The sequence below is a fragment of the Pseudomonas sp. GL-B-12 genome (assembly GCF_019955895.1).
GTDB lineage: Bacteria > Pseudomonadota > Gammaproteobacteria > Pseudomonadales > Pseudomonadaceae > Aquipseudomonas.
Genome location: NZ_JAHBCX010000002.1, coordinates 1 through 57,671, shown reverse-complemented (window position 1 = coordinate 57,671; position 57,671 = coordinate 1). Strand labels below are relative to the sequence as shown.

The window sequence follows — 57,671 nt, the reverse complement described above, 5'->3', positions numbered from 1 at the left end:
GTGCGCGACGGCGATTTCTACCGGGTCAGTGGCAGCAAGACCTTTATTACCAGCGGCGTGCGCGCGGATTTCCATACCGTCGCGGTGCGAACGGGCGAACCGGGTTTCGCCGGCATCAGCCTGTTACTGATCGAGAAGGGCACGCCCGGTTTCACCGTAGGACGGCAGCTGAAGAAAATGGGCTGGTGGGCGTCAGATACCGCTGAACTGTTCTTCGATGATTGCCGAGTGCCCGCAGGCAATCTGATCGGTGCCGAGAACATGGGCTTTGCCTGCATCATGGGCAATTTCCAGAGCGAACGCCTGGCCCTGGCGTTGATGGCCAACATGACCGCACAGCTTGCGCTGGAAGAGAGCCTGAAATGGGCGCGCCAGCGCGAAGCCTTTGGCAAACCGATCGGCAAGTTTCAGGTGATCAAGCACCGCCTCGCCGAGATGGCGACCGCGCTGGAAGTGTCCCGGGAATTCACTTACCGCCAGGCGGCGAAGATGGCGGCGGGGCAGAGCGTGATCAAGGAAATTTCCATGGCCAAGAATTTTGCGACGGATACCGCAGACCGGATCGTGACCGATGCGGTGCAGATACTCGGTGGGCTGGGTTATATGCGCGAGAGTCTGGTGGAGCGGCTGTACCGCGACAACCGGATCCTGTCGATTGGCGGCGGGACGCGGGAAGTGATGAACGAGATCATCAGCAAGCAGATGGGGCTTTGAGTTTGGCGGTGTAGCGGCTGACGCCTTCGCGAGCAAGCCCGCTCCCACAGTGAATTGCATTCTTCCTGACAGAACGCAGTCAAATGTGGGAGCGGGCTTGCTCGCGAATGGCGTCAGTACAGGCGCCAGATTACTTGTCGCTCAACGCAAACTGCGTCAGGCAAAACGTAGGAATGCCCATGTCTTCCAGGCGCTGCGATCCACCCAGCTCCGGCAGATCGATGATCGCCGCCGCTTCATGCACCCGCGCGCCCATGCGACGGATCAGGTTTGCGGCGGCAATCAGGGTGCCGCCGGTAGCGATCAGGTCATCGAACATCACCACCGAATCCCCTTCGCACAGGCTGTCGGCGTGCACTTCCAGGAAGGCTTCGCCGTATTCGGTCGCATAGCCCTCGGCCAACACTTCAGCCGGCAGTTTGCCTTGCTTGCGGAACAGCACCAGCGGCTTGTTCAGCTGATAGGCCAGTACCGAACCGATCAGGAAACCACGGGCGTCCATCGCGCCGATGTGGGTGAAGTCAGCCTCGACGTAACGGTGGGCGAAGCTGTCCATCACCAGGTGCAGGGCCGTGGGCGACTGGAACAGCGGGGTGATGTCGCGAAAGATCACACCCGGTTTCGGGAAGTCGATGACAGGGCGGATGAGGGATTTGATGTCGAAGGAGTCGAAGACCATCGTCGTGGTGTCCTGGCAGGGCTGCAATCAACGAAGTATAACGGCGGCTGAACCGTTTCGCTCAGCCGCAACGTTTTGTTTCAGCCTTCCAGCGAGCCACCGGCCAGGGCGCACAGCTGGATCGGGTCGATAATCCGGATTTCCTTGCCTTCTGCCGCAATCAGTTCGTTTTGCTGGAAGCGGGTAAAGACGCGGGACACGGTTTCCACCGCCAGGCCAAGGTAGTTGCCGATTTCGTTGCGCGACATGCTCAGGCGGAACTGATTGGCGGAAAAACCCCGGGCGCGGAAACGTGCCGAGAGGTTGACCAGGAAGGTGGCGATGCGTTCGTCGGCGGTCTTTTTCGACAACAGCAGCATCATCTGCTGGTCGTCACGGATTTCGCGACTCATCACCCGCATCAGCTGACGGCGCAACTGCGGCAATTGCAGGGCCAGTTCGTCGAGGCGTTCGAAAGGAATTTCACACACCGAGGTGGTTTCCAGGGCTTGTGCCGACACCGGGTGCTTTTCGGTGTCCATGCCCGACAGGCCGACCAGCTCGCTGGGCAGGTGGAAACCGGTGAGCTGTTCTTCACCGGTGTCGCTCAGGCTGAAGGTCTTGAGGGCGCCAGAACGGACTGCGTAGACAGAATCGAAGGTATCGCCCTGGCGAAACAGAAATTCGCCTTTTTTCAGCGGCCGGCCGCGTTTGACGATTTCGTCCAGCGCATCCATGTCTTCCAGATTCAACGAAAGTGGCAGGCAAAGAGGGGCCAGGCTGCAATCCTTGCAATGGGCTTGATTATGAGCGCGCAGTTTTACTGGCTCGGACATTTCTTCAATCCTTGTGGGAATTCACACATAAGACGTAAGGGTAACTCACCCGAGGACATTGAGGCCAGCTTGTGGCGCTTTTGTCGCAGCGCACTAGATCACCCGTGAAAACCGTTGCCGGTTGTGTTGTTCCAGGTATGCGTCGAACACCATGCACACCGAGCGCACCAGCAGCCGCCCGGCGGGCAGGATGGTGATTCTGTCGCGATCGAGTTCGATCAGCCCGTCTTTGGCCATGTCTTGCAGTTGGGGCCAGAGATCGCCGAAATAGCCTTGGAAATCGATGTTGAAGGCCTGTTCGATGTCGGAAAATTCCAGGCTGAAGCTGCAGATCAATTGCTGGATGACTGCGCGCCGCAAACGGTCGTCCGCGTTGCACAGCAGGCCGCGGCTGGTGGCCAGTTGTGACGTGGCAAGGACGTTCTGATACTCGGTCAGGTCGCTGCTGTTCTGGCAGTACAGGTCGCCGATCTGGCTGATTGCCGACACGCCGAGGCCGATCAGATCGCAATGACCGTGGGTGGTGTAGCCCTGGAAATTGCGTTGCAGGGTCGATTCTTCCTGGGCAATCGCCAGCTCATCGTCGGGCAGGGCGAAGTGGTCCATGCCGATGTAGCGGTAGCCGGCGCTCATCAGTTGCTCGATGGTGCGCTGGAGCATTTCCAGCTTCTGCGCGGGCGTCGGCAGTTCATTGCTGTTGATGCGCCGCTGCGGCATGAAGCGTTCCGGCAAGTGGGCGTAGTTGAACACCGATAACCTGTCCGGTTGCAGGTTGATGACCTCTTCGACGGTGCGGGCGAAGTTCTCCGGCGTCTGTCTCGGCAGGCCGTAGATCAGGTCGATGTTGATCGAGCGAAACTGCAAGGTGCGGGCGGCGTCGATCACCGCGCGGGTTTCTTCCAGGCTTTGCAGGCGATTGACTGCACGCTGAACCGCCGGGTCGAGGTCTTGCAGGCCGATGCTGACCCGATTGAAGCCCAGTTCGCGCAGCAGGCCCATGGTCGACCAATCGGCCTCGCGCGGGTCGATCTCGATGCTGTAGTCGCCAGAGTCGTCGTCCAGCAAATTGAAGCATTTGCGCAAATGCGCCATCAGTTGGCGCAGTTCGTCGTGGCTGAGAAAGGTCGGTGTGCCGCCACCGAAGTGCAGTTGTTCGACTTTTTGCGTGGGGTCGAGGTGGCAGGCGATCAACTGGATCTCCTGTTCCAGGCGCTGCAAATACGGCTGCGCCCGCCCGCGATCCTTGGTGATGACCTTGTTGCAGGCGCAGTAATAGCAAATGTTCGCGCAGAACGGCACGTGCACGTACAACGACAACGGGCGTTGGGCCTTGCGGCTGTCGCGCAGGGCATGAAACAGGTCGAAGGTGCCGACCTGGCTGTTGAATTGCACGGCGGTCGGGTACGAGGTGTAGCGTGGTCCCGCCAGGTCATAGCGGCGGATCAGATCGGTGTCCCAACGAATGGCGTCGAGCATCATGCGGGCATTCCCCGGATAGGCTGGCAATGTCAGCCACTTTATGCGAGGGCGGGGTGGGGCATCTTGATTTGCATCAAGGGTGGTTGTTGGCATTGATGGGTTTTTGTGGCGAGGGAGCTTGCTCCCGCTGGGCTGCGCAGCAGGCCCATCTCTTTTGGGGCGCCTCGCGCCCCAACGGGAGCAAGCTCCCTCGCCACAATGTCAGTGCCCCATGAGCCAATGCTGATGCGGCCCCGGCAAGGTCCAGATGCCGAACAGCATCACCAGCAATCCGCCCGCCATGCGCACGCTGCGTTTGCGCAACAGTGCGGTGATGCGCTCGGCGGCAAGGCCTGTCGCCAGCAGCACCGGCCAGGTGCCGAGCCCGAACGCGAGCATCAACAATGCGCTGTCCAGCGCGTTGCCCTGGCTGGCCGACCATAGCAAGGTGCTGTAGACCAGGCCGCACGGCAGCCAGCCCCAGAGTGCGCCCAACAGCAGCGCGCGCGGCACGCTCGACACCGGCAGCAATCGGTTTGCGACTGGCTGGATATGCCGCCACAGGCCGCGACCGAGGCTTTCGATACGGGTCAGGCCGCTCCACCAGCCGGCCAGGTACAGGCCCATGGCAATCAGCAGCAATCCGGCGAGGATGCGCAGGAACATCGCCGCCGGGCTGCTGGCCACGGCCCATCCGGCCAGGCCGATCAGCAGTCCGGCGCAGGCATAGCTCAGAATCCGGCCCAGGTTGTAGGCCAGCAGCAGGCGAAAGCGGCGGCTGCGTTGTTCCTTGGGAATCGCCAGGGTCAGCGCGCCCATCAAGCCGCCGCACATGCCCAGGCAATGGCCGCCGCCGAGCAAGCCGAGGATCACCGCAGACACCAGCAGTGGCGCCAATTCAAGCATGGGGCGGGGCCTTGTCTTGCGGCTTGGCCGGTTGGCCGCTGGCCTCATCGACGGCAGCGGTGTGGTTCGGGTCCTGGTCGTCGAACAGGATGCTGTGGGCCGGGCCGTCGAGGTCGTCGTACTGACCGCTGTCCACCGCCCAGAAGAAGATATAGACGGCGATGGCCACGATCAGCAGCGCAGCGGGAATCATCACGTAAAGAGCTGGCATCTGGACTCCATGCCCGCACGGCTCAGGCCGGCAGCGGGCGGGTTTCTGGCGTGGCGCAGAGGGCGGGCGCGCTCGGCATGCGAGTCAGGCGCAGCGCGTTCAACACCACGGTCAACGAACTGATCGACATGCCCACCGCCGCCCAGACCGGAGTGATCCAGCCGAGGGCGGCGAAGGGCAACATGAGGCCATTGTACAACCCGGCCCACAGAAGGTTCTCGATAATGACCCGTCGGGTGCGCCGCGCCAGGCTGAAGGCTTGCACCAGCGCGTCGAGGCGGTTGGACAGCAGCACGGCATCGGCACTGGTTTTCGCCAGATCGGTGGCCGAGCCCATGGCGACGCTGATATCCGCAGCCGCCAGTACCGGCACGTCATTGACCCCGTCCCCCAGCATCAACACCTTGCGACCTTCTTTGTGCAGCTGTTGCAGGACCAGCAGTTTATCGTCCGGACGCAAGCCGCCACGGGCTTCATCGATGCCCAGTTCCGCCGCCACGCTGGCGACCATCGGCGAGCTATCGCCGGACAACAACAGCGTGCGCCAGCCCCGCGCCTTGCACGCGGCCAACAGCGCGGGCGCATCGGTTCGCAAGCGATCATCGAGGACGAACCAGGCCAGCGGTCCCTGGTTGTCGCCAAGCAGCAGCCATTGGCCGGCTTCTTCGGGCATCGACGGCATCACGGCGCCGCTGAGCTCGCAGACGAAACGCGGTTGGCCGATGCGCAGGCGTCGTCCTTCAACCAGCCCCTCCAGGCCAAGGCCCGGTGTGCTGTGAACTTCTTCAGCAGCCATTGGCGCACGACCGAAAGCGCGGGCGATCGGGTGTTCGGAGCGGTTTTCCAGGGCGGCGGCGAGGCCCAGGCATTGATCGCTGTCGAGCGCGCCGAGGGGGCGGATTGAGCGCAGCGCCAGGCGACCTTCGGTGAGGGTGCCGGTCTTGTCGAAAATAACTGTGTCGATCTGGTTCAGGCCTTCCAGCACGTGACCACGGGTCAGCAACAGACCGAGTTTGTGCAGTGTGCCGGTGGCCGCAGTGAGGGCGGTCGGCGTCGCCAGCGACAAGGCGCACGGGCAGGTCGCCACCAGCATCGCCAGCACGATCCAGAATGCCCGCGATGAGTCCACTTCCCACCACAGCAGGCCAATGGCCGCAGCAGCAATCAACGACAACAGCAGGAACCATTGCGCGGCGCGGTCGGCGATTTCCGCCAGGCGCGGTTTTTCGGCCTGGGCACGATCGAGCAGGCGAACGATGGCCGAGAGGCGAGTGTCCTGGCCCAAGGCCTGGACCTCGACGGTCAGTGCGCCTTCGACGTTCATTGTGCCGGCGGTGACCGCGTCGCCAAGGGTGCGGGGTTGCGGCAGGTATTCGCCGGTCAGCAGCGACTCGTCGACACTCGACTGGCCGTCGAGGATCTTGCCGTCAGCCGGGAGAATGGCGCCCGGATGAACCAGAACCTGATCGCCGACACGCAGTTCACTGAGCAGAATGCGTTCGCTCTGGCCATCGGCAGTCAATCGCAGGCACGAGGCGGGCAACAGATTCACCAGCTGCGCGGTAGCGGCGGCAGTGCGCTCGCGGGCGCGGCGTTCCAGATAACGCCCTGCCAGCAGGAACAGGGCAAACATGCCGACGGCATCGAAATACAGTTCGCCGACCCCGGTGATCGACGTCCAGATCCCGGCGACGTAGGCACTGCCAATGGCCAGTGACACGGAAACGTCCATGGTCAGGTGGCGGGTGCGCAGATCGCGCATGGCGCCTTTGAAGAACGGCGCGCAGCTGTAGAACACAATCGGGGTGGTGAGGAACAGCGCGACCCAGCGCAGGATGGTGTGCAGTTCAGGGCTGAGGTCGATGTTGAATTCAGGCCAGGTGGCCATGGTTGCCATCATCGCCTGGAACCACAGCAACCCGGCCACGCCGAGCTGGCGCAGGGCCAGGCGGTTTTCGCTGGCCAGTTGTTCGCTGGCGCGGTCGGCCTGGTACGGGTGTGCGGCGTAACCGATGTGGCGCAGCTCGCTGAGGACCTGGCTCAGCGGCAATTGCCCATCGGCCCAGCGTACGTGCAGGCGATGGTTGGACAGGTTCAGGCGCGCTTCGACTACGGCAGGCAAAGTGCGCAGGTGTTTTTCGATCAGCCAGCCGCAAGCCGCGCAGCTGATGCCTTCCATCAACAGTGTGGTTTCGGCGAGTTCGCCTTCGTGGCGAACGAAGGGTTGCTGCACATCGGCGCGGTCGTACAGCGCCAGTTCATCCACCAATTGCACCGGCAGCGCTTCGGGGTTGGCCGAGGCTTCGCTGCGGTGCTGGTAATAGCTTTCCAGACCGCCGGCGACAATGGCCTCAGCCACGGCCTGGCAACCCGGGCAGCAGAATTCGCGGGGTTGCCCGAGGACCGCAGCGGTGAAGCGGCTGCCGGCCGGGACGGGCAGGGCGCAGTGGTAGCAGGGGAGTGGGGTGGTCATTTCTGTAGCCATGAAAGCCTTTGTGGCGAGGGAGCTTGTCGGATCGCCGCATCGTCCCGCTCGGCTGCGAAGCAGTCGTAGTGCTGCGGACTCGCTGTACCTGAAAGAACTGAGTTGCAGATTTCAGGGGTGCTGCGCACCCCAGCGGGAGCAAGCTCCCTCGCCACATTCGATGGCATTTTTACTTCTTCAGGTCTTCGGCACCTTGCAGTGGTTCGTCACCCAGCAGCAGGTCCTTGTCATGGCTGACCATTTCTTCTTCGAACATGCGCCAGATGTGCTCGTCCTGAGTGCCAAGCAACTCGACAAAGCGCCGGCCTTCGATCTTGTCGCTCAACTGGCCGATGTAGCGGCCCTGTTCGGTTTCGCTGCGGGTCAGGGTGATCTTGCGATCCTTTTCCGGCTGGGTCGGCGAGATCAGGTTCAGCTCCAGGGTCCCGGGCTGGCTGTCGCCGCTCAGGCGCAGGTCAACCTCGCCAGTCATGCCATCGAGATGAACGCTGGCGCGCATTTTCAGGGTCTGGGCCAGAAGCTCACGGTCGAGGGAGCGGTTGATGCCTTTGCCGGCCTCGTAATAGTTGTCGTTGACCAGGTTGTCCGGGTTCTTCACCGCGATGGTCACCATGGACAAGGTCAGGGTCACCGAGCAGGCCAGGATCCCGATGATGATCCACGGCCAGAGGTGCTTGTACCAGGGACTTGCGGCAGTTGCTGCGGGCATGTTCAGTTCTCTCAACGATTCTGTGGGCCGATGAACCGGCTCTTGGCTTCAATATGGACGCTGTCGTCATCGGCGTCCTTGAGGATGAATTTCACCTCGTTGGTGCTCGACGGCAGTTTTTCCGGCGCGACGGACAGCTCGGCAGGCTGGCTGACGATCTCGCCGGCCGCGACCTTGATCTCGCGTCGGCCCTGCAATTTGAGATCCGGCAGGCCGGAGGCGTCGAGCAAGTAGGTATGGTCGCGCTGGTCCTTGTTCATGATTTTCAGGCTGTAGACGTTTTCGATCCGGCCTTCGGCGTTCTCGCGGTACAGCACGCGGTCCTTGCTGACATCGAAGCCCACCAGCGCACGCATGAAGAATGCAGTCACCAGCAAGCTGATCATCGCCAGCAGCACAATGGCATAGCCAATCAGGCGCGGGCGCAGTTTATGGGTTTTCTGCCCGGACAGGTTGTGCTCGGTGGTGTAGCTGATCAGCCCGCGCGGGTATTCCATCTTGTCCATGATGGCGTCGCAGGCATCGATGCAGGCGGCGCAACCGATGCATTCGATTTGCAGGCCGTCGCGGATGTCGATACCGGTCGGACAGACCTGGACGCACATGGTGCAGTCGATGCAGTCGCCCAGGCCCTGAGCCTTGTAGTCGATGCCTTTTTTACGCGGGCCACGGCCTTCGCCACGGCGCGGGTCGTAGGAAACGATCAGGGTGTCCTTGTCGAACATCACGCTCTGGAAGCGCGCGTACGGGCACATGTAGATGCACACCTGTTCACGCAGCCAGCCGGCATTGCCGTAAGTGGCGAGGGTGAAGAAGCCGACCCAGAAGTACGACCAGCCATCCGCCTGGCCGGTGAAGAAGTCGAACACCAGTTCGCGGATCGGCGAGAAGTAGCCGACGAAAGTCATGCCGGTGACGAAGCCGATCAACAGCCACATGGTGTGCTTGCTGAGTTTGCGCAGGAACTTGTTGGCGCTCATTGGCGCCTTGTCGAGCTTGATGCGTTGGTTGCGGTCACCTTCGGTGACTTTTTCGCACCACATGAAGATCCAGGTCCAGACGCTTTGCGGGCAGGTATAGCCGCACCAGACCCGTCCGGCGTACACCGTGATGAAGAACAGGCCGAACGCGGCGATGATCAACATGCCGGACAGCAGAATGAAATCCTGGGGCCAGAAGGTGGCGCCGAAAATGAAGAACTTGCGCTCCGGCACGTTCCACCACACGGCCTGATGACCGCCCCAGTTCAGCCACACCGTGCCGAAATACAGCAGGAACAACAGGGCTCCGCCGGTCATCCGCAGATTGCGAAACAGGCCGGTGAAGGCGCGGGTGTAGATTTTTTCCCTGGAGGCGTAGAGGTCGACGCTGTTGTTTGCGTTCTTGGCGGGTGGAGTGACGTCGTGTACCGGAATCTGGTTGCTCATCATTGCATCCCACGGCAGTGGAAAAGTGCCTCGGTCAGTACGTGCCGACCGCGGTCAAAAAGGGGTGTTGCAGTGGCGCAATGATACGCCTGTCGCTCTAGTCCAAGGGTGCGACCTTTGGTCACGTTTGGCAAAATCATTTGATGGTGTAATGACTTGAATCAATTGACTTGGAAATTATGGACGACTTTTCGGTGTGAGGCGTTCAATCCTGTTTTCTTTCATGATCGCTCTTTGCGATGGAGCGCCTGAAGATCGACGCCTGGCCTTAAACAAAACGGCCCCGCCAATTCACATTGGCGGGGCCGTTTTTTGTTGCTTCAAGCGTTTGCCTTACTCGGCGCCCGCTGCCTTCTCACCGTGAGACAGGCTGTAGACGTAAGCGGCCAGCAGGTGAACCTTGTCGTTGCCTTGCAGCTGTTCTTGCGCAGGCATCTGGCCCTGACGGCCATAACGGATGGTCTGCTGCAGTTGAGCGAAGCTCGAACCGTAGATGAACGCTGCCGGGTGAGTCAGGTCAGGCGCGCCCATCGCTGGGGTGCCTTTGCCTTCCGGACCGTGGCACGCCACGCAGTTGGTGGCGAACAGTTTCTGCCCGGCAACCGGGTCGGCCTTGGTGCCTTCCGGCAGCTTGCGGCCATCGAGGTTGGTCAGGACAAACGCGGCCACGTCGGCCACGCCTTGCTCGCCAATCACTTCAGCCCACGCAGGCATCACTGCATGACGGCCGCCCATGATGGTGGTCTTGATGGTTGCCGGCTCGCCGCCCCAGCGCCAGTCGGCGTCGGTCAGGTTAGGGAAGCCGTAGGCGCCCTTGGCGTCGGAACCATGGCAAACCGAGCAGTTGGAGGCGAACAGGCGGCCACCCATCTTCAGGGCTTGCGGGTCCTTGGCCACTTCTTCAATTGGCATGGCCGCGAATTTGGCGAAGATCGGACCGAACTTGGCGTCCGACTTGGCCATTTCCTTTTCCCACTCGTGAACGCCGGTCCAGCCGGTCTGGCCGTTGGCGAACGGGGTCTGCTTCTCGTTGTCGAGGTAGCCGTAACCCGGCAGCAGGCCTTTCCAGTTACCCAGGCCCGGATACAGCGCCAGGTAGCCCAGTGCGAAGATGATGGTGCCCACGAACAGCATGAACCACCATTTCGGCAGCGGGTTGTCGTACTCTTCGATGCCATCGAAGGAGTGTCCGACGGTCTCGTCTGTCTGTTCGCTGCGCTGGCCCTTGCGGGTCGACAGCAGCAGCCAGGTCAGGGCGAAGATCGTACCGAGACTGAGGACTGTGACGTACAGACTCCAGAATGTAGTCATTCTTTGTTACTCCTAGAAGCTTGCTCGACGTGCTTGATGGCTTCGGGATCATCCGCGAAAGGCAGCAAGGTCGCGTCTTCAAACTCCGACTTGCGCTTGGGACTGAACACCCACAGTGCCAGTCCGATGAAGGCCACCATCACGACAACGGTGCCCAGGCCACGAATCATCCCGATATCCATCTAATTCACCGTTTGCTTTTGATGATGGTGCCCAGGCCTTGCAGATAGGCCACCAGCGCGTCCATTTCGGTTTTGCCCTTCACAGCATCCTTGGCGCCGGCGATGTCTTCGTCGGTGTAAGGGACGCCGAGCGTGCGCAAGACTTCCATTTTCTTGGCGGTGTCTTTGCCGTCGAGCTTGTTTTCCACGAGGAACGGGTAGGCCGGCATTTTCGACTCGGGCACTACGTTGCGCGGGTTGTACAAGTGCGCACGCTGCCAGTCATCGGAGTAACGACCGCCGACACGGGCCAGGTCCGGACCGGTACGCTTGGAACCCCACAGGAACGGGTGGTCCCAGACGCTTTCACCGGCAACCGAGTAGTGGCCGTAGCGTTCGGTTTCGGCACGGAACGGACGGATCATCTGTGAGTGGCAGCCGACACAACCGTTGGCGATATAAACGTCCCGGCCTTCCAGTTCAAGGGCGGTGCGGGGCTTCATGCCCTCGACCGGCTTGTTGGTGACATCCTGGAAAAACAGCGGAACGATCTGGGTCAGGCCGCCGATGCTGACGGCGATGACCATGAAGAAGGCCAGCAGGCCAATATTCTTCTCGACTGCTTCATGCTTCATCAGTGAGCTCCAACTACGGCAATCTTGGCGGCGGCTTCGGCTTCAGCCGGGTTCGAGGCGCGTACGGTACGGAATACGTTGTAGGCCATGAACAACATGCCGGTGGCGAAGAACGCACCGCCCAGGGCGCGAACGATGAAACCAGGGTGGCTGGCTTGCAGCGCTTCGACGAACGAGTAGGTGAGGGTGCCGTCGTCGTTGATTGCACGCCACATCAGGCCCTGGGTGATGCCGTTGACCCACATCGAGGCGATGTAGAGCACGGTACCGATGGTCGCGAGCCAGAAGTGGGTGTTGATCAGGCCGGTGCTGTGCATCTGCGCACGACCGAACAGTTTCGGGATCATGTGGTAGATGGCGCCGATCGAGATCATCGCAACCCAGCCCAGGGCGCCGGCGTGTACGTGGCCGATGGTCCAGTCGGTGTAGTGCGACAGCGAGTTGACGGTCTTGATGGCCATCATCGGGCCTTCGAAGGTCGACATGCCGTAGAACGCCAGGGAGACGACCAGGAAGCGCAGGATCGGGTCGGTGCGCAGCTTATGCCAGGCGCCCGACAGGGTCATCATGCCGTTGATCATGCCGCCCCAGCTTGGCGCCAGCAGGATGATCGACATCGCCATGCCCAGGGACTGAGCCCAGTCCGGCAGTGCGGTGTAGTGCAGGTGGTGCGGACCTGCCCAGATGTACAGGGTGATCAGCGCCCAGAAGTGCACGATCGACAGGCGATAGGAGTAGATCGGACGCTCGGCCTGTTTCGGCACGAAGTAGTACATCATCCCCAGGAAGCCGGTGGTCAGGAAGAAGCCCACGGCGTTGTGGCCGTACCACCACTGGATCATCGCGTCAGTCGCACCGGCGTAGGCCGAGTAGGACTTGAACAGGCTGACCGGCAGCGACATGTGGTTGACGATGTGCAGCATCGCGGTCACGACGATGAACGCGCCGTAGAACCAGTTACCCACATAGATGTGCTTGGTCTTGCGCTTGACGATGGTGCCGAAGAACACCAGGCCGTAGGTGACCCAGACAATGGCCAGCAGAATAGCCAGGGGCCATTCCAGTTCCGCGTATTCCTTGGTGGTGGTGAAACCCATTGGCAAGGTAATGATCGCGCCGACGATCACCGCTTGCCATCCCCAGAAGGTGAAGGCGGCGAGGCTGTCGGAAATCAGTCGCGTTTGGCAGGTTCGCTGCACGACGTAATAAGAAGTGGCAAACAGTGCACATCCACCGAAGGCGAAAATCACCAGGTTGGTGTGCAACGGGCGCAGGCGTCCAAAGCTCGTCCATGGCAGACCGAAGTTCAACTCCGGCCAGACCAGTTGCGAGGCAATGAAGACACCGAGCCCCATGCCAAGGATCCCCCAGACCACCGTCATGATGGCGAACTGGCGGACTACCTTATAGTTATAAGCAGTCGGACTGATTGCTGTGCTCATTCTAAGGTTCCACGGTTTGGGTGTTTTATTAGGATTAAAAATCGGCCGCAAGTATGGAGAAAGCAAGGGGTCATTGCAACGCGCCATGACCTGGGTCAATGCTTTCAAAAGCTGATTCTGCGGCCTTTCCATGCGCCGCGTAAGGACAAATTTGCCCGCGGGCAAAACATCCCGGCGGACTGATCAGGCGAGGGGGTCAGGTCGGATGTAACGGGGTGTGTTCAAACGCAACGTTTGGCTGACCGAAGGCAATTGGTGCGACAGCCGGTATCTACCAGCCTTTGCGGCCTGTCATCGGGCAGATTCGTCGAACACATCGTTCAGGGTCGACCTGGAACCGGCACCGGCCAGTCCGCATCGGGGGAAGCTTAGACCCGAATCCGGTGATCCGAAAGGAAGAGTCAAAGAGGGTGCGACAATGCGTCGCAAAGAGGCAGCGGCAAGCTTCAAGCTGCAAGCTTCAAGAGAAATCCCGTTGCTTGCAGCTCTGGCTTTTGACTTTACTTGCCGCTTGTAGCTTGAAGCTTGCCGCTCAACTGCTCATCACCTCTGGAAAGGCTGTACACGTATGCCGCGAGCAGCTGCACCTTATCGTTGCCGAGCAGTTCGTTCTGCGCCGGCATATGGCCCTGACGGCCATGCCGAATCGTCTGTTCAAGTTGTGTCAGGCTCGTCCCGTAGATGAAGCCGGCCGGGTGCGTCAGGTTCGGCGCGCCCATGGCTTCAGTGCCCTGGCCGTTTGCCCCATGACAGGCGACGCAGGTGGTGCTGAACGCTTGCTGTCCGGCCTGCAGGTCGGCTTTGCTGTCGGCAGGCAATGGCAGCTTGGCCAGACCATGGCGCACATACGCGGCGACGTTCTTCACACCGTCTTCCCCCAGGACTTCACCCCAGGCCGGCATCGCTGCCATCCGGCCACCCATGATGGTGGTCTTGATGGTTTCTGCGTTGCCGCCCCAGCGCCAGTCGCTGTCGGTCAGATTGGGGAAGCCATATGCACCCTTGGCATCCGAGCCGTGGCACACCGAGCAGTTGGAGGCAAACAGGCGGCCGCCCATTTTCAGTGCCTGCGGGTCCTTGGCCACTTCTTCCACGGGCATCGCCGCGAACTTGGCGAAGATCGGCCCGAACTTCGTGTCAGCCTTGGCCATCTCCTTTTCCCATTCGTGCACGCCGGTCCAGCCGTTTTCGTAGCCGGGGAGGATGCCTTTCCAGTTACCGAGGCCCGGATAGAGGATCAGGTAGCCGACGGCGAATACCAGGGTGCCGGCGAACAGCATGAACCACCATTGCGGCAACGGGTTGTCGTACTCCTCGATGCCGTCGAAGCTGTGGCCCATGGTCTGGTCGACGCTGCCCTTGGTTTCACCCTTGCGGGTGCCGATCAGCAGCCAGGTCAGGCCAATCAGGCTGCCGATGGTCAGTACGCAGATCCACGTACTCCAGAAGGTGGTCATGGCCGGGTACTCCTTGTTGCTGATTCTTCTGTGATGTCGGGTTGTGGCTCGTCAGCGAACGGCAGCAGGCGCGCTTCGGCGAATTCCGGGCCGCGCTTGCTGTTGAAAACCCACAGGGTCAGGCCGACAAAGGCGACGAATACGACGACGGTGCCAAGGCCGCGGATCATTCCAGTGCTCATTTCGCTCTCTATAAAAGACATGGGCATGGCTCACCTCTTGCTCTTGATGGCAGTGCCGAGCACTTGCAGGTAGGCGACCAGTGCATCCATCTCGCTCTTGCCCTTGAGGGAAGCGACGGCGCCGGTGATGTCCTCGTCGGTGTACGGCACGCCCAGGGTGCGCATGGCCTTGATCTTGGTTTCGGTATGACTGCTGTCGAGCTGGTTGGCCACCAGCCACGGGTAGGCGGGCATTTTCGACTCCGGCACGACGTTGCGCGGGTTGTACAAGTGCGCGCGGTGCCAGTCATCCGAGTAACGCGCGCCAACCCGCGCCAGGTCCGGCCCGGTGCGTTTCGAACCCCACAGGAACGGGTGGTCCCAGACGCTTTCGCCTGCCACCGAGTAGTGCCCGTAGCGTTCGGTCTCGGCGCGGAACGGGCGGATCATCTGCGAATGACAGCCGACGCAGCCTTCGCGGATATAGATGTCGCGACCTTCCAGTTGCAGCGCGGTGTAGGGCTTCATGCCTTCCACCGGTTTGTTGGTCACGTCCTGGAAGAACAGCGGGACGATCTGGGTCAGGCCGCCGATGCTCACGGCCAGGATCATCAGCAGCAGCAACAGGCCGACGTTTTTCTCGATAGTTTCGTGTTTCATGGCGGACTCCTCAGGCCATCTGCGCGGCAGCGGCGACTTCGGCAGGCTGCGAGGCCCGCACGGTGCGCCAGGTGTTGTAGGCCATCAGGAACATGCCACTGAGGAAGATCGCACCACCCACCAGCCGCACGACGAAGCCAGGGTGGCTGGCCACCAGGGTTTCGACGAAGGAGTAAGTCAGCGTGCCGTCCTCGTTCACTGCACGCCACATCAGGCCCTGGGCGATGCCGTTGACCCACATCGAGGCGATGTACAGAACGGTGCCGATGGTGGCGAGCCAGAAGTGCGCGTTGATCAGGCCGATGCTGTGCATCTGCTCGCGGCCGAAGACTTTCGGGATCATGTGGTACAGCGCGCCGATGGAAATCATCGCCACCCAGCCCAACGCACCTGCGTGTACGTGGCCGATGGTCCAGTCGGTGTAGTGGGACAGGGCGTTGACCGTCTTGATCGCCATCATCGGCCCTTCGAAGGTCGACATGCCGTAGAACGCCAGCGACACCACGAGAAAGCGCAGGACCGGGTCGCTGCGCAACTTATGCCAGGCCCCCGACAGGGTCATCATGCCGTTGATCATCCCGCCCCAGCTCGGCGCCAGCAGGATCAGCGACATCACCATGCCCAACGACTGCGCCCAGTCCGGCAGCGCGGTGTAGTGCAAGTGGTGCGGACCGGCCCAGATGTACAGGGTGATCAGCGCCCAGAAGTGCACGATCGACAGGCGATAGGAGTAAACCGGGCGCTCGGCCTGTTTCGGCACGAAGTAATACATCATGCCGAGGAAACCGGCGGTGAGGAAAAAGCCGACGGCGTTGTGTCCGTACCACCATTGCACCATCGCATCGGTGGCGCCGGAGTACAGAGAGTAGGACTTGGTGAAGCTGACCGGCAATTCCATGTTGTTGACGATGTGCAGGATCGCCACGGTGATGATGAACGCACCGAAGAACCAGTTGCCGACATAAATGTGCTTGGTCTTGCGCTGCATGATCGTGCCGAAGAACACGATGGCGTAGGCGACCCAGACGATGGTGATCAGGATGTCGATCGGCCATTCCAGCTCGGCGTATTCCTTGGAACTGGTGTAGCCCAGCGGCAGGCTGATGGCTGCCAGCAGGATCACAAGCTGCCAGCCCCAGAAACAGAACGCGGCGATTTTCGGCGCGAACAATTGGGTCTGGCAGGTGCGTTGCACCGAATAGAACGAACTGGCGAACAAGGCGCAGCCGCCAAAGGCGAAGATCACCGCGTTGGTGTGCAGCGGGCGCAAGCGGCCGAAGCTGGTCCACGGCAAATTGAAGTTGAGTTCGGGCCAGACCAACTGGGCAGCGAGAAAAACCCCGAGCCCCATGCCGACGATGCCCCACACCACCGTCATAATGGCGAATTGGCGGACCACCTTGTAGTTGTAGGCGGTACTGATAGAAGTGTTCATGGTTCCCCATCCACGGTTCAGCCGAAGTGAGCGCACTCGCGCAAGGCAGCGCACCCTTCGGCCGGAGTTATAGGCAGACTAAAAGCGAGGCAAGCATGGACAAAGGGCACAAGGCCGGTATTGACGGGGATCAATGGGCGCAGTGCGTGCGGGATCATGGTTGGTTGTGGAATGCCGCGACTGGCAAGGCTGCGGCGACGCTGATCCTCGCCCATGGCGCCGGCGCACCGATGGACAGTGACTGGATGAACGACATGGCTGCACGCCTCGCCGCGCAAGGCGTCAACGTGTTGCGCTTCGAGTTTCCCTATATGGCACAGCGGCGCCTCGATGGCGGCAAACGCCCGCCGAACCCGGCACCGAAACTGCTGGAATGCTGGCGTGAGGTGTATGCCCAGGTGCGACGCCATGTCACTGGGCCGCTGGCCATTGGTGGCAAGTCCATGGGCGGGCGGATGGCCAGTTTGCTCGCGGATGAATTGGGTGCGCATGCGCTGGTGTGCCTGGGGTATCCGTTTTATGCGGTAGGCAAACCGGAGAAGCCAAGGGTTGAGCATTTGGCCGGGCTGAAGACGCGAACCTTGATCGTGCAAGGTGAGCGCGATGCGTTGGGCAATCGCGAGGCGGTCGAGGGTTATGCGCTATCGCCGGGTATCGAGGTGTTCTGGCTGGTGGCGGGGGATCATGACTTGAAGCCGTTGAAGGCTTCAGGGTTTAGTCATGAGCAGCATGTGGCGGCAGCGGCGCAGAAGGTGGCTTCATTTCTTCAGTGAATTCTTCATTGCCTTTCATGGCCTCATCGCGAGCAGGCTCGCTCCTACATTGGATCTACGGTGGGCACAGATTTTTGTGTCGACAACGATCAACTGTAGGAGTGAGCCTGCTTGCGATGAGGCACTCCTGGGCAACATCACTTTCACAGGCTCAATAAAAAACCCGGAAGCTCTCACTGTCCGGGTTTTTGTCATTCCCGCCTCTATCAGCGGTTAAACCGCTCCACCAACGAATACTGGGTATTGGCAGTCTTGGTCAGCTCTTCACTCAGCAACGCCGAGTTCTGCGCCTGTTCCGCGGTCTGGTCCGCCAACTCAGAAATGTTGCTGATGTTGCGGCTGATTTCTTCGGCCACGGCGCTTTGCTCTTCGGTTGCGGCGGCGATCTGGGTGGTCATGTCGGTGATGTTGGCCACCGCTTCGCTGATCCCCACCAGTGCCTGGTCCGCTTCCAGTACCCGCGCCACGCCTTCTTCCGCCTGGCGATGCCCGGCTTCCATGGTTTGCACCGCGGTGCCGGCGGTTTGTTGCAGTTTGGCGATCAGCGCGTGAATCTGCCCGGTGGACTCGCTGGTGCGTTGCGCCAGTTGACGGACTTCGTCGGCCACCACCGCAAAACCACGACCCATCTCGCCAGCACGGGCCGCTTCGATGGCAGCGTTCAGGGCCAGCAGGTTGGTCTGGTCGGCGATGCCTTTGATCACGTCGACCACGCCACCGATTTCGTTGCTGTCCTTGGCCAGTTGGGTCACGGTCACGCCGGTTTCACCGACGACTACCGACAGGCGCTGGATGGCTTCGCGGGTTTCCCCGGCGATGTCACGACCACGACCGGTCAGGCGATTGGCTTCCTGGGTGGCGTCGGCGGTGCGTTGCACGTGGCTGGCGACTTCCTGGGTGGTAGCGGCCATCTGGTTGACCGCGGTGGCCACTTGTTCGGTCTCGACCCGTTGACGTTCCAGGCCGCTGGAGCTGTTGTGCGCCAGGGCATCGGATTGCCTGGCCTGATCGGTCAGGTGTTCGGCCGTGTCCTGCAGGCGCGTCAGGCAGGTTTTCAGGCGTGCTTCCTGACTGAGGATGGACATTTCCAGACGCGCCTGGGCGCCGCGACTGTCGGTGTACATCTGGGCGATCAACGGATCGGAGGTGGTCTGCTCGGCCAGGCGCAGCAAACGCTTGAGGCCACGCTGTTGCCACTGGAGGCCCATCAGGCCCAGCGGCACCGAAAGACCCGCAGCCAGGGCAAACCCCCAATGGGAGTTCAGGGAGGCACCGATCATGAAGCTCAATTGGCTGACCAGGATGAACGGCAGCCAGTCCTGCAGGATCGGCAACCATTTATCCGAGGAGGGAATGGCCGACTTGCCTTGGTTGATGCGTTGGTAGAGCGCTTCGGCGCGGCGGATCTGTTCGGCGCTGGGCTTGACCCGCACCGACTCGTAACCGATCACCTGATTGCCTTCGAAGATCGGTGTCACATAGGCGTTCACCCAGTAATGATCACCGGTCTTGCAGCGATTCTTGACAATGCCCATCCATGGCAAGCCTTGTTTCAGCGTGTCCCACATGTGGGCGAACACCGCGACCGGGACGTCGGGGTGACGGACCAGGTTGTGCGGTGCACGGATCAGCTCCTCTCGGGAAAACCCGCTGATCTCGACGAAAGCGTCGTTACAGTAGGTGATCATGCCCTTGGCATCGGTGGTGGAAATCAACCGTTGCTGAGCCGGGAAGGTCCGCTCGCGTTGTGTAATAGGCTGGTTGTTACGCATGGCTTTTTTAATCCGCAAGGCTTTCAAGTGCTGTATCGGCAAGGCCGGCGGATTGTTGAGATTATTTTTCGATAGTCAGCGATGCGTCGCAAAATGACCCTTGCGTCAGCCGGCGAGCATCGGATAGGTGAACAGGCCGAAGTGCAGCAGGTTCAAGCCAAAGTGGCTTGCAATGGCGGCGCCCAGCCCGCCGAATCGGTAGGCCAGGCCATAACCGACCCCGGCCAGCGTTGCCAGCAATACCCACTGCCATCCCGCGCCAACATGGGCCAGGCCGAAGATCAATGATGCCAGCAGCAGGGCGAGGTGTTCACCGTAAGGCCGGTCTTTCAGGTACCGGCTCAGGCCGCCCTGGATGTAGCCACGGAACAGCGCTTCTTCGACCAGCGTCACCAGCAGCAGATTGTTCAGTAACCACAGCCAGGCTTGATCCGGCCATTTCGGCGCCCAGGCGATTACGCCCAGCAACAACGCGCCACCCAACGCCAGCACGGCGCTCAAGGTCAATGCCAGTGCGGTGGCATACAGCGATAGCCGAAGCGAACGGCGGCCGACAATCCACGGACAAACCAGTAACAGCCAGAAGCCGATCAGCGGTTTGTCCAGATTCAGGTGCATGGCGAATGACACGGCATTATCGGTAAAACGTTGGGGATCGATACCGCGACCGTTGTAGAAACCGGGTAGCCAATGCGTCGCCAGGGCCAGAGCCAGGACGATGAACAGTCCGTGGCCGAGGTAGCGGACAAAAGGGATCTCGCGCTGGCGAACCGCTGCGCCAGCGACCAGCAACAAGAACACCGAGATTGCCGAGAGCCAGCCGAGATGGCCGTAGGTCAGCGCCAGACCGTAGCCGAAGGAAAGCAGGGCCAGAAGCATCCATGGCAGGGCAATCATTTGAAGTCCTTAGAGATGTAGAGCTTTTGTGGCGAGGGCTGCGATTATAAGCAGAGCTCAAACAAAAACACCGCCCGAAGGCGGTGTTTGTGTCAGTCGTCCGTTACGAAGCGATCAACTGCCGCAACACGTAATGCAGAATCCCCCCCGACTTGAAGTACTCAACCTCATTGAGCGTATCGATGCGGCACAACACCTCGACTTTTTCGCTGCTGCCGTCTTCGCGAGTGATGACCAGCGTCAGGTTCATCCGTGGCGTCAACTCGACGCCGGTCAAGCCGAGGATGTCCAGGGTTTCACTGCCGTTGAGCTTCAGGCTCTTGCGGTTCTGATCCAGCTTGAACTGCAGCGGCAGCACGCCCATGCCCACCAGGTTGGAGCGGTGAATCCGTTCGAAGCTTTCGGCGATGACCGCTTTCACCCCCAGCAGATTGGTGCCTTTGGCCGCCCAGTCGCGACTCGAACCGGTGCCGTATTCCTGGCCGGCGAACACCACCAGCGGCGTGCCTGAAGCCTGATAACGCATGGCGGCGTCGTAGATCGGCATTTTCTCGCCGGTGGGAATGTAGCGGGTGTTGCCGCCTTCTTCGCCGCCGAGCATTTCGTTGCGTATGCGGATGTTGGCGAAGGTGCCGCGCATCATCACTTCATGGTTGCCACGCCGCGAGCCGTAGGAGTTGAAGTCCCGGGGCTCCACGCCTTTGTCGCGCAGGTATTGCCCTGCCGGGCTGTCGGCCTTGATGTTGCCGGCCGGGGAGATGTGGTCGGTGGTCACCGAGTCGCCGAGCAGAGCGAGGATCCTGGCGCCGTTGACATCCTTGACCACGGGCGGCGGGCCGCCGATGTCGTCGAAGAACGGCGGGTGCTGGATGTAAGTCGAGTCGTCCTGCCAGACGTAGGTCGCCGCCTGCGGAACCTTGATCGCCTGCCATTGCGCGTCACCGGCAAACACTTCGGCGTATTCCTTGTGGAACATGGCGGTGCTGACCTGATTCACGGCGTCGGCAATTTCTTTGCTGCTTGGCCAAATGTCCCGCAGGTAAACCGGTTTGCCGTCCTTGTCATCGCCCAACGGCTCGCGGCTGAGGTCGGTGCGCACGGTACCCGCCAGCGCGTAGGCCACCACCAGCGGCGGGGAGGCCAGCCAGTTGGTTTTTACCAGCGGATGCACCCGGCCTTCGAAGTTGCGATTGCCCGAGAGCACGGAGGCCACGGTGAGGTCGGCTTGCTGGATGGCTTTCTCGATGGGTTCCGACAGCGGTCCCGAGTTGCCGATGCAGGTGGTGCAGCCATAGCCGACCAGGGCAAAGCCCAATTCGTCGAGGTAATGGGTCAGCCCGGCCGCCTTGTAGTAATCGGTGACCACTTTCGAGCCGGGGGCCAGCGAACTCTTCACCCAGGGTTTGCGTTTCAGGCCTTTTTCCACAGCCTTCTTCGCCACCAGCCCGGCCGCCATCATCACGCTGGGGTTGGAGGTGTTGGTGCAGGAGGTAATCGCGGCGATGACCACGGCGCCGTTTTTCAGGCGATAGGTCTGGCCTTCGTAATCGTAATCCACTTCGCCGGCCATATCGGCATTGCCGACGGCAACACCGCCACCGCCTTCGCTTTCCAGGCGGCCTTCTTCCTTGCTGGTGGGCTTGAATTGCAGGTCGGCGAAGTCGCTGAACGCTTGCGCGACGTTGGGCAGCGACACCCGGTCCTGTGGGCGTTTTGGTCCGGCGAGGCTGGCTTCGACGCTGCCCATGTCCAGCGCCAGGCTGTCGGTGAACACCGGTTCCTGGCCGGGCAGGCGCCACAGGCCCTGGGCCTTGCTGTAGGCCTCGACCAGTTGCACCGTTTCCAGGGGCCGGCCGGACAGGCGCAGGTATTCCAGCGTGATGTCGTCCACCGGGAAGAAACCGCAGGTGGCGCCGTATTCCGGGGCCATGTTGGCGATGGTCGCGCGGTCGGCCAGCGGCAGGTCGGCCAGACCGTCGCCGTAGAATTCGACGAATTTGCCCACCACGCCTTTCTTGCGCAGCATCTGGGTCACGGTCAGCACCAGGTCGGTGGCAGTGATGCCTTCCTTGAGCTTGCCGGTGAGTTTGAAACCGATGACTTCCGGAATCAGCATCGACACCGGTTGCCCGAGCATTGCCGCTTCCGCCTCGATACCGCCGACGCCCCAGCCGAGCACGCCGAGGCCGTTGATCATGGTGGTGTGGGAATCGGTGCCCACCAAAGTGTCGGGGAAGGCGTAGGTCCGGCCGTCCTCGTCCTTGGTCCAGACCGTGCGGCCGAGGTATTCCAGATTCACCTGGTGGCAGATCCCGGTGCCCGGCGGCACCACGCTGAAGTTGTCGAAGGCACTCTGGCCCCAGCGCAGGAACGCATAGCGCTCGCCATTGCGCTGCATTTCAATGTCGACGTTCTGCTCGAAGGCGCTGCTGGTGGCGAACTTGTCGACCATCACCGAGTGGTCGATCACCAGGTCCACCGGCGACAGCGGGTTGATCCGCTGCGGATTGCCGCCGGCCTTGGCCATCGCCGCGCGCATGGCGGCCAGGTCGACGACCGCCGGTACGCCGGTGAAGTCCTGCATCAGCACCCGCGCCGGGCGGTACTGGATTTCGCGGTCGGAGCGACGCTCCTTGAGCCACGCGGCCAGTGCCTTGAGGTCGGCACCGGTGACGGTTTTTTCGTCCTCCCAGCGCAGCAGGTTTTCCAGCAGGACTTTCAACGACATCGGCAGCTTGTCCAGATCGCCCAGGCTTTTGGCGGCATCGGGCAGGCTGAAGTAGTGGTAGGTCTTGTTGCCGACTTGCAGGGTCTTGAGCGTTTTCAGGCTATCGAGGGACGGCATTGCGATCACTCCTTTGAGTCCGCACGGCTACGGACAGAGGGAACGGATAGAGGACTAAACCTAGCCCTCTTTGGTGCTTAAGGCTAATAACTGGACTCTATGGGCAAGTCCAGGGTCTGTTAACGCTTGCTGTCGAACCGCGTTGCGATGCCAAAGTGTGCGAGGCAAGGCGCGGGATGCCGCCAATGGTTGTTCCCTTGGCAAATCCCGCAACGCGGCCTCGCACACTTTGGCGCGCAACCCGAAGGGACGCGCCCCATTTTCCGCTGGGCGGCGTTGCTCGGAACTTATTTGGAACAACCAAACTGCGTTCCTCGCGCCTTGCCCAGCGGAAAATGGGGCTGCGTCGCGGTCGACAGCAAGCGTTAACAGACCCTGGGTTCCGAAGTCGGCTATCATGCGCGGGTTTTCGTGACAGGCTTTGCTTCAACGCAAGCCTGGGCATCGTGCAGTGGCCGAAATTCCTCGCCATTGCCCAGGAGTAAGAATGAACACCCTCTTTATGCATTGCCGGCCGGGCTTCGAAGGCGAAGTCTGTTCCGAGATCTCCGACCTCGCCGCGCGCTTGAACGTTGCCGGTTATGCCAAGGCCAAGGCGGCAACCGCCTGCGCCGAGTTTGTCTGCACCGAAGAAGACGGCGCCGAGCGCCTGATGCGCGGGCAGCGTTTCGCCGAGCTGATCTTCCCGCGCCAGTGGGCCCGGGGAATTTTCATCGATCTGCCGGAAACCGACCGCATCAGCGTGATCCTCGCGCATATGGCGGACTTTCCGCTGTGCGGCAGCCTGTGGCTGGAAATGGTCGACACCAATGACGGCAAGGAACTGTCGAACTTCTGCAAGAAATTCGAAGTGCATCTGCGCAAGGCGCTGATGGCGGCCGGCAAATTGGTGGAAGATGCCCACAAGCCGCGCCTGTTGCTGACCTTCAAGAGCGGCCGCGAAGTGTTCATGGGCCTGGCGGAGTCGAACAACTCGGCGATGTGGCCGATGGGCATTCCCCGTTTGAAATTCCCCCGCGAGGCGCCGAGCCGCTCGACCCTCAAGCTGGAAGAGGCCTGGTACCACTTCATCCCGCGTGACCAGTGGGACGAGCGCCTGCACAGTGACATGACCGGCGTTGACCTGGGGGCCGCCCCCGGCGGTTGGACCTGGCAATTGGTCAACCGTGGCATGCTGGTGACCGCCATCGACAACGGCCCGATGGCCGAAAGCCTGATGGATACTGGCCTGGTGCAGCACTTGATGGCCGACGGTTTCACCTTCAAACCCAAGCAACCGGTGGACTGGATGGTCTGCGACATCGTCGAGAAACCGGCGCGCAACGCCGCGATGCTGGAAGAGTGGATTGGCGAGGGGCATTGCCGCGAAGCGGTGGTCAACCTCAAGCTGCCGATGAAACAACGCTATGCCGAAGTGAAGCGTTTGCTCGAGCGCGTTGCCGATGGCTTCAAGGCACGGGGCATCAAGGTCGAGATTGGCTGCAAGCAGCTGTACCACGACCGCGAGGAAGTGACTTGCCATTTGCGTCGGATGGATGTGAAGAAGCCGAAATCCCGCTGATACCGACGGACCAATGTGGGAGCGGCGGTGCGGCGATCCGACTTGCTCGCGAAGGCGTCGTGTCAGTCGACGTCAACGCTGCTGACACACCGCTTTCGCGAGCAAGCCCGCTCCCACAGGTCAGTGGTAATCCCACAAGGGCGGCGTAATGCCACAGGTGACTGAACACCCGGCAATGCGCGACAATGCCGGCCAGTTTCAGGAGTGAATCATGAGTGAAATGCTTGATACGCCGGTAGACGGCACCCTCGACGCCACCGGCCTCAACTGCCCCGAGCCGGTGATGATGCTGCACCAGCACATCCGTGACCTGGTGCCCGGCGGCCTGCTCAAGGTGATCGCCACTGACCCGTCGACCCGTCGCGACATTCCCAAGTTCTGCGTGTTTCTCGACCATGAACTGGTGGCGCAGCACGAAGATGAGGGCACCTACCTCTACTGGATTCGCAAGAAGTCCGTTTAACGGTAGCCAAAAAAAGACCTGCAGAAGCAGGTCTTTTTGTTTGTGCAGTCAACCCGCCGAGCGGCTGTTACGAATTCGCCTGCGCGCACTGAGCGTCAGGCGGATCGACAGCATCAGCGCCGCGCAGCTCAAGCCGGCAATCAACCCTTCCCATAGCCCGCTCGGGCCGCTGGCCGGACCGAACCAATCGGTCAGTCCCAGCACGTAGCCGACCGGCAGGCCGATGCCCCAATAGGCGAACAAAGTCAGGATCATCGTTACCCGGGTGTCCTGGTATCCACGCAGCGCGCCCGCGCAGATCACCTGGATGGCATCGGAAAACTGGTACAGCGCGGCATAGACAATCAACATCGACGCAATCTGGATCACGGCCTTGTCAGGCGTGTAGATCGAGGCGATAGGTTCGCGCAGGAGCAGGATCAGGCTCGCCGAGAACGCCGCGAACACCAGTGCCGCACCGAGCCCGACCTTCGCCGCGAAGCGCGCCTGCCAAGGATTGCCGCCCCCCAGTGCCTGACCGACGCGCACGGTCACCGCCATGCCCAGGGAATACGGGATCATGAACAACAGCGAGCTGATATTCAGGGCGATTTGATGCCCGGCCACCACGGTGGAGCCGAGACTGCCGATCAACAGGGCGATGACCGCGAAGATGCTGGACTCGGCGAACACGGCGATACCGATCGGCAGGCCGATGCTGACCAGGCGCTTGATCACGGCCCATTTCGGGCGATCGAAGCGCACCAGCACACGGGTGCGGGCATAGAACGGCGCCCAGAAGGTCCAGCCGGCCATGCTCAACGCCATGAACCACATCACAATGCCGCTGGCCCAGCCGCACCCGACGCCGCCCAGAGCCGGCGCGCCGAAATGGCCATAGATCAACGTGTAGTTCAGGGGGATGTTCAGCAGTAGCCCGCACAAGCCAATGACCATGCTCGGACGGGTACGACCCATGCCATCGCTGTAGCAGCGCAACACGTAATAAAACGCCATGCCCGGCAAGCCGAAGGCGATCCCGTGCAGGTAACCCATGCTCGGCTCGATCAATTGCGGATCGACTTTCATCCAGTGCAGGATCGGCTCGGCGCCGAGCAGCAGGCCGCTGCCGATCAACCCGACACACAGTGCCAGCCACAGCGCCTGGCGCACCAGTGGGCCGATTTCGTCAAACTGCCCGGCGCCAAAGCGTTGCGCGACCTTGGGTGTGGTGGCCAAAAGGACGCCGGACATCAACAGGTAGACCGGAATCCAGATCGAATTGCCCAGGGCCACCGAGGCCAGGTCTCGCGGGCTTACACGGCCGGCCATCACCGCATCGACGAAGCCCATGGCCGTGGTGGCCAGTTGCGCGATCATGATCGGCAGGGCCAGGCCGAGCAGGCCTTTGAGTTCCAGGCGAACGGGCGTCGTCCGCGCCGGAGCAATGGCGGCGGTATTCTCAATTACAGGATTCAATGGCGAAACGTCCAAAAAGGTATTGATGCACAGGCGCGCATTCTACGCGTTGACGCGCCAGTCAGGAAAAGACCCATGTTACCGATTTGTAATCAAAAACCTGTGGGAGCGGGCTTGCTCGCGATAGCGGCCTGTCAGCCGCCATTGATGTTGCCTGACACCCCCTCTTCGCGAGCGGGCTCGCTCCCACACGGTAACTGGTGTACTTCAGGTCCGGGTGAACAATGCCCGCTGGCCCACCACCCGCATCTACGCCTACACTGCCGATCCGCCAAAGGAGCCTGCCATGCTGATTGTTGCCGACGAAAATATCCCCCTGCTCGATGCCTTCTTCGAAGGTTTCGGTGAAATCCGCCGGGTACCGGGTCGCGCCATCGACCGTGCCACGGTCGAGCAGGCCGATGTGCTGTTGGTGCGTTCGGTGACCAACGTCAATCGTGCGCTGCTCGAGGGCAGCAAGGTGCGTTTTGTCGGTACGTGCACCATCGGCACCGATCATCTGGACCTGGATTACTTGCAGCAGGCCGGTATCACCTGGTCCAGTGCACCGGGCTGCAATGCCCGCGGCGTGGTCGACTATGTGCTCGGCAGTCTGCTGACCCTGGCCGAAATCGAAGGTGTCGACCTGACCCGGCGTACCTACGGCGTGGTCGGTGCCGGCGAAGTGGGTGGACGGCTGGTCAAGGTCCTGCAAGGCCTGGGCTGGAAGGTGCTGGTGTGCGATCCGCCACGGCAAGCTGCGGAAGGTGGAGACTACGTCAGCCTCGAGCAGATCATCGACGAGTGCGACGTCATCAGCCTGCACACGCCATTGACCAAGCAGGGGCAGCAATCGACCTGGCATTTGTTCGATCAAAAACGTCTGAACCAGCTCCGATCCGGTACCTGGCTGATCAACGCCAGTCGCGGGCCAGTGGTCAATAACGCGGCCCTGCGCGATGTGCTGCTGGAGCGCGAAGACCTGCAAGCGGTGCTCGATGTCTGGGAAGGCGAGCCTGAAGTCGACGTGGCACTGGCCGAACTCTGCGTGCTGGCAACGCCACACATTGCCGGTTACAGCCTCGATGGCAAGCAGAGGGGCACCGCGCAGATTTATCAGGCGTATTGCGATTTCCTCGGGCAACCGGCCCGCGTCAGCCTGAGCGATTTGCTGCCGGCACCGTGGCTGTCGCACGTGACCCTCAATGCGCAAAGCGACCCGGCCTGGGCGTTAGCGATGCTGTGCCGTGGCGTGTATGACCCGCGTCGTGACGATGCGGATTTCCGTCGCAGCCTTGTCGGCAGCGTCAGCGAGCAACGTGCGGCATTCGATGTGCTGCGCAAGCAATACCCGTTGCGCCGTGAGATCGACGGGTTGCAGGTGCGGATCGAGGGTGACTCGGCTGAGTTGCAGAGGATTGTCGCGGCGTTGGGGGCGACGGCAATCTGATAGACCGTGGCGGCCCCTTCGACTTGCCCGCGAAGGGCGCGACACAGTCCCGGATTGGATTAGCAGGCATAAAAAACCCGGCCAACAAAGGGCCGGGTCAAGAAGACGGTGGCTATATCACTTTTGTTCGGCAGGTTTGACCAATCGCTTTTCCAGTTCGCTGCAAGCTTTCTGGATCATCTTTTCAGTGATCGGTACTTCGCGGCCCTGCTCGTCAATAATCGAGCAACCCAGAGACTGGTCTGGTTGCGTGCGGATCACTTGAATCTTGTCATCGCTGCTGTGTTGCAAGGACATGGCCTGTCTCCTCATCAGGTTGTGTGCTTACTGTAGAACCGCCAGGTGACCGGGCTATGACAACTCCCTGCGATCTTTCCGGGGGACAGTACCAGTCCACCAGAAATGCCTTCACGTGGCTACCCGAACTTTAGACCAATAGCGTCTAGCCTCTAGTGTTGGTGGACATAATTAACCTGACTCATTGTGATTTGCAGCGAGCCACCCCATTGAGCGGTGTAGGCTGACCCTAATGACTGCTTTGTCCTGGATGATTGCGATGCTCTCTGCCCGTCACCGCCGTGCTGTTCGCCTGGCCAGTCGTTTCATCGCGCCGTATCGCTGGCAGGCCTTTGGCGCCTTGCTGGCGTTGATCGCCACCGCGGGCATCACCTTGTCCATGGGGCAGGGCATCCGCCTGCTGGTGGACAAGGGGTTCATGACCCAGTCACCGCATCTGCTCAATCAGTCCATCACACTGTTCATGTTGCTGGTGATGGGGCTGGCGATCGGTACGTTTGCACGGTTTTACCTGGTGTCGTGGATTGGCGAACGCTGCGTCGCCGATATCCGGCGCAACGTGTTCAATCATCTGATTTACCTGCACCCGGGGTTTTACGAAGACAATCGCAGCTCGGAAATCCAGTCCCGCCTGACCGCCGATACCACGCTGCTGCAATCGGTCATCGGCTCTTCGTTGTCGTTGTTCTTGCGCAATCTGTTGATGGTGATCGGCGGGATCGTCCTGTTGTTTGTCACTAACCCCAAGCTCACCAGCATCGTGGTGGTTGCCTTGCCCCTGGTGATCGCGCCGATCCTGATCTTCGGTCGCCGGGTGCGTAACCTCTCACGCCTGAGTCAGGACCGGATTGCCGATATCGGCAGTTATGTGTCGGAAACCCTGGGGCAGATCAAGACCGTGCAGGCCTACAACCATCAGGCCCAGGACGAGCGCCGGTTTGCCGTGACTGTGGAAGAGGCGTTCAACACCGCACGCAAGCGTATCTTCCAGCGGGCCTGGCTGATTACCCTGGTGATCGTGCTGGTATTGGGCGCGGTCGGGGTGATGCTCTGGGTCGGCGGCATGGACGTCATCGCCGGAAGAATTTCCGCCGGCGAGTTGGCAGCGTTCGTGTTCTACAGCCTGATCGTCGGCAGCGCGTTTGGCACGTTGAGCGAAGTGATTGGCGAATTGCAGAGGGCAGCCGGCGCGGCCGAGCGGATTGCCGAGTTGCTGCGTTCGGAAAACATCATCCTGCCGCCGGTGGCAGGCGCGGTGACACTGCCGGAGCGGGTCGATGGCCAACTGCAACTGCACAATGTGCGTTTTTCCTACCCGTCGCGGCCGGAAAGTTATGCCGTCGACGGGTTGAGCCTGACCGTCAATGCCGGTGAGACGCTGGCGCTGGTCGGGCCATCAGGGGCCGGCAAATCCACGGTGTATGACTTGCTGTTGCGTTTTTACGACCCGGCCGAGGGACGCATCCTGCTCGATGGCGTGCCATTGACTCAACTCGATCCGCTGGACCTGCGCCGTTGCTTCGCCCTGGTCTCGCAAACCCCGGCGCTGTTTTTCGGCAGCATTGAAGAAAACATTCGCTATGGCAATCCGCAGGCGACGTTGGCCGAGGTGCAGGAGGCGGCAAAAATCGCTTACGCCCATGACTTTATCGAAGCCATGCCCAATGGTTACCAGACCCATCTGGGGGACGGTGGTCTCGGCTTGTCCGGCGGCCAGCGCCAACGCCTGGCCATCGCCCGCGCGTTGCTGGTGGACGCCCCGATCCTGCTCCTTGACGAAGCCACCAGTGCCCTCGATGCCCAAAGCGAGTACCTGATCCAGCAGGCGCTGCCGAGCCTGATGAAAAACCGTACCACCCTGGTGATCGCCCATCGCCTGGCCACGGTAAAAAACGCCGACCGAATCGCGGTGATGGATCAGGGGAAGCTGGTAGCTGTGGGCACGCATCAGGAGCTGATTGCCAGCAATGCCTTGTATGCGCGGTTGGCGGCGTTGCAGTTTGGTGTCGACGATGATCACGAAGCTCACCTTTCCAAAAAAATCGGGAAGGGTCATGAGGTTGAATAAATGCCGAAAGGTTCGGGCAATATGGCGGTCTCAGTGACGAGCCAGGATGAGGAAATGAACCGATATCAACCGCCGTTGACGTTGACCACAAAAATACTCGCGTTGATCGCAGAGATCAGTGAGCAGATTGGTCAGCTTTCGGCTGTGGATGATTCTCGTCAGACACCTCAGTTACGGCGCGGCAATCGAATTCGAACGATTCAGGCTTCATTGGCAATCGAAAACAATACGCTCAGCATTGAACAAGTGACCGCCGTTCTGTCGGGGCAGCGCGTCCTGGGTTTACCTCGGGAAATCCAGGAAGTGCGTAATGCCTTTGCTGCCTACGAATCGATGCCGGGCTGGCAGCCGGGCAGTCGAGTCGACCTGCTTCGGGCGCATGAGCTGTTAATGCATGGGCTGATCGACGATTTCGGACGGTTCCGGCGCGACGGCGTGGGAATTTGTCGTGGCGAACGATTGGTTCATATGGCTCCGCCTCCAAGTCGCGTTGCGCATTTGATTGATGATTTGCTGGCATGGGTGGACGCCTCGGATTGGCATCCGTTGATTATCAGTTGTGTATTCCATTACGAGTTCGAGTTCATTCACCCGTTCGCAGATGGCAACGGCCGCATGGGACGTCTTTGGCAGACGCTGATGCTTAGCCGGTGGCGTCCGATATTGGCTTATCTGCCCGTCGAAGCTGTTATCCGGGATCAACAGGATGCCTACTATGCAGCGTTGTCCGAGGCGGACCAGAAGGCCGAGTCGACGCCTTTTGTCGAGTTTATGCTTCAGGCCTTGAGCGTGGCGCTCAAGGAAGCGTCACGGAGCGAGTCAGTAACCGACCAAGTAACCGACCAAGTAACCGATCAAGTAACCGACCAAGTAGCGAGGCTGCTTTTGGTGCTTGAAGGGACTGAGCCGCGCAAAGTAAGCGAGTTGATGGCAGAAGTGGGATTGGCTCACAAGGCGACTTTCCGGGCTAACTATCTGAAACCGGCATTGGGTAAAGGATTGATTGAAATGACTCATCCCGACTCGCCCAATAGCCCGGCCCAACGATATCGATTGACCGAATATGGCAAGCAATCTGCAAAAAAACGGAGCAGTGTCGGCGCTCCCGAAACCTATAGGCTGCCCCTGATTTGACCCGTCAATAAAAATGCCCGCATCAATCGATGCGGGCATTTTTGTCGGCGAGTTAAATCACTACATTATTGATCATCAAAATACCGCTCATGCCAATCCACGATCGGCTGCGGTGAGTTGAGCTTCGCGCCATAGATCACCGAATACGACAGCACGTTTTGCACGTACTGGCGGGTTTCGTCGAACGGAATGCTTTCTACCCACACGTCAAAACTCAAGTGATCCGCACCGCGCAGCCATTGGCGCACGCGGCCCGGGCCGGCGTTGTAGGCGGCGGAGGCTAGGACGCGGTTGCCGTTGAACTGGCTGTGCACCTGGCTCAGGTACGCAGCGCCGAGCTGGATGTTCTTGTCCGGGTCGAACAGTTGCTGTGGCGAGCTATAGGGAATGCTGAACTTGCGTGCGGTTTCCTTGGCGGTGGCGGGCATCAGTTGCATCAGGCCCGAGGCGCCGACCCCGGAGCGGGCGTCGTCCATGAACGCACTTTCCTGGCGGGTGATGGCGAACGCCCAGCTCGGATGCAGGCCGCGATTCTTCGCTTCACGCACCAGGGTGTTGCGGTGAGCCATCGGGAAGCGGATATCCAGGTCATCCCAATACTGCGCCTGACTGATGGTGCGGATCGCCGGGAAGTACCATTTCAGGTCGTAGGCCAGTTTGGCCTGGGCGACCATTTCGTCGCGGCTGAAGTGACGGCTGACGTAGTACCACTCGCGCCGACCATCGACGATCTGCCCGCGGGCGTGCAGCTCCAGGGCACGGCGCACGCCGGGCGTGTTGCGCACCTTGTTGATGGTGGCCTGGCTGAGTACCAGCGGTTTGTTGAGCAGCGAGTAGGGCGACTGTGAGCGATCGGCGGCGAGGAAACCATAGAAGTCGCGTTCGCGGGCCAGGCTTTTATAGAGCGTCTGCGCTTCCGGATTCTGCGGTTGCGCCAGTTCCAGGCTACGAGCCTGCCAGTAACGCCAGCGGTTGGTGGTGGCCAGGTCCTGGGGCAGGCGGCGGGTCAACTGGTAGGCATCCTCCCAGCGCGCCAGGCGCAGGAGTAGGCGCAAGCGCCATTCGGAAACTGTGTTGTCACGCAGTTCCGGGTCGTATTTGGTCATGACGTCCAGTGCGCGGCCGTCGAAACGTTTGGCGAGGGTCAGCCCGATTTCCCGGGCGATCGCCACTTTTTCATCCCGGGAGAAATGCATGCTGCTGGCGTAGCCGTCGAGCAGGTCCATGGCCTTGTCCGGGTCCTGGCGAGCCAGGCGGCGCAGGCCGAGGCTGACCACGTCGGACATGGCTTCATCGGCCGGGGTGAAGCGTGATGGCTGGTTGAGCAGTTCCGGTTTCTGTGCCACGTCCACCAGCAAGCGACCGCGAGGGGCGAGGGTGGTCATGCCGTTGACCAGGCTGTTGGCCAGCGGATAGTTGCGCGCCTGGGCGGCGAGTTTGGCGCGTTCCCAGCGTTTTTGCTCGGTCAACTGGCCATCGGCGGCCCACATGCCGAACAAGGCATCGCAGGCGTCGGGCTGGGATTTCCCGGTCAACCAGAGCTTTTCAGCGTTGGCATAACCTTCGGCTTTGAGGTTGTGGCTGATCTGGTACTGCGCGTTCAGGCAGTCCAGTTCGGTAAAGTTCATTTTCGGGTCGTAGTACTTGACGAAGGTCGCCCAGTCGCCCCGGTCCGCCAGCCAGCGTAACCAGCGTAGTTTCATCCAGTTGGCTTGGGGCAGGTCGCCGTGTTCGGCGAGGAACTTCTCGATTTCGGCGTTGCTCGCGGATTTAAGCCGCGCGGTCAACTCGTCGTAAGCCAGGTAGGGTTCCAGCGGATAATCGGCGAGGGCCTGGCTGTAACGGAAATACGGGCCGCTATCGCCCTTGGCCAAGGCGCGTTTGGCTTCATCGTAATACTGGCGTTGGGTGGACAGGTCCACCGCCTGGGCGGATTGGACGGCAGCGGCAGACAGTAAAAAAGCAGATAAAAGATTGAAAAGGCGACTGCGCATGAGACGTCCGGGCAGAGAAAAATCATGACAAGCGCGGGCCAGGCCCGCGCTGAATTGTCTGTAGCTTAGCCTTTTGCCAGCAGCCGGTGAAAGCTTTGCGGGTCTTCCCGCGTCAGTTCGCAACATTTGTCATGCAGAGTGCTACGAGAGTGAAATTGCCGGCCTTCTGAAGGCTCAAGTCAGGTAGAATGCGCGCCCGGTTTTTGGAGAAGCTCATGACCCTGCTCAAATTCAGCGATGTGTCCCTTGCTTTCGGCGCTATGCCGTTGTTGGACAAGGTGTCCTGGCAGATCGCCCGTGGTGAGCGGGTGTGCATCATCGGCCGCAATGGCACTGGCAAGTCCAGCATGATGAAGCTCGTCAAGGGCGACCAGAAGCCCGATGACGGCTCCGTTTGGCGCGCACCAGGGCTCAAGATTGGCGAATTGCCGCAAGAATTGCCGGTGGCCGACGAGCGGACAGTATTCGACGTGGTGGCCGAAGGCCTGGACGGCGTTGGCGCCTTGCTCGCCGAATATCACCACCTGAGCCAGAACATCGTCACCGACGCCGATCTGGACAAGCTGATGCACGTCCAGCACGACCTCGAAGCCCGCGATGGCTGGCGCTTGCAGACCCTCGTCGACAGCACCTTGAGCCGCCTGCAACTGCCGGCCGACAAGACCCTCGCCGAGTTGTCCGGCGGCTGGCGTCGTCGCGTCTTGCTGGCCCAGGCCCTGGTGTCCGAGCCGGACCTGCTGCTGCTCGACGAACCGACCAACCACCTGGACATCGGTGCCATCGCCTGGCTTGAAGAAGCGCTGAAGGATTTCCAGGGTGCCGTGCTGTTCATCACGCACGACCGTTCTTTCCTGCAGAACCTGGCAACCCGCATCCTCGAACTGGATCGCGGCGGCCTGATCGACTGGAATGGCGACTACGCCAGTTTCCTGGTGCACAAGGAAGCTGAACTCGCTGCCGAAGCCACTGCTAACGCGCTGTTCGACAAACGCCTGGCCCAGGAAGAAGTATGGATTCGCCAGGGCATCAAGGCCCGTCGTACCCGTAACGAAGGTCGTGTCCGTGCACTGAAAGCCTTGCGCGTCGAGCGCAGCGAGCGTCGTGAGCGTACCGGCAAGGCCAACATTCAGCTGGATACCGCTGACAAGTCCGGCAAGCAGGTCATGGTGCTCGAGAATGTGAGCTTCGCTCACCCGGGCGGCCCGTTCCTGATCAAGGATTTCTCCATGGTGCTGCAGCGCGGCGACCGTATCGGTCTGCTCGGCGCCAACGGTACCGGCAAGACCACGTTGCTGAAGCTGATGCTCAGCGGCCTGCAACCGACCAGCGGCAAAGTGGAAGAGGGCACCAGGATCGATGTCGCCTACTTCGACCAGTTGCGCCATCAGCTGGACCTGGAAAAAACCGTGATCGACAACGTGGCCGAAGGTCGCGACTTCATCGATATCGACGGCCAGAGCCGCCACGTGCTGAGCTACCTCGGCGACTTCCTGTTCAGCCCGCAGCGTGCCCGCACGCCGGTCAAGGCGCTATCCGGTGGTGAGCGTGCCCGTCTGTTGCTGGCCAAGCTGTTCAGCAAGCCGGCGAACCTGCTGGTACTCGACGAACCGACCAACGACCTCGACGTCGAAACCCTCGAATTGCTCGAAGAGGTTTTGCTGACCTTCAACGGCACCGTATTGATGGTCAGCCACGACCGGGCATTCCTCGACAACGTGGTCACCAGCACCCTGGTCTTCGAAGGTGAAGGCAAGGTTCGCGAGTACGTCGGTGGCTATCAGGATTGGCTGCGTCAGGGCGGCTCGCCGCGCCTGCTGGGCGTGACCGAGAGCAAGTCCGGCAAGGCCGACCTGAACTCCGCGGTTGTCAAGGCTGAACCTGCGCCGGTTGCGGCAGTCGTCGAAGCGCCAGTGGCGAAGAAAAAGCTCAGCTACAAGTTGCAGCGCGAGCTGGAAGCGTTGCCGGGGCAGATCGAAGCCATGGAACAGCAGATTGCCGCCGTTGAGGCACAGATGGCCGATGCCGGCTTCTATCAGCGTCCAGCTGCGGAAACCGCTGCGGTGATTGCTCAGCTGGAGCAGTTGCAGGCTGAACTCGACATCATGGTCGAGCGTTGGGCCGAGCTGGATGCCTGATTGATCCGGTAACAAAAAAAGCCCGGCGTTCAGTGATGAGCGCCGGGCTTTTCATATGCAACACAATCTGCGGATTGCTGTAGATCCAATGTGGGAGCGGGCTTGCTCGCGAAGGCGGTTTAACGTTCAACGAATGGGTCGACTGTCACACCGCTTTCGCGAGCAAGCCCGCTCCCACAATGATTTGTGTTGTCAGCTTTTGGTTTGCAGGCGCACCGCAAGCACATCGCAAGGCGCGCCATGCAGCACGTCATTGGCGGTGGAGCCCAGCAGCAGTGCCAGGCCGTGCCGGCCATGGCTGCCCACCACGATCAGATCGCATTGCTGTTCCTTGGCGAAGTGATGGATTTCCTGGCGTGGCTGGCCGTAGGTGAGGTGGCAATTGGAGCTCTCAAGCTCTGAGTATTTGTGCTTCAGGCGTTCAAGGCGCTCCTTGGCCTGATCGAACTGCTGTTGTTGCAGTTGTGACAGGTCCATTGGCACGTCGCCGCCGAAGGCCATGGCCATCGGCTCGACAATGTGCACCAGCGACAATTTCGCGCCGTTGCTCACCGACAGTTCGCGAGCGCGGTGAATCACAGGGTCGCACTCTTCGGTCAGATCTACAGCGACCAGAATATGGTTGTAGGGCATGAGGTGCTCCTCCTGAGGGATGCAATATTGGTAAGTATGGCTGGTTTCAAGCGCATTGGTTCCAAAGTGACACAATGGGCTCATTCAAATTCGGGAGTACAGATATGACGGTCTGGATAGTGGTGTCAATCCTGCTGGTGGTGCTGAGTCCGCTGGCATGGTTGCGACCGTCGCGAGTTCAGAGCGGGCGCATAGCCTTGCGGATGGAGGCCCGGCGCATTGGCCTGGCCATGCAATTGGCACCTCAGGAATGGCCGCACTGGCTCAGCCAGGAGCCGCCGAGCCCCTGCGCCCAGTACCATCGCCCGCGGCGTGGCAGTCAGCCGGCGTGCTGGAGTTACTGGCAAAAATCACCGGGTGTCTGGGTCAATCAATGGCAGGAAATCTGTGAAGATCGGGCGCTGCTCGATCATTTCGAAAAATTGCCGGGCAATGTCTTCAAGGTCGAGGCTGACAAGCAAATAATCGCCTTGTATTGGGGCGAGAAGGGCGAGGCCGAGGTGTTGCAACAGATCGATGCCACCCTCAAGGCACTCGCCTGACACCCCACCCTCTGTAGGAGCAGCCGGTCGACGCTCGATTGCTCGCGATAAACCTGAGGGCTCCGCGGGGTGTCAGGCTAACAGCGTCATCGTTGACGTTCATCGCGAGCAAGCTCGCTCCTACAGGAATCATCAGGCAATAAAAAGCCCGACAAAATCATCGGGCGGGGTTGGCCAGGCAGGCCGGTAAAATGGTGTGGGCTGATCTTACGCTGGGCATTCGCCAAAGCGTTCAACTTTTTCCCTCGGTTCCGCCAGCGTAGCTTGTTAAACACGGGCTGCAGCGAATTAGGGCGACTTTTCTAACAATTGATTCTATGAATGACCTTGCATGCTTCGGCGTGTTTAAGGTCTTCGCAGTACGGAAATGACCGGAAAGTCGCGTTTCAACCCGTTTTTCAGGCGATTGACAATTGTCGGAAATTCCGTGAAGGTGACGTACCCAAATCAAACGGGCGTATGAATTGAGCGTTTGTATTTCAGACCGCTCCTACAGAATCCCGACTATCGCGTTGGCGGGTGTGCCGGGGGAATGGGCGTAGCATTGACGATCAACGTCCCTGCCAAGCCATTCGCCTGCGTCCGACGTGTACTGTTCAGCTTCCATATCGTGGAGATCAGTTGATGATTTACGAAGGTAAAGCCATCACGGTTAAGGCTCTTGAAAGTGGCATCGTCGAACTCAAGTTCGACCTCAAGGGTGAGTCCGTCAACAAGTTCAACCGTCTAACCCTGAACGAACTGCGTCAGGCTGTAGACACCATCAAGGCAGATGCTTCGATCAAGGGCGTGATCGTCAGCAGTGGCAAGGACGTATTCATCGTCGGCGCCGACATCACCGAATTTGTCGACAACTTCAAGCTGCCGGATGCAGAACTTGTTGCTGGCAACCTCGAAGCCAACAAGATTTTCAGCGATTTCGAAGACCTCAACGTCCCGACCGTAGCCGCGATCAACGGCATCGCGTTGGGTGGCGGTCTGGAAATGTGCCTGGCGGCGGACTACCGCGTCATGTCCACCAATGCCAAGATCGGTCTGCCGGAAGTCAAGCTGGGCATCTACCCGGGCTTCGGCGGTACTGTGCGCCTGCCGCGCCTGATCGGTGCCGACAACGCCATCGAGTGGATTGCCGCCGGCAAGGAAAACCGTCCTGAAGATGCGCTGAAAGTCGGCGCCGTCGACGCAGTGGTTGCTCCTGAGCAGCTGCAGGATGCCGCGCTGGAACTGATCAAGCGCGCCATCTCTGGCGAGTTCGACTTCAAGGCCAAGCGCCAGCCGAAGCTGGAAAAGCTCAAGCTGAACGCCATCGAACAAATGATGGCTTTCGAAACCGCCAAGGGTTTCGTGGCCGGCCAGGCTGGCCCGAACTACCCGGCGCCGGTTGAAGCGATCAAGACCATCCAGAAAGCTGCGAACTTCGGTCGCGACAAGGCGCTGGAAATTGAAGCTGCCGGTTTCGTCAAGCTGGCCAAGACCTCTGCTGCGCAGAGCTTGATCGGCTTGTTCCTGAACGATCAGGAACTGAAGAAAAAGGCCAAGGCCTACGACGAAATCGCCAAGGACGTGAAGCAGGCCGCCGTACTGGGCGCCGGCATCATGGGTGGCGGTATCGCCTATCAGTCGGCTTCCAAAGGCACGCCGATCCTGATGAAGGACATCAACGAGCACGGTATCGAGCAGGGTCTGGCCGAAGCCGCCAAACTGCTGGTTGGCCGCGTTGATAAAGGTCGCATGACCGCCGCGAAAATGGCTGAAGTGCTCAACGGCATTCGTCCAACCCTGTCCTACGGTGATTTCGGTCACGTGGACCTGGTGGTGGAAGCGGTCGTCGAGAACCCGAAGGTCAAGCAAGCGGTACTGGCTGAAGTTGAAGACCAGGTCAAGGAGGACACCATCCTGGCGTCCAACACCTCGACCATTTCCATCACCTTGCTGGCCAAAGCCCTCAAGCGTCCGGAAAACTTCGTCGGCATGCACTTCTTCAACCCGGTGCACATGATGCCGCTGGTTGAAGTGATCCGTGGCGAGAAGTCCAGCGAACTGGCCGTAGCGACTACCGTTGCCTACGCCAAGAAAATGGGCAAGAACCCGATCGTCGTCAACGACTGCCCGGGCTTCCTGGTCAACCGCGTCCTGTTCCCGTACTTCGGCGGTTTCGCCAAGCTGGTCAGCGCCGGTGTGGACTTCGTCCGTATCGACAAGATCATGGAAAAATTCGGCTGGCCGATGGGCCCGGCCTACCTGATGGACGTGGTCGGCATCGACACCGGTCACCACGGTCGTGACGTGATGGCTGAAGGCTTCCCGGACCGCATGAAGGACGACCGTCGCTCGGCCGTCGACGTGCTCTATGAAGCCAAGCGCCTGGGCCAGAAGAACGGCAAGGGCTTCTACGCCTACGAGACCGACAAGCGCGGCAAGCAGAAAAAAGTGGTCGATCCTTCGGTACTGGAAGTGCTCAAGCCGATCGTTTACGAGCAGCGCGAAGTCACCGACGAAGACATCATCAACTGGATGATGATCCCGCTGTGCCTGGAAACCGTGCGTTGCCTGGAAGACAGCATCGTCGAAACCGCTGCCGAAGCCGACATGGGTCTGGTCTACGGTATTGGTTTCCCTCCATTCCGTGGCGGTGCACTGCGTTACATCGACTCGCTCGGTGTGGCAGAGTTCGTTGCCCTGGCTGACCAGTACGCTGATTTGGGCGCGCTGTACCACCCGACCGCGAAGCTGCGCGAAATGGCCAAGAACGGCCAGAGCTTCTTCGGTTAAGCGCCCCCAACTAGAGTGAGAGTGAACTTATGAGCTTGAATCCTAGAGACGTCGTGATTGTCGACTTCGGTCGTACTCCGATGGGCCGCTCCAAGGGCGGCATGCACCGCAACACCCGCGCCGAAGACATGTCGGCGCACCTGATCAGCAAACTGCTGGAACGTAACGTCAAGGTCGACCCGAACGAAGTCGAAGACGTGATCTGGGGTTGTGTGAACCAGACCCTGGAGCAGGGCTGGAACATCGCGCGCATGGCGTCGCTGATGACCCAGATCCCGCACACTTCGGCCGGCCAGACCGTCAGCCGCCTGTGTGGCTCGTCCATGAGCGCTCTGCACACTGCTGCGCAAGCGATCATGACCGGCAACGGTGACGTTTTCGTGGTTGGTGGCGTCGAGCATATGGGCCATGTGAGCATGATGCACGGTGTCGATCCGAACCCGCACATGTCGCTGTACGCGGCGAAAGCCTCGGGCATGATGGGCCTGACCGCGGAAATGCTGGGCAAGATGCACGGCATCACTCGCGAGCAACAGGACGCTTTCGGCGTGCGCTCCCACCAACTCGCCCACAAGGCGACCGTGGAAGGCAAGTTCAAAGACGAAATCATCCCGATGCAGGGCTACGACGAGAACGGTTTCCTGAAAACCTTCGACTACGACGAAACCATTCGTCCGGAAACCACCCTGGAAAGCCTGGCGGCTCTCAAGCCAGCGTTCAATCCAAAGGGCGGCACCGTGACAGCCGGTACCTCGTCGCAGATCACCGATGGTGCCTCGTGCATGATCGTGATGTCGGCGCAGCGTGCACAGGACCTGGGCATTCAGCCTCTGGCGGTGATTCGCTCGATGGCGGTGGCAGGTGTGGATCCGGCAATCATGGGCTATGGTCCAGTACCGGCCACACAAAAAGCACTGAAGCGCGCGGGTCTGGGCATCTCCGACATCGACTTCTTCGAGCTCAACGAAGCTTTCGCCGCACAGGCCCTGCCAGTGCTGAAAGATCTGAAAGTGCTCGACAAGATGAACGAGAAGGTTAACCTGCACGGCGGCGCGATCGCCCTGGGCCACCCGTTCGGTTGCTCTGGTGCGCGTATCTCCGGCACTTTGCTCAATGTGATGAAGCAGAATGGCGGTACCTTCGGGGTAGCCACCATGTGCATTGGTCTCGGCCAAGGCATCTCCACCGTCTTCGAACGCGTTTAAGCGTCTCGTTGATGGAAGCCGGGGCCAAGTGCCCCGGTTTTTGTTTTTCCGGATTTATTTTTGTTTTTATTTTGAAAACATTTCAGTGAGGGCCAAAGCATGCCGATACAACCTGGGCTCTACCAGCATTACAAAGGTCCGCAGTACCGCGTATTCAGTGTTGCGCGGCATTCGGAAACCGAAGAAGAAGTGGTCTTCTATCAAGCCCTGTATGGCGATTACGGCTTTTGGGTGCGTCCCTTGAGCATGTTCCTGGAGTCCGTCGAAGTTGACGGCGAACAGGTGCCACGCTTTGCTTTGGTGCAGGCCGAAGAAAGCCTTTTCAACAAGGCATAAGCTGAGTGCGCGCAAAACCCTGCGCTTGACCTCACCTTGTTGCCACTATATATAGCGGTGCCGCGTCAGGCGCCAACCGCCTTTCACTTCTCGAATTCAGGAATTTTCTGATCCATGGGCAAATCGCTGGTCATTGTGGAATCCCCGGCTAAGGCCAAGACCATCAACAAGTATTTGGGCAACGAATACGTGGTGAAGTCGAGTATCGGCCATATCCGAGACCTGCCCACCAGCGGTTCGGCTAGCGCCAGCAAAGAGCCAGCCGCCAAGCGCGGCAAGGCTGCTGCGGGTGAAGTGCCGGCACTGTCGCCGAAAGAAAAAGCGCGCAAGCAGCTGGTCGCACGCATGGGTGTCGATCCGGACCATGGCTGGAAAGCCAAGTACGAGATCCTCCCGGGCAAGGAAAAAGTCATCGAAGAGCTGCGCCGGCTCGCCAAGGATGCTGACACCATCTATCTCGCAACCGACTTGGACCGCGAGGGGGAAGCCATTGCCTGGCACCTGCGCGAAGCCATCGGTGGTGACGACACCCGCTACAAGCGCGTGGTGTTCAACGAAATCACCAAGAAGGCGATTCAGGAAGCCTTCTCGAAACCGGGCGAGCTGGATATCGACCGCGTCAACGCCCAGCAGGCGCGTCGCTTCCTCGACCGCGTCGTGGGCTATATGGTTTCGCCGCTGCTGTGGGCCAAGATCGCTCGCGGTCTGTCCGCCGGTCGCGTGCAATCGGTTGCGGTGAAGCTGGTGGTCGAGCGCGAACGTGAAATCCGCGCGTTCATCCCTGAAGAATACTGGGAAGTTCATGCCGACCTCGGTACCGCCAAAGGCGCGACCGTGCGTTTCGACGTGGCTCGCGAAAAGGGCGAAGCCTTCAAGCCGCTCAACGAAACCCAGGCGATGGCTGCGCTGGAGAAGCTCAAGTCTTCCAGCTACAGCATCGTCAAGCGCGAAGACAAACCGACCAGCAGCAAGCCGTCGGCGCCGTTCATCACCTCCACCCTGCAACAGGCCGCGAGTAACCGCCTGGGCTTCGGTGTGAAGAAAACCATGATGATGGCCCAGCGTTTGTACGAAGCCGGCTACATCACCTACATGCGTACCGACTCCACCAACCTCTCGGTTGATGCCGTGGCGATGGCGCGTACCTATATTGAAGGCGAGTTCGGCAAGAAGTACCTGCCGGAAACCCCGAACGTCTACAGCAGCAAGGAAGGCGCACAAGAGGCTCACGAAGCGATTCGTCCGTCCGACGCCAATACCGAGCCAAGCAAGCTGTCGGGCATGGAGCGTGACGCTGAGCGCCTCTACGAGCTCATCTGGCGCCAGTTCCTCGCTTGCCAGATGCTGCCGGCGCAATACCTGTCGACTACCGTCACTGTGGGTGCCGGCGACTTCGAGCTGCGCGCCAAGGGCCGCATCCTGAAGTTCGACGGTTACACCCGTGTCATGCCGCAAATCGCCAAGCCAGGCGATGACGACGTACTGCCGGACATGGCCCAGGGCGACGCGATGAAGCTGATCAAGCTTGATCCGACCCAGCACTTCACCAAGCCGCCGGCGCGTTACTCGGAAGCCAGCCTGGTAAAAGAAATGGAAAAACGCGGCATCGGTCGTCCTTCGACCTACGCGGCGATCATTTCGACCATCCAGGACCGCGGCTACGTGGCGCTGCACAACCGTCGTTTCTACTCGGAAAAGATGGGTGACATCGTCACCGAGCGACTGGCCGAGAGCTTCTCCAACCTCATGGACTACGGCTTCACCGCCGGTATGGAAGAGCATCTCGATGACGTGGCCCAGGGCGAACGTGACTGGAAAAACGTGCTCGACGAGTTCTACGGCGACTTCAAGAAGAAACTCGAAGTAGCCGAAAGCCCGGAACACGGCATGCGGGCCAATCAGCCCGTCATGACTGACATTCCGTGCACCACCTGCGGCCGGCCGATGCAGATCCGTACCGCGTCGACCGGTGTGTTCCTCGGCTGCTCGGGCTACAGCCTGCCGCCGAAAGAACGCTGCAAGGCCACCGTCAACCTGGTGCCGGGCGACGAAATCGCTGCGGACGACGAGGGTGAGTCGGAGTCGCTGGTGTTGCGTGGCAAGCATCGCTGCCCGATCTGCAGCACGGCGATGGATGCCTACCTGCTCGATGAAAAGCGCAAGCTGCACATCTGCGGTAACAACCCGGATTGCGATGGCTACGAAATCGAAGAGGGCACTTATCGCATCAAGGGCTATGAAGGTCCGAGCCTGGAATGCGACAAGTGTGGCAGTGAGATGCAGCTTAAGACCGGCCGTTTCGGCAAGTTCTTCGGTTGCACCAATGCCACCTGCAAGAACACCCGCAAACTGCTCAAGAGCGGTGATGCGGCACCGCCGAAGATGGATCCGGTGAAGATGCCTGAGCTGAAGTGCGAAAAGGTCAACGACACCTACATTCTGCGCGACGGTGCATCCGGTCTGTTCCTGGCGGCCAGCCAGTTCCCGAAAAACCGCGAGACCCGTGCTCCGCTGGTGATGGAAATCGTCCCGCACAAGGATGAGATCGATCCGAAGTATCACTTCCTCTGCGAAGCACCGAAGAAAGATCCGGATGGCCTCCCGACTGTGATTCGTTACAGCCGCAAGACCAAGGAGCAGTACGTGCAGACCGAGGTCGAGGGTAAGCCGACTGGCTGGAAAGCGTTCTACGACGGCGGTAAGTGGAAAGTCGAAGACAAGCGTCCGGCTGCGAAAGCGTAAAGCTTCGCGGTACTGAAAAGGCCGCATGAGAACCTTCGGGTTTTCATGCGGCCTTTATTGTGCTCCTGCAAAAAAGGGGGGGCTTGCGGTTGGATCGGCTGATCCACGACACTGTCCAACCTGCATGAAGCAATTATTTCGTTGTGGAGGCTGCCGTCATGGCCCACGAACTGTATACCCGTACCAATCAGAAGATTTATTTCGCCGGCTTGTCGCTCGAAGCACTGGCCCGCACTGAAGAGGGGCGGGCGATGAACTCGCTGGCGCTGATCCAGGCCGGACGCGAATCCGCGCTGTTTCACCTGTACGGCGCGCTGTTGGGTCTGTGTCACGAAATCGCCGGCTTCTATCGCTTGCCTCAGGCCAATGCGCCCCGTGCAGAGTTGTTGCTGACTCGCGAGGTGCTGGAAACCATCGCCATTCCGGAAATGGCTGAGCTGGTCGAGTTGGCCAGTAACCCGGAGACCTGGCTGGCCAAGCTGTTGGCAGCCCATGCTGCGCTGTTTCAGCCGCCGCGCGCGCCCCACAAGCCGAAAGGGGACGTGACCCAGCCGCTGATTCAGGCTGTCAATCTGGATGAAGAGGAGGCGCCGCAGGAGCTGAGTCGTGAGGAGCTGGAGAGCTGGCGCCAGAATCTGAAGGGGTTGGCGATCCGCTTTCGCGAAGGCCTGAACGAGTGCTGACAGAAACAGTTTTGGGATGACATCTGGTCAAGATCCCAAGCGAAGCCCGCGCGATGCCTATATAATCCCCGCCTTTCGTGGAGAACAGTCCTTTATGCCAACGTCCTTTCTAGAAATTGTCGAGTTGCCAGACGGCCGTATCGAGCTGCGCAGGGCTGAGGACGAGGGTTCTCTGGTTACTTTGGATTTCTCCGAGGACGCCAAGGCATTTCTGCAAGGGCAGCACGTGGAAGTCGCCAAGGCGATGTTGAGCGTCGGTGTACAGATGGCCGGTCGCTTGGCTGAAGGCGAGTTCGACAAGGAAGAGGGGGCGCGGGTGCTTCATTGATCCCCGTCTGTCGTTTTTCTTGATATCGCTACTCATCGGCTTCTCTGTCCCTGGAGAAGCCTCACGCGGTGAATCACGCGTTTTGTCCGCCGGTTAACCCAGTCGAATATTCAGGCTCTGAGCGTCCCCGGTGCGGGCGGCGCTGATCAGTTGTTGCCGCGATTGGGGGCTCAACGGGTTGATCCAGCTGACCACAGTGTGGCTACGACCCAGGCGTAGGGCTTCGCAGGTCAGTTGCTGGGCGCTCTGGGTACCCCGCGGTTGCAGCAACAGAATGCGCTCGCGGTTAAGGCCAGCATCGCGCAACCAGGCTTGAGTCAGGCTGGCGGGCGGCGCGATCAGTGTCAGCCAGCGTGCGTCCTGGTCCTGGCTCAATTCCCTGAGGATCGGTGCCAGAAGGCTCAGGCAGTTCCCGGCTGCACCACGCAGTGACAGCTCGCTGAAAACGTCAGGTTCGGCGCTCCAGGGGGACTCGACTACGTCTTTCAGGATCGGCGCCAATGGCTGTGCCATGAACGCTTCGAACAAAGGCAGTTGGGTTTGCTGTGGTGATGGCTGTGGGAACTGCATGGAGCCTCCTTTAGCGGCGAATGACGCCGACACTCAAGCCTTCGATCACCAGTTCCTGGTCTTGAAGGTTCACTTCAATGGGGGCGAACTCGGGGTTCTCGGCGATCAGCCAGACTTTGCTGCCGTCACGCTTGAAGCGCTTGACGGTCACTTCGTCGCCGATTCGCGCCACCACGATCTGGCCGTTACGGGCTTCGCGGGTGGTGTGGACCGCCAGCAGGTCGCCGTCGAAAATGCCGATATCCTTCATGCTCATCCCATGGACGCGCAGCAGGTAGTCGGCGCGCGGATGGAAGAAGGCAGGATTGATGTTGCAGGACTCTTCGATGTGTTGCTGCGCAAGAATCGGGGCGCCGGCTGCGACCCGGCCAATGATCGGCAGGGTGGCGTCGTCGGCCTTGGCTTCGAAGCCGGGGATGCGGATGCCACGGGAGGCGCCAGGCGTCATCTCGATTGCACCCTTGCGGGCCAGTGCCTTGAGGTGTTCTTCCGCCGCATTGGGTGACTTGAAACCCAGTTCCTGAGCGATTTCCGCACGGGTGGGTGGATATCCGTTGTCTTCCAGGCAGCGTTTGATGAAAGCCAGAATCTCTGCTTGTCGTGGCGTCAGCTTTAGCATATTGATCGCTCTGTTTTTTTATACAGTGACTGGGATTATATACAGTGAGACGGTCTTGGCAATGCTCCATTTTTCAGTCGCCGCCGGACGGTCAATCAGTCAGTGGATTGAAGCTTCGCCGTTGTGTGGTTAAATGTCTGACCGACCATTCCCGAAACGAACTGCCAGACTTGACAATGCACAGGCTGAAACGTATGTTTCAAACAAGTGTTTGTCAGGCGGAGTAGCCATGGCCCAGTCGGAAACCGTTGAACGCATTCTTGATGCAGCCGAGCAGTTGTTCGCGGAAAAAGGTTTCGCCGAAACCTCGTTGCGCCTGATCACCAGCAAGGCGGGTGTCAACCTGGCGGCGGTGAACTATCACTTCGGTTCCAAGAAGGCGTTGATTCAGGCGGTTTTCTCGCGGTTCCTCGGGCCGTTCTGCATCAGTCTCGATAAAGAGCTGGAGCGGCGTCAGGCCAAGCCCGACATCAAGCCTACTCTCGAAGAGTTGCTGGAGATCCTCGTCGAACAGGCACTGGTGGTGCAGCCGCGCAGTGGCAACGACCTGTCTATCTTCATGCGTTTGCTGGGACTGGCGTTCAGTCAGAGCCAGGGGCACTTGCGTCGTTATCTGGAAGACATGTACGGCAAGGTGTTTCGCCGCTACATGATGCTGGTCAACGAAGCGGCGCCACGTATTCCACCCATCGAACTGTTCTGGCGCGTGCACTTCATGCTGGGTGCGGCGGCGTTCAGCATGTCCGGTATCAAGGCCTTGCGGGCGATTGCCGAAACCGATTTCGGCGTGAACACCTCTATCGAGCAGGTCATGCGCCTGATGGTGCCATTCCTGGCTGCCGGCATGCGTGCCGAATCCGGTGTGACGGATGCGGCCATGGCTACTGCCCAGTTGCGTCCACGCAGCAAATCGACACCGGTTGCCGCCAAGGTTTAACTGCACACGGGTGGGCGCGGCAGCTGACATCCGCTAAGCTAGCCGCCCATGCCGACTCTCGTTCTGAACCCGTTTCCCACTGATATCGCCGATCTGCCGGGCACAGCGCCTGGCGGCGAATCCGTGTGGGCCGGGTTATCTGTTATCAAGGAATTTTTATGACTGCTGTCTTGCAAGGCTCGTTGATGGTGGACGTCGCCGGTACCTGGCTGACGGCTGAAGATCGCCAATTGTTGCGCCAGCCCGAAGTGGGTGGCCTGATCATCTTTGCCCGTAACATCGAGCATCCACGTCAGGTGCGTGAATTGAGTGCGGCAATCAGAGCCGTTCGTCCCGATCTGCTGTTGGCGGTGGATCAAGAGGGCGGCCGCGTGCAGCGCCTGCGCCAGGGTTTCGTGCGCTTGCCCGCCATGCGCGCCATTGCCGACAACCCGAACGCCGAATACCTGGCCGAGCAGTGCGGCTGGATCATGGCGACCGAAGTGTTGGCCGTTGGCCTGGACCTGAGTTTCGCCCCGGTGCTCGACCTGGATTACCAGCGCAGCGCCGTAGTTGGCACCCGTTCGTTCGAAGGTGATCCCGAGCGCGCTGCCTTGCTCGCGGGTGCATTCATCCGCGGCATGAACAGCGCCGGGATGGCCGCCACCGGCAAGCATTTCCCTGGCCATGGCTGGGCCGAGGCTGACTCCCACGTCGCGATTCCCAACGACGAACGCAGCCTCGACGAGATCCGCGCCAATGACCTGGTGCCGTTTGCCAAACTGAGCAAGCAACTGGCCGCCGTCATGCCGGCCCACGTTATTTATCCACAAGTCGATTCCCAGCCCGCCGGTTTCTCCCGCCGCTGGTTGCAGGACATCCTGCGCGGCGAGTTGCAGTTCGACGGGGTGATTTTCAGTGATGACCTGTCCATGGCGGGCGCTCACGTGGTCGGCGATGCCGCCAGTCGTATCGAAGCGGCGCTGACTGCCGGTTGCGACATGGGCCTGGTGTGCAACGACCGCGCTGCCGCCGAACTGGCCCTGAGCGCTGCGCAACGCCTGAAGGTCAAGCCGTCCGAGCGTATTGCGCGGATGCGCGGCCAGTCGTTTGCCAACGTCGAATACCGTCAAGACCCGCGCTGGCTGGCCGCTGTCGGCGCGCTCAAAGAAGCTCAATTGATTGATTAAGGACTGTTCGTTATGACGGTTTACGCGATTATCGGTGGCACTGGCCTGACTCAACTCGAAGGCCTGAGCATTCGTCAATCCTTGGCGGTGGACACGCCTTATGGCGCACCTTCGGCCGACGTGCAGATCGGCGAGTATGCCGGCAAGGAAGTGCTGTTCCTCGCACGTCACGGTCATCCGCATCGTTTTCCGCCGCATCAGGTCAACTACCGCGCCAACCTCTGGGCGCTGAAGCAGGCCGGTGCCGAAGCCATTCTGGCGGTCAACGCCGTGGGCGGCATCCATGCTGCCATGGGCACCGGGCATTTCTGCGTGCCGCATCAGTTGATCGACTACACCAGCGGTCGTGAGCACACCTACTTTGCCGATGACCTGGAGCAGGTCACCCATATCGACTTCAGCTACCCCTACAGCGAACCGTTGCGCCAGCAATTGATTGCGGCATTGGCAGCGGAAGGTGTGGGCTACAGCAGTCATGGCGTGTATGCCTGCACTCAAGGGCCGCGCCTGGAGACAGTGGCTGAAATCGCCCGGCTGGAGCGCGATGGCTGCGACATCGTCGGCATGACCGGTATGCCGGAAGCGGCCCTGGCCCGTGAACTGGAACTGGATTACGCCTGTCTGGCGCTGGTGGTGAACCCGGCGGCGGGCAAGTCGACGGCGGTGATCACCATGGCCGAGATCGAGCAGGCGTTGCATGACGGCATGGGCAAGGTGAAATCGACATTGGCGCGGGTGCTCAAGGGCTGAGTCAGGCCCTATACCGAGTCGCTCCCTTCGCGAGCAAGCCCGCTCCCACATTTGATTTGTGTTTAACCTCAACAGTGGAGGCAACACAAAAACACTGTGGGAGCGGGCTTGCTCGCGAAGACGCCGGTTCTGGCGCCGAAAGTCTCAGCGTTTTTCGAGGTTTTCCGGCAGCGGCGCAAACAGCGCTTCAATATCATCGCTCTGCAGTTTCCAGTCCCCGGCCTTGCGGCCATCCAGCACGCCGGCCGCGAGGTCGGATTTTTCCTTTTGCAGGTGCTGAATCTTTTCTTCCACCGTGCCGCGCGCAATCAATTTATAAACGAACACCGGCTTCTCCTGGCCGATGCGATACGCCCGGTCGGTCGCCTGGTTTTCCGTCGCCGGGTTCCACCACGGGTCGTAATGAATCACCGTGTCTGCTTCGGTCAGGTTCAGGCCAACGCCACCGGCCTTCAGGCTGATCAGAAAAATCTGACGTTTGCCGCTCTGGAATTCCTTCACCGGTGTGCGGCGGTCGCGGGTCTGGCCGGTCAGCAGGGCGTAGGCCACGCCGCGTTTGTTCAGTTCGTCTTCGATCAGCGACAGCATCGAGGTGAACTGCGAGAACAGCAGGATCCGCCGACCTTCCTCGAACAACTCTTCGAGCATTTCCATCAGGCTGTCGAGCTTGCCCGACGTGCTGCCACGGCTTGGCAGGGTTGCCTCGTTGACCAGGCGCAAGTCGCAGCACACCTGGCGCAGCTTGAGCAGTGCTTCGAGAATGATGATCTGGCTACGGGCCACGCCTTTACGGGTGATCTCGTCGCGGACTTTCTTGTCCATGGCCAGGCGCATGGTTTCGTACACGTCGCGCTGGGCTTCGTTGAGTTCGACCCAGTGGATGATCTCGGTTTTCGGCGGCAACTCGGTGGCCACCTGTTCCTTGGTGCGGCGCAGCAGGAAAGGTTTGATCCGGCCGTTGAGGTGCTGAAGCCTGACCTCGCTGGTGCGTTTTTCAATCGGCACGCGGTAATCGCGGTTGAAGCTTTTGACGTCGCCCAGCCAGCCAGGCAAGAGGAAGTGAAACAGCGACCACAGCTCGCCCAGATGGTTTTCCAGCGGCGTGCCGCTCAGGCACAGGCGCTGCCGGGCATTCAGTTCGCGGGCAGCCTGGGCGGCCTTGCTGGTGGGGTTCTTGATGTATTGCGCTTCGTCCAGCACCAGTATGTGCAAGGGCTGCGCCGCCAGGCGTTCGACATCCTTGGGCAGCAGCGCATAGGTGGTCAGGATCAGGTCGTAATCGGCCAGCTTGTCGAAGTGCTTTTTGCGGCTGGCACCGTATAGCGCCAGAACCTTGAGTTGCGGCGTAAAGTGCGCCGCTTCGTCGAGCCAGTTGGGGATCAGGCTGGTCGGCATTACGACCATGCACGGCCGATCGAGGCGGCCGGCGTTTTTCTCGCTCAGCACGTGCGCCAGTGTCTGCAGGGTTTTGCCCAGGCCCATGTCGTCCGCGAGAATTCCACCCACTTCCAGTTGCCGCAGCGATTGCATCCAGCTCAAGCCTTCGAGCTGATACGGCCGCAGCGTCGCATTCAGGCCGTCCGGGGCGGTGGCCGTGTGGTCCTTGATGTCACGCAGGCGCTGGGCAAAGGTGCGGATCTGTTCGCCACCCTCCCAGAGCAGTGGCATGTCTTCCAGCGGGTTCAGGCGCGTGGCATCGGCCTTGCTCAGGCGCAGCGTGGTGTCGCCGGGTTCCTGCAGGTAGAACTCGCCGAGGGTGGCCAGCACCGGCTTCAGGCGGCCGAAGGGCAGGGCGACTTGCAACGGGCCGTACTCGGAGTTCGGGCGGTTGGGGATGTTGACCAGGATCAGCTCGTCGTCGCGTCGTCGGGCCAGGCGTTCCGGGTTGAGGATTTCGGTGTGCGAGCGCATCAGATTGAGCAGGATCGGCAACAGGCTCAGGCGTTCGCCATTGACGATGATCCCCAGTTCCAGATCGAACCAGTCCCGCTCCGGAGCCTGTTCGACCGTGGCGTACCAGTCGTCTACCGCGGTCAGGTCGAAACCGAAGTCCTCGTCGATCTGTAGTTCCCAGCCCTGGGTGCGCAGCTTCGGCAGTTCATTGAGGGTAAAGGTCAGCCAGGCGCTGTCATTGACCATCTCGAACAGCTCGCCGGCACTTTCCGGCAAGGCCTTGCTTTGCCGGGTGGCGACTTTGAAGCCGAGGATTCGCAATTGTTCCCGGTAGGACTGTTCCACTTCCGGGTGGCGTTTTATTCGCAGCGTTTGGGTTTCCTGGCGAATCAGAATATCGGTGTTTTTCTGCCCGGAAACGTACTCGTCCAGATAACTGAAAGACAGCGCCGCGCGATGCTGGATGTAACGCTGCATTCGACCGTTGCGCGGTTCGAACGCGCTGAACTCGATGCTGGCCAGCCACAGGCGCGGTACCGGTTGCACATTGTCCACCAGCACTTGCGGCGGGGCTTTCGGGCTGCGGTTTTCCAGGACTGCCTGGAGTTTTTCCAGGAGTTCAGCGTCTTTGGCGGCAGCGGGGTAGTCGAGGGTTTCCTGCACTTGCAGGAGCACCGCCGCGCAATGTTTGCAGTTGCTGTGGACCGGGCAGGAGCAGGTGGCGTCGACCATCAGCAGCGTGCCTTTGGCTGACTCGCGCAGGCGAATGGTCTGACGGTAGACATTGCCGCCCGAGCCCTCGCAGGCGGCGATGATGGTTGCGTCGCCGGCCTCGACGATCCTGACGCGGTTCTCTAGCGCGTAACGGCGGCCACGCTCCAGGCTCTGTTCCTTGAATCGGCTGACCCACGAAGGTGCCAGGGGTTTGCTCAGGGTCGCGGACATAGAGACTTCAATCAGTCCGGAATTTCTTCGGGAGCTGCTCGGGGTGCGGGAGCGGTCAGCGAAGTGATCTTGATCAGTAGGCCGAGGTGGCCGTTGTCGAGGAAGTTCAACTGGCCGTTCTTGGTGTGGCTTTCCTGTTTCAGGCGCTCGCTGGCGGTCACCATGCCATTGGCATCGATCTGATTGACCCAGAAATCGGCGTCGACGTCGGTAAAGCGTCCCAGCGTCATGTTCAATGTGCCCTCGATCGGGAACTGACCATACTGTTCCTTGCCGTCGCTAATCGCCACTTTGCTGGCAGTTTCGCCGAGGGGCTGTTGCCAGGCCTTGTGCAGCAACACCGTGTAGTCGGCGCTGCTGGTGAGTTTTTCCACCTCGCCATTCAGGCTTGGCGTGCGCAGGCTGTCGGGGCTGACGGGTTGGGCACCCGCCGCCCAGTCTTCCGGCGCAGCGCGGCTGACAATCGCCGGCACGGCGTTTTGACGGACCAGAATCATTTCGACCTGATACAGGTCATCGGCAAATGCCGTGGGTGCGACCAGTGCTGGCATCAGCAGGGTCAGCAAGGTCAGTGAGCGAAACAGGCGCATGCGGCGTCCTTCAAGCAGTTTTCGGAACGAGGCGCTCGAACAGCGCCTCTACAGTATTAAAGCGCTCTTCCGGGCGCTCCATCGGAACCATGAACTTGAACATCGTGGCGCCTTCGAATTTGTAGCGTTTTGGCTGGCTCTGGATCAGTTTGATCAGGGTCAGCGGGTCGACCGGCGTCTGTGCGGCGAACTCGACGCGACCGCCTTGGGGGCCGCCATCGACTTTCTTGATGCCCAGTTGCTCGGCCTGCAATTTCAATGCAGTGATGCGGATCAGGTTCTTGGTCGGTTCCGGCAACAGGCCGAAACGGTCGATCATCTCCACCTGCAAATCCTTGAGGCCGTCCTCGTCGGTGGCCGAGGCAATGCGTTTGTAGAGAATCAGGCGGGCGTGGACATCCGGCAGGTAGTCCTCGGGAATCAACGCCGGCACGCGCAAGTTGACTTCCGGACCGCCGCCGAGCGGTTGGTCGAGGTTCGGCTGCTCGCCCTTGCGGATCGACTTCACCGCGCGCTCGAGCATTTCCATGTACAGCGTGAAGCCGACGGCCTGGATCTGCCCGCTCTGACCGTCACCGAGCAGTTCGCCGGCGCCACGGATTTCCAGGTCGTTGGTGGCAAGCACGAAGCCCGCGCCGAGGTCCTGGGTATTGGCAATCGCTTCCAGGCGCTTTTCCGCGTCCGGGGTGATTTGCTGGCGCGGCGGCGTCAGCAGGTAGGCGTATGCCTGGTGGTGGCTGCGTCCGACCCGACCGCGCAACTGGTGCAACTGCGCCAGGCCGAACTTGTCGGCACGCTCGATGATGATGGTGTTGGCGCTTGGTACGTCGATGCCGGTCTCGATGATGGTCGAGGCGATCAGTACGTTGAAGCGCTTGTGATAGAAATCGCTCATCACCTGTTCGAGATCGCGTTCGCGCATCTGCCCGTGACCGATGCCGATCCGTGCTTCCGGTACCAGCTCGGCGAGGTCGGCGGCACATTTCTCGATGGTCTTCACGTCGTTGTGCAGGTAATAGACCTGACCGCCACGCAGCAACTCACGCAGCAGGGCCTCTTTGACCGTGCTCTTGTTCTGTTCCATGACGAAGGTGCGGACCGACAGGCGACGGGCCGGTGGCGTGGCGATGATCGACAGGTCGCGCATGCCCGACACCGCCATGTTCAGCGTGCGCGGAATCGGCGTGGCGGTCAGGGTCAGGATGTCGACTTCGCTGCGCAGGGCCTTGAGCTGTTCTTTCTGGCGCACGCCGAAACGGTGTTCCTCGTCGATGATCACAAGGCCAAGGTTTTTGATCTTCACGTCGTCCTGCAGCAACTTGTGAGTGCCGATGACGATGTCGATCTTGCCTTCGGCCAGGTTCGCGACCGCCGCATTCACTTCCTTGGCCGACTTGAAGCGGCTCATCACTTCCACGGTCACCGGCCAGTCGGCAAAGCGGTCGCGGAAGCTGTTGTAGTGCTGCTGGGCGAGCAGGGTGGTCGGCACCAGGATCGCCACCTGGCGACCGCCGTGCACGGCAATGAACGCGGCGCGCATCGCCACTTCGGTCTTGCCGAAGCCGACGTCGCCGCACACCAGGCGGTCCATCGGTTTGGGCGCGAGCATGTCTTCGCGCACCGCTTCGATGGTGGTTTGCTGGTCCGGGGTTTCTTCGAACGGGAAACCGGCGCTGAAGGTGGCGTAGTCGGCCTTCGGATCGGCGAAAGCGTAGCCTTCGCGGGCGGCACGACGGGCATAGATGTCGAGCAACTCGGCGGCCACGTCACGCACCTGTTCGGCGGCTTTGCGCTTGGCTTTCTGCCAGGTCTCGGAGCCGAGGCGGTGCAGCGGGGCCAGGGCATCGTCGCTGCCGGTGTAGCGGGCGATCAGGTGCAGGTTGGCCACCGGCACATAAAGCTTGGCGCCTTCGGCGTATTCCAGGGCGAGGAATTCAGCGGCCTGGCTGTCGATTTCCAGGGTCGCCAGGCCCAGGTAGCGGCCGACGCCGTGGTCGATGTGCACCACCGGCGCACCCTCGCGCAGCTCGGTGAGGTTCTTGATCACGGCATCGTTGTTGGCATCGGCGCGCTTTTCACGGCGACGGCGCTGCATCACGCGCTGGCCGAACAACGGGCTTTCCGCGACGAGGGCCAGGGCCGGGTCGTCAAGCAGCAAGCCTTCGTCGAGCGGAGCGATGGTGATCGCCAGGCGTTCCTTGCCGGCGACAAAGTCCGGCCAGCTGTCGACGGTTTTCGGTCGCAGCTTCAGGCGTTCCAGCAGTTCCAGCAACACTTCGCGGCGGCCTGCCGATTCGGCGGTAAACAACACGCGACCGGGGAACTGGTCGAGGAATTCGGCCAGTGCCGCCATCGGCTGAGTGGCCTTGGCTTCGATGGCCAGGTTCGGCAGCTCCCGAGCGGGGAAGCGCTCGCGACCGCTACCGCTTTCTACGTCCTGTTGACTGGCCACCACACGGGGCCAGTTCTTCAGGCGCGCGAAGCAGTCTTCCACTGGCAGGAACAGTTCGGCGGGCGGTAATAAAGGACGGGACGGGTCGACGCGGCGTTCTTCATAGCGATTGCGCACGTCGTTCCAGAAGTTTTCCGCGGCCTGTTCGATGCCGGGCAGCGAGAACACTTGCGTGTCCTGGGGCAGGTAATCGAACAGCGTCGAGGTTTCTTCGAAGAACAGCGGCAGGTAATACTCGATACCGGCCGGGGTAATCCCGCTGCTCAAATCCTGGAAAATCGGGCAGCGGCGGAAATCGACATCGAAGCGCTCGCGGAACCGCGCCTTGAAACGGGTGACCGCTTCTTTCTGCAGCGGGAATTCCTTGGCCGGCAACAGTTTGACCGAGTCGACTTTGTCGATCGAACGCTGGTTCTCCGGGTCGAAGGTGCGCAGGGTTTCGATTTCGTCGTCGAACAGATCGATGCGATACGGCAACTTGCTGCCCATCGGGAACAGATCGATCAGCGAACCGCGAACGGTGAACTCGCCGTGTTCATACACCGTATCGACGTAGCGATAACCCGTGGCTTCAAGCCGGGTGCGCATTTGCTCGACGTCGAGCTTCTGGCCGATATCCAGCACCAGGCTGCTGCCGAGCAGGAATTTGGTCGGCGCGAGGCGATGCAGGGCGGTCGTGATCGGCACCACCAGCACGCCATGGCTCAGCTCCGGCAGCCGGTACAGGCTGGCGATGCGCTGGGAAATGATGTCCTGGTGCGGCGAGAACAGGTCGTAGGGCAGGGTTTCCCAGTCGGGAAAGTGCAATACGGGCAAATCCGGGGCGAAGAAACCCAGCTCCTGTTCCAGCCGTTCGGCACTTTGGCTATCGGCGGTCAGCAGCAGGGTAAAGCGCTTGGCAGCGCTGGCGGCCTCGGCGATGGCCAGGCTCAGGGCGGCACCGGGCAGGTTGCCCCAGTGCTGTTTACCTGCCGCGGCAGGGAGAAGCGGTAGACGCAGAACGGGCACGGAAGGTTGAGCTCCAAGCGTTGCGACAAAGTCGGTAATTGTAGCGGTCTACGATGCCGCCTGTCAGTTGCTGACTGCGTCTAAAAGCGCGGGTGGGGCAAAATGTAGTGGTAAAGACAAAATTCGGCGGTTTTTTACCGAAAATTACTGAATATGTAGTGGCAAAAACAACGAGTGTTACGGAGGGTTACGGACAAGGAGGCGTGACCACCAAAAAATTGACTGCGCTGAAAGCCCCGGTTTTATTGGGCTGGCGCGATGCGTGATTTTTTTGAACGAGGATTTGTTACGTAAAGTACGACGGGCGCGCATTGCTACGGCGGCCACTCGGCGGCATAATGTAGCCCCTTTTTTCTGCCCCTACATGTGGAAGGTTCCCGTGACTCAGAAGCCCGACCAGTGTCTTGGTGAATGGATCGACCGTGAAGCACTCGCAGAAGCGATGATTCCGCTTATCGGTCAGCTCTACCGCAATAACAACGTGGTGAGCTCGATCTATGGCCGCAGCCTGATCAATCGTTCAGTCATTGCGATTCTCAAAGCTCACCGCTTTGCTCGTCACCGTCAGTCCGACGAAAGCGAGCTGTCCGTCCACGAAACATTCCCGCTGATCAAGGCGATGAGCGAGCTCAAGCTCGGCGCCGCTTCGGTGGACCTGGGCAAGCTGGCGGCCAAATTCAAGGCCGAAGGCAATGGCCGTACTGCCGAGCAGTTCGTCCGTGAAGAACTGGCTGACGTCGTTGGCCAGCAAAACGCATCCGCCCGCAAAGGCACCGACGTTGTCCTCTACGGCTTCGGTCGTATCGGCCGTCTGCTGGCGCGCATCCTGATCGAGAAAACCGGTGGTGGCGACGGCCTGCGTCTGCGCGCCATCGTTGTCCGCAAGGGCGCCGAGAACGACCTGGTCAAGCGTGCCAGCCTGCTGCGCCGCGACTCGGTCCATGGCCCGTTCGATGGCACCATCACCATCGATGAAGCCAACAACACCATCACCGCCAACGGCAACCTGATCCAGGTTATCTACGCCAAGAGCCCGGCCGAAGTCGACTACACCCAGTACGGCATCGAAAACGCTCTGATCGTCGACAACACCGGTGTATGGCGTGACGCTGACGGCCTGGGCCAGCACCTGGCCTGCCCGGGCGCTGCCCGTGTGATCCTCACCGCACCTGGCAAGGGCGCGCTGAAGAACATCGTGCACGGCATCAACCATGGCGATATCACCCCTGACGACAAGATCATTTCGGCGGCTTCCTGCACCACCAACGCCATCGTGCCGGTGCTCAAGGCAGTCAACGACAAGTACGGCATCATCAACGGCCACGTCGAAACCGTTCACTCGTTCACCAACGACCAGAACCTGATCGACAACTTCCACAAGGGCAGCCGTCGTGGCCGCGCCGCGCCGCTGAACATGGTAATCACCGAGACCGGTGCCGCCACCGCAGCCGCCAAGGCGCTGCCAGTGCTCAAGGGCAAGCTGACCGGCAACGCGATTCGCGTTCCTACGCCGAACGTGTCGATGGCTATCCTGAACCTGAACCTGGAAAAGGCCACCACTCGCGAAGAGATCAACGAGTACCTGCGCCAGATGGCCATGCACTCGGATCTGCACAAGCAGATCGACTACGTGAGCTCCCAGGAAGTGGTTTCCACCGACTTCGTTGGCTCGCGCCACGCAGGCGTAGTGGACGCTGAAGCGACCATCACCCAGGATAACCGCGTTGTTCTGTACGTTTGGTACGACAACGAATTCGGTTACAGCTGCCAGGTGGTTCGCGTGATGGAAGACATGGCCGGTGTAAACCCGCCAGCATTCCCGCGCTAAGCCTTTAGCTGCACATGAAACGCCCCGACCTTGGTCGGGGCGTTTTTGTTTGGTGCGCCCAGCATGGGCGCAATCTTGTGGGTGAAAGTCCCGCCGTAAGCTGACCACAGCGAACGAAGCGAAGCGCAACTGCATGAGGGCGACCGAGTGTGGGGAGGAAGCGTGGAGCGAAACCGC

47 protein-coding genes (1 of these 47 running past the window's edge) are annotated in these 57,671 nt (G+C 60.5%); 19 read left to right on the top strand and 28 right to left on the bottom strand.

Features of this window, described 5'->3' with window-relative positions; all coding sequences use genetic code 11:
* On the top strand, positions 1–714 hold the 3' portion of the coding sequence (locus KGA85_RS00975; RefSeq protein ID WP_223454892.1) for an acyl-CoA dehydrogenase family protein. 435 nt of this gene lie to the left of the window's left edge; the window shows 714 of its 1,149 coding nt (coding positions 436–1,149); the start codon falls outside the window, past its left edge; its stop codon occupies positions 712–714.
* Positions 715–844: 130 nt separating this feature from the next.
* Here KGA85_RS00975 and KGA85_RS00970 read toward each other — a convergent pair whose 3' ends face one another.
* The 16 genes from KGA85_RS00970 to ccoN (KGA85_RS00895) form a co-directional block, all read right to left on the bottom strand.
* A complete protein-coding gene (locus KGA85_RS00970; protein ID WP_223454890.1) occupies positions 845–1,393 on the bottom strand; it encodes an adenine phosphoribosyltransferase in 549 nt (182 codons plus the stop codon).
* An 80-nt stretch (positions 1,394–1,473) separates the two neighbouring features.
* Positions 1,474–2,208: a fumarate/nitrate reduction transcriptional regulator Fnr gene (gene fnr / locus KGA85_RS00965; RefSeq protein WP_046041331.1), complete on the bottom strand. Its 735-nt coding sequence runs from the start codon at positions 2,206–2,208 to the stop codon at positions 1,474–1,476.
* Between the two features lie 93 nt (positions 2,209–2,301).
* Entirely contained in the window at positions 2,302–3,684 is a 1,383-nt protein-coding gene (gene hemN / locus KGA85_RS00960; RefSeq protein ID WP_223542853.1) for an oxygen-independent coproporphyrinogen III oxidase, read from the bottom strand.
* Between the two features lie 204 nt (positions 3,685–3,888).
* Complete coding sequence (locus KGA85_RS00955) at positions 3,889–4,572, bottom strand: sulfite exporter TauE/SafE family protein (RefSeq protein WP_103394973.1); 684 nt, start codon at positions 4,570–4,572, stop codon at positions 3,889–3,891.
* Positions 4,565–4,783 carry a cbb3-type cytochrome oxidase assembly protein CcoS gene (ccoS, locus tag KGA85_RS00950; RefSeq protein WP_007971444.1) on the bottom strand — a complete coding sequence of 73 codons (219 nt, stop codon included), beginning with the start codon at positions 4,781–4,783 and terminating at the stop codon, positions 4,565–4,567. The genes KGA85_RS00955 and ccoS overlap by 8 nt, the downstream gene beginning before the upstream one ends.
* A gap of 22 nt (positions 4,784–4,805) precedes the next feature.
* Positions 4,806–7,256, bottom strand: a complete 2,451-nt coding sequence (locus KGA85_RS00945) for a heavy metal translocating P-type ATPase (protein WP_223535003.1) — start codon at positions 7,254–7,256, stop codon at positions 4,806–4,808.
* A gap of 181 nt (positions 7,257–7,437) precedes the next feature.
* On the bottom strand, positions 7,438–7,977 hold the full coding sequence (locus tag KGA85_RS00940) for a FixH family protein (RefSeq protein ID WP_223532564.1): 540 nt from the start codon (positions 7,975–7,977) through the stop codon (positions 7,438–7,440).
* An 11-nt stretch (positions 7,978–7,988) separates the two neighbouring features.
* Complete coding sequence (ccoG, locus tag KGA85_RS00935) at positions 7,989–9,404, bottom strand: cytochrome c oxidase accessory protein CcoG (protein WP_223535001.1); 1,416 nt, start codon at positions 9,402–9,404, stop codon at positions 7,989–7,991.
* 333 nt (positions 9,405–9,737) lie between these two features.
* The gene (gene ccoP / locus KGA85_RS00930) at positions 9,738–10,715 is read right to left on the bottom strand and encodes a cytochrome-c oxidase, cbb3-type subunit III (protein WP_223532569.1); all 978 of its coding nucleotides are present in this window, start codon (positions 10,713–10,715) and stop codon (positions 9,738–9,740) included.
* Entirely contained in the window at positions 10,712–10,897 is a 186-nt protein-coding gene (locus tag KGA85_RS00925; protein ID WP_003175465.1) for a CcoQ/FixQ family Cbb3-type cytochrome c oxidase assembly chaperone, read from the bottom strand. The genes ccoP (KGA85_RS00930) and KGA85_RS00925 overlap by 4 nt, the downstream gene beginning before the upstream one ends.
* A 5-nt stretch (positions 10,898–10,902) precedes the next feature.
* Positions 10,903–11,511 carry a cytochrome-c oxidase, cbb3-type subunit II gene (ccoO, locus tag KGA85_RS00920; protein WP_009042961.1) on the bottom strand — a complete coding sequence of 203 codons (609 nt, stop codon included), beginning with the start codon at positions 11,509–11,511 and terminating at the stop codon, positions 10,903–10,905.
* Positions 11,511–12,953 (bottom strand): cytochrome-c oxidase, cbb3-type subunit I, encoded by a 1,443-nt coding sequence (ccoN, locus tag KGA85_RS00915; RefSeq protein WP_223534994.1) that lies wholly within the window; start codon positions 12,951–12,953, stop codon positions 11,511–11,513. Before ccoN (KGA85_RS00915) ends, ccoO (KGA85_RS00920) begins: the two co-directional genes overlap by 1 nt.
* Positions 12,954–13,453: 500 nt before the next feature.
* Positions 13,454–14,410 (bottom strand): cytochrome-c oxidase, cbb3-type subunit III, encoded by a 957-nt coding sequence (gene ccoP / locus KGA85_RS00910; RefSeq protein WP_223534985.1) that lies wholly within the window; start codon positions 14,408–14,410, stop codon positions 13,454–13,456.
* The gene (locus tag KGA85_RS00905) at positions 14,407–14,604 is read right to left on the bottom strand and encodes a cbb3-type cytochrome oxidase subunit 3 (RefSeq protein ID WP_223454536.1); all 198 of its coding nucleotides are present in this window, start codon (positions 14,602–14,604) and stop codon (positions 14,407–14,409) included. The genes ccoP (KGA85_RS00910) and KGA85_RS00905 overlap by 4 nt, the downstream gene beginning before the upstream one ends.
* 18 nt (positions 14,605–14,622) lie before the next feature.
* Positions 14,623–15,231 carry a cytochrome-c oxidase, cbb3-type subunit II gene (gene ccoO, locus KGA85_RS00900; protein WP_008020035.1) on the bottom strand — a complete coding sequence of 203 codons (609 nt, stop codon included), beginning with the start codon at positions 15,229–15,231 and terminating at the stop codon, positions 14,623–14,625.
* Between the two features lie 10 nt (positions 15,232–15,241).
* Positions 15,242–16,666: a cytochrome-c oxidase, cbb3-type subunit I gene (gene ccoN, locus KGA85_RS00895; RefSeq protein ID WP_223532575.1), complete on the bottom strand. Its 1,425-nt coding sequence runs from the start codon at positions 16,664–16,666 to the stop codon at positions 15,242–15,244.
* A gap of 95 nt (positions 16,667–16,761) precedes the next feature.
* Between ccoN (KGA85_RS00895) and KGA85_RS00890 the strand changes: the two genes are divergently transcribed.
* On the top strand, positions 16,762–17,439 hold the full coding sequence (locus KGA85_RS00890; protein ID WP_223454509.1) for an alpha/beta family hydrolase: 678 nt from the start codon (positions 16,762–16,764) through the stop codon (positions 17,437–17,439).
* Positions 17,440–17,645: 206 nt separating this feature from the next.
* Here the strand turns inward: KGA85_RS00890 and KGA85_RS00885 are convergent, their stop codons facing one another.
* From KGA85_RS00885 to acnA, 3 genes are all read right to left on the bottom strand, one after another.
* Positions 17,646–19,211, bottom strand: a complete 1,566-nt coding sequence (locus KGA85_RS00885; RefSeq protein ID WP_223454507.1) for a methyl-accepting chemotaxis protein — start codon at positions 19,209–19,211, stop codon at positions 17,646–17,648.
* A 105-nt stretch (positions 19,212–19,316) separates the two neighbouring features.
* The gene (locus tag KGA85_RS00880) at positions 19,317–20,108 is read right to left on the bottom strand and encodes a CPBP family intramembrane glutamic endopeptidase (RefSeq protein ID WP_223454505.1); all 792 of its coding nucleotides are present in this window, start codon (positions 20,106–20,108) and stop codon (positions 19,317–19,319) included.
* Between the two features lie 103 nt (positions 20,109–20,211).
* A complete protein-coding gene (gene acnA / locus KGA85_RS00875) occupies positions 20,212–22,953 on the bottom strand; it encodes an aconitate hydratase AcnA (RefSeq protein WP_223454504.1) in 2,742 nt (913 codons plus the stop codon).
* 487 nt (positions 22,954–23,440) lie between these two features.
* Between acnA and rlmM the strand changes: the two genes are divergently transcribed.
* Together rlmM and tusA are read left to right on the top strand one after the other, a co-directional pair.
* The gene (rlmM, locus tag KGA85_RS00870) at positions 23,441–24,514 is read left to right on the top strand and encodes a 23S rRNA (cytidine(2498)-2'-O)-methyltransferase RlmM (RefSeq protein ID WP_223542838.1); all 1,074 of its coding nucleotides are present in this window, start codon (positions 23,441–23,443) and stop codon (positions 24,512–24,514) included.
* Positions 24,515–24,725: 211 nt separating this feature from the next.
* Complete coding sequence (gene tusA, locus KGA85_RS00865) at positions 24,726–24,977, top strand: sulfurtransferase TusA (RefSeq protein ID WP_056721984.1); 252 nt, start codon at positions 24,726–24,728, stop codon at positions 24,975–24,977.
* Between the two features lie 48 nt (positions 24,978–25,025).
* Here the strand turns inward: tusA and KGA85_RS00860 are convergent, their stop codons facing one another.
* Positions 25,026–26,435: an MATE family efflux transporter gene (locus KGA85_RS00860; RefSeq protein WP_223454500.1), complete on the bottom strand. Its 1,410-nt coding sequence runs from the start codon at positions 26,433–26,435 to the stop codon at positions 25,026–25,028.
* A gap of 286 nt (positions 26,436–26,721) precedes the next feature.
* Between KGA85_RS00860 and pdxB the strand changes: the two genes are divergently transcribed.
* Positions 26,722–27,864, top strand: coding sequence for a 4-phosphoerythronate dehydrogenase PdxB (gene pdxB, locus KGA85_RS00855; protein ID WP_223454498.1), 1,143 nt, complete (start codon positions 26,722–26,724; stop codon positions 27,862–27,864).
* A gap of 117 nt (positions 27,865–27,981) precedes the next feature.
* Here the strand turns inward: pdxB and KGA85_RS00850 are convergent, their stop codons facing one another.
* Positions 27,982–28,161, bottom strand: coding sequence for a PA1571 family protein (locus tag KGA85_RS00850; protein WP_007987263.1), 180 nt, complete (start codon positions 28,159–28,161; stop codon positions 27,982–27,984).
* A gap of 250 nt (positions 28,162–28,411) precedes the next feature.
* On the opposite strand from KGA85_RS00850, the gene KGA85_RS00845 reads away from it, so the two are divergent.
* Together KGA85_RS00845 and KGA85_RS00840 are read left to right on the top strand one after the other, a co-directional pair.
* The gene (locus tag KGA85_RS00845; RefSeq protein WP_223532601.1) at positions 28,412–30,229 is read left to right on the top strand and encodes an ABC transporter transmembrane domain-containing protein; all 1,818 of its coding nucleotides are present in this window, start codon (positions 28,412–28,414) and stop codon (positions 30,227–30,229) included.
* 54 nt (positions 30,230–30,283) lie between these two features.
* A complete protein-coding gene (locus KGA85_RS00840; protein WP_223542852.1) occupies positions 30,284–31,363 on the top strand; it encodes a Fic family protein in 1,080 nt (359 codons plus the stop codon).
* A 65-nt stretch (positions 31,364–31,428) separates the two neighbouring features.
* Here KGA85_RS00840 and KGA85_RS00835 read toward each other — a convergent pair whose 3' ends face one another.
* Positions 31,429–33,357, bottom strand: coding sequence for a transglycosylase SLT domain-containing protein (locus KGA85_RS00835; protein WP_223454495.1), 1,929 nt, complete (start codon positions 33,355–33,357; stop codon positions 31,429–31,431).
* A gap of 215 nt (positions 33,358–33,572) precedes the next feature.
* Between KGA85_RS00835 and KGA85_RS00830 the strand changes: the two genes are divergently transcribed.
* Positions 33,573–35,492 carry an ATP-binding cassette domain-containing protein gene (locus tag KGA85_RS00830; protein WP_223454493.1) on the top strand — a complete coding sequence of 640 codons (1,920 nt, stop codon included), beginning with the start codon at positions 33,573–33,575 and terminating at the stop codon, positions 35,490–35,492.
* Between the two features lie 192 nt (positions 35,493–35,684).
* Here the strand turns inward: KGA85_RS00830 and KGA85_RS00825 are convergent, their stop codons facing one another.
* The gene (locus KGA85_RS00825) at positions 35,685–36,125 is read right to left on the bottom strand and encodes a universal stress protein (protein ID WP_223454491.1); all 441 of its coding nucleotides are present in this window, start codon (positions 36,123–36,125) and stop codon (positions 35,685–35,687) included.
* A gap of 104 nt (positions 36,126–36,229) precedes the next feature.
* On the opposite strand from KGA85_RS00825, the gene KGA85_RS00820 reads away from it, so the two are divergent.
* From KGA85_RS00820 to KGA85_RS00790, 7 genes are all read left to right on the top strand, one after another.
* Positions 36,230–36,667, top strand: coding sequence for a hypothetical protein (locus tag KGA85_RS00820; protein ID WP_223542837.1), 438 nt, complete (start codon positions 36,230–36,232; stop codon positions 36,665–36,667).
* 624 nt (positions 36,668–37,291) lie between these two features.
* On the top strand, positions 37,292–39,439 hold the full coding sequence (gene fadB, locus KGA85_RS00815; RefSeq protein ID WP_223454488.1) for a fatty acid oxidation complex subunit alpha FadB: 2,148 nt from the start codon (positions 37,292–37,294) through the stop codon (positions 39,437–39,439).
* 29 nt (positions 39,440–39,468) lie between these two features.
* Positions 39,469–40,644, top strand: a complete 1,176-nt coding sequence (gene fadA / locus KGA85_RS00810; protein ID WP_008023006.1) for an acetyl-CoA C-acyltransferase FadA — start codon at positions 39,469–39,471, stop codon at positions 40,642–40,644.
* A gap of 99 nt (positions 40,645–40,743) precedes the next feature.
* Positions 40,744–40,980, top strand: a complete 237-nt coding sequence (locus tag KGA85_RS00805) for a DUF1653 domain-containing protein (RefSeq protein ID WP_046041390.1) — start codon at positions 40,744–40,746, stop codon at positions 40,978–40,980.
* Positions 40,981–41,094: 114 nt separating this feature from the next.
* Positions 41,095–43,722 carry a type I DNA topoisomerase gene (topA, locus tag KGA85_RS00800; RefSeq protein WP_223532581.1) on the top strand — a complete coding sequence of 876 codons (2,628 nt, stop codon included), beginning with the start codon at positions 41,095–41,097 and terminating at the stop codon, positions 43,720–43,722.
* 158 nt (positions 43,723–43,880) lie between these two features.
* Positions 43,881–44,405: a DUF6586 family protein gene (locus KGA85_RS00795; RefSeq protein ID WP_223454485.1), complete on the top strand. Its 525-nt coding sequence runs from the start codon at positions 43,881–43,883 to the stop codon at positions 44,403–44,405.
* 94 nt (positions 44,406–44,499) lie between these two features.
* On the top strand, positions 44,500–44,733 hold the full coding sequence (locus KGA85_RS00790; protein ID WP_223532593.1) for a hypothetical protein: 234 nt from the start codon (positions 44,500–44,502) through the stop codon (positions 44,731–44,733).
* A 93-nt stretch (positions 44,734–44,826) separates the two neighbouring features.
* Here the strand turns inward: KGA85_RS00790 and sulA are convergent, their stop codons facing one another.
* Entirely contained in the window at positions 44,827–45,303 is a 477-nt protein-coding gene (sulA, locus tag KGA85_RS00785) for an SOS-induced cell division inhibitor SulA (RefSeq protein ID WP_223454483.1), read from the bottom strand.
* 10 nt (positions 45,304–45,313) lie between these two features.
* A complete protein-coding gene (gene lexA, locus KGA85_RS00780; RefSeq protein WP_223454480.1) occupies positions 45,314–45,922 on the bottom strand; it encodes a transcriptional repressor LexA in 609 nt (202 codons plus the stop codon).
* 229 nt (positions 45,923–46,151) lie between these two features.
* Between lexA and KGA85_RS00775 the strand changes: the two genes are divergently transcribed.
* The 3 genes from KGA85_RS00775 to KGA85_RS00765 all read left to right on the top strand — a co-directional run bounded on the left by KGA85_RS00775 (position 46,152) and on the right by KGA85_RS00765 (position 48,778).
* On the top strand, positions 46,152–46,859 hold the full coding sequence (locus KGA85_RS00775) for a TetR/AcrR family transcriptional regulator (protein ID WP_150724705.1): 708 nt from the start codon (positions 46,152–46,154) through the stop codon (positions 46,857–46,859).
* Positions 46,860–47,017: 158 nt separating this feature from the next.
* Positions 47,018–48,028, top strand: coding sequence for a beta-N-acetylhexosaminidase (gene nagZ, locus KGA85_RS00770; protein ID WP_223454478.1), 1,011 nt, complete (start codon positions 47,018–47,020; stop codon positions 48,026–48,028).
* Between the two features lie 12 nt (positions 48,029–48,040).
* Entirely contained in the window at positions 48,041–48,778 is a 738-nt protein-coding gene (locus KGA85_RS00765; protein ID WP_214381989.1) for an S-methyl-5'-thioinosine phosphorylase, read from the top strand.
* A 144-nt stretch (positions 48,779–48,922) separates the two neighbouring features.
* Here the strand turns inward: KGA85_RS00765 and KGA85_RS00760 are convergent, their stop codons facing one another.
* The 3 genes from KGA85_RS00760 to mfd are packed head-to-tail and all read right to left on the bottom strand — an operon-like array spanning position 48,923 to position 55,666.
* Positions 48,923–51,616, bottom strand: a complete 2,694-nt coding sequence (locus KGA85_RS00760) for a DEAD/DEAH box helicase (RefSeq protein ID WP_223542836.1) — start codon at positions 51,614–51,616, stop codon at positions 48,923–48,925.
* Between the two features lie 11 nt (positions 51,617–51,627).
* Positions 51,628–52,206, bottom strand: coding sequence for a CsiV family protein (locus KGA85_RS00755; RefSeq protein ID WP_223454474.1), 579 nt, complete (start codon positions 52,204–52,206; stop codon positions 51,628–51,630).
* A gap of 10 nt (positions 52,207–52,216) precedes the next feature.
* A complete protein-coding gene (gene mfd / locus KGA85_RS00750; RefSeq protein WP_223542835.1) occupies positions 52,217–55,666 on the bottom strand; it encodes a transcription-repair coupling factor in 3,450 nt (1,149 codons plus the stop codon).
* A gap of 364 nt (positions 55,667–56,030) precedes the next feature.
* Between mfd and KGA85_RS00745 the strand changes: the two genes are divergently transcribed.
* Positions 56,031–57,494 (top strand): glyceraldehyde-3-phosphate dehydrogenase, encoded by a 1,464-nt coding sequence (locus KGA85_RS00745; RefSeq protein ID WP_223454470.1) that lies wholly within the window; start codon positions 56,031–56,033, stop codon positions 57,492–57,494.
* The last annotated feature ends 177 nt before the right edge of the window (positions 57,495–57,671 follow it).

Coding starts and splice junctions, on each gene's coding strand:
- KGA85_RS00970 (WP_223454890.1), bottom strand. CDS start 1,393: ATGGTCTTCGACTCCTTCGACATCAAATCCCTCATCCGCCCTGTCATC.
- fnr (WP_046041331.1), bottom strand. CDS start 2,208: ATGTCCGAGCCAGTAAAACTGCGCGCTCATAATCAAGCCCATTGCAAG.
- hemN (WP_223542853.1), bottom strand. CDS start 3,684: ATGCTCGACGCCATTCGTTGGGACACCGATCTGATCCGCCGCTATGAC.
- KGA85_RS00955 (WP_103394973.1), bottom strand. CDS start 4,572: ATGCTTGAATTGGCGCCACTGCTGGTGTCTGCGGTGATCCTCGGCTTG.
- ccoS (WP_007971444.1), bottom strand. CDS start 4,783: ATGCCAGCTCTTTACGTGATGATTCCCGCTGCGCTGCTGATCGTGGCC.
- KGA85_RS00945 (WP_223535003.1), bottom strand. CDS start 7,256: ATGACCACCCCACTCCCCTGCTACCACTGCGCCCTGCCCGTCCCGGCC.
- KGA85_RS00940 (WP_223532564.1), bottom strand. CDS start 7,977: ATGCCCGCAGCAACTGCCGCAAGTCCCTGGTACAAGCACCTCTGGCCG.
- ccoG (WP_223535001.1), bottom strand. CDS start 9,404: ATGAGCAACCAGATTCCGGTACACGACGTCACTCCACCCGCCAAGAAC.
- ccoP (WP_223532569.1), bottom strand. CDS start 10,715: ATGACTACATTCTGGAGTCTGTACGTCACAGTCCTCAGTCTCGGTACG.
- KGA85_RS00925 (WP_003175465.1), bottom strand. CDS start 10,897: ATGGATATCGGGATGATTCGTGGCCTGGGCACCGTTGTCGTGATGGTG.
- ccoO (WP_009042961.1), bottom strand. CDS start 11,511: ATGAAGCATGAAGCAGTCGAGAAGAATATTGGCCTGCTGGCCTTCTTC.
- ccoN (WP_223534994.1), bottom strand. CDS start 12,953: ATGAGCACAGCAATCAGTCCGACTGCTTATAACTATAAGGTAGTCCGC.
- ccoP (WP_223534985.1), bottom strand. CDS start 14,410: ATGACCACCTTCTGGAGTACGTGGATCTGCGTACTGACCATCGGCAGC.
- ccoO (WP_008020035.1), bottom strand. CDS start 15,231: ATGAAACACGAAACTATCGAGAAAAACGTCGGCCTGTTGCTGCTGCTG.
- ccoN (WP_223532575.1), bottom strand. CDS start 16,666: ATGAACACTTCTATCAGTACCGCCTACAACTACAAGGTGGTCCGCCAA.
- KGA85_RS00890 (WP_223454509.1), top strand. CDS start 16,762: ATGGACAAAGGGCACAAGGCCGGTATTGACGGGGATCAATGGGCGCAG.
- KGA85_RS00885 (WP_223454507.1), bottom strand. CDS start 19,211: ATGCGTAACAACCAGCCTATTACACAACGCGAGCGGACCTTCCCGGCT.
- KGA85_RS00880 (WP_223454505.1), bottom strand. CDS start 20,108: ATGATTGCCCTGCCATGGATGCTTCTGGCCCTGCTTTCCTTCGGCTAC.
- acnA (WP_223454504.1), bottom strand. CDS start 22,953: ATGCCGTCCCTCGATAGCCTGAAAACGCTCAAGACCCTGCAAGTCGGC.
- rlmM (WP_223542838.1), top strand. CDS start 23,441: ATGAACACCCTCTTTATGCATTGCCGGCCGGGCTTCGAAGGCGAAGTC.
- tusA (WP_056721984.1), top strand. CDS start 24,726: ATGAGTGAAATGCTTGATACGCCGGTAGACGGCACCCTCGACGCCACC.
- pdxB (WP_223454498.1), top strand. CDS start 26,722: ATGCTGATTGTTGCCGACGAAAATATCCCCCTGCTCGATGCCTTCTTC.
- KGA85_RS00850 (WP_007987263.1), bottom strand. CDS start 28,161: ATGTCCTTGCAACACAGCAGCGATGACAAGATTCAAGTGATCCGCACG.
- KGA85_RS00845 (WP_223532601.1), top strand. CDS start 28,412: ATGATTGCGATGCTCTCTGCCCGTCACCGCCGTGCTGTTCGCCTGGCC.
- KGA85_RS00840 (WP_223542852.1), top strand. CDS start 30,284: ATGAACCGATATCAACCGCCGTTGACGTTGACCACAAAAATACTCGCG.
- KGA85_RS00835 (WP_223454495.1), bottom strand. CDS start 33,357: ATGCGCAGTCGCCTTTTCAATCTTTTATCTGCTTTTTTACTGTCTGCC.
- KGA85_RS00830 (WP_223454493.1), top strand. CDS start 33,573: ATGACCCTGCTCAAATTCAGCGATGTGTCCCTTGCTTTCGGCGCTATG.
- KGA85_RS00825 (WP_223454491.1), bottom strand. CDS start 36,125: ATGCCCTACAACCATATTCTGGTCGCTGTAGATCTGACCGAAGAGTGC.
- KGA85_RS00820 (WP_223542837.1), top strand. CDS start 36,230: ATGACGGTCTGGATAGTGGTGTCAATCCTGCTGGTGGTGCTGAGTCCG.
- fadB (WP_223454488.1), top strand. CDS start 37,292: ATGATTTACGAAGGTAAAGCCATCACGGTTAAGGCTCTTGAAAGTGGC.
- fadA (WP_008023006.1), top strand. CDS start 39,469: ATGAGCTTGAATCCTAGAGACGTCGTGATTGTCGACTTCGGTCGTACT.
- KGA85_RS00805 (WP_046041390.1), top strand. CDS start 40,744: ATGCCGATACAACCTGGGCTCTACCAGCATTACAAAGGTCCGCAGTAC.
- topA (WP_223532581.1), top strand. CDS start 41,095: ATGGGCAAATCGCTGGTCATTGTGGAATCCCCGGCTAAGGCCAAGACC.
- KGA85_RS00795 (WP_223454485.1), top strand. CDS start 43,881: ATGGCCCACGAACTGTATACCCGTACCAATCAGAAGATTTATTTCGCC.
- KGA85_RS00790 (WP_223532593.1), top strand. CDS start 44,500: ATGCCAACGTCCTTTCTAGAAATTGTCGAGTTGCCAGACGGCCGTATC.
- sulA (WP_223454483.1), bottom strand. CDS start 45,303: ATGCAGTTCCCACAGCCATCACCACAGCAAACCCAACTGCCTTTGTTC.
- lexA (WP_223454480.1), bottom strand. CDS start 45,922: ATGCTAAAGCTGACGCCACGACAAGCAGAGATTCTGGCTTTCATCAAA.
- KGA85_RS00775 (WP_150724705.1), top strand. CDS start 46,152: ATGGCCCAGTCGGAAACCGTTGAACGCATTCTTGATGCAGCCGAGCAG.
- nagZ (WP_223454478.1), top strand. CDS start 47,018: ATGACTGCTGTCTTGCAAGGCTCGTTGATGGTGGACGTCGCCGGTACC.
- KGA85_RS00765 (WP_214381989.1), top strand. CDS start 48,041: ATGACGGTTTACGCGATTATCGGTGGCACTGGCCTGACTCAACTCGAA.
- KGA85_RS00760 (WP_223542836.1), bottom strand. CDS start 51,616: ATGTCCGCGACCCTGAGCAAACCCCTGGCACCTTCGTGGGTCAGCCGA.
- KGA85_RS00755 (WP_223454474.1), bottom strand. CDS start 52,206: ATGCGCCTGTTTCGCTCACTGACCTTGCTGACCCTGCTGATGCCAGCA.
- KGA85_RS00745 (WP_223454470.1), top strand. CDS start 56,031: ATGTGGAAGGTTCCCGTGACTCAGAAGCCCGACCAGTGTCTTGGTGAA.